Source organism: Tianweitania populi (assembly GCF_014652875.1).
GTDB classification, from domain to species: domain Bacteria; phylum Pseudomonadota; class Alphaproteobacteria; order Rhizobiales; family Rhizobiaceae; genus Tianweitania; species Tianweitania populi.
Genome location: NZ_BMZQ01000001.1, coordinates 678687 through 734934, shown reverse-complemented (window position 1 = coordinate 734934; position 56248 = coordinate 678687). Strand labels below are relative to the sequence as shown.

Here is a 56248-nt window from a genome sequence, read left to right as displayed (position 1 = left end):
GCCGGCTCCATCCCAGCTTTGCCAGCGCAAGGTCTTGTTGCCTGCAAACAGCTGCATGGTTGCACCTCCCGAGAACAGAGATACCGTTAAACAAAAAAGGCGACCCGAAGGCCGCCTTTTTCAATCATTCGTTTCGACCGAGCTTACTCGGTGATAGCGACGACGACGCCGGCGCCGACGGTGCGGCCGCCTTCGCGGATTGCGAAGCGCAGCTTTTCTTCCATGGCGACCGGTACGATCAGCTCAACGTCGACCGTCACGTTGTCGCCCGGCATCACCATTTCGGTGCCTTCGGCCAGCGACACGATGCCCGTCACGTCCGTCGTGCGGAAGTAGAACTGCGGACGGTAGTTCGTGAAGAACGGCGTATGACGGCCACCCTCTTCCTTGGTCAGGATGTAGGCCTCTGCCTTGAACTTCTTGTGCGGCTTCACCGAACCCGGCTTGGCCAGAACCTGGCCGCGCTCGACGCCTTCACGATCAACGCCGCGAACCAACGCGCCGATGTTGTCGCCAGCCTGGCCCTGATCGAGCAGCTTGCGGAACATTTCAACGCCCGTCACCGTCGTGGACGAGGTGTTGCGGATGCCGACGATCTCAACCGTCTCGCCGACCTTGATGATGCCGCGCTCGACGCGACCCGTCACAACCGTACCGCGGCCCGAAATCGAGAACACGTCTTCGATCGGCATCAGGAACGGCTGGTCAATCGGACGCTCAGGCGTCGGGATATAGGCGTCGACCTCTTCCATCAGCTTGCGGATGGCGTTCTCGCCGATTTCCTTGTTGCTGTCCTCGAGAGCAGCCAGAGCCGAACCCTTGACGATCGGAATGTCATCGCCCGGGAATTCGTTCTTCGACAGAAGCTCGCGCACTTCCAGCTCAACCAGCTCGAGCAGCTCGGCGTCGTCGACCTGGTCGACCTTGTTCAGGAACACAACGATCGAAGGAACGCCAACCTGACGGGCGAGCAGAATGTGCTCGCGGGTCTGCGGCATCGGGCCGTCGGCAGCCGACACAACCAGGATCGCGCCGTCCATCTGCGCGGCACCGGTGATCATGTTCTTCACATAGTCGGCGTGGCCGGGGCAGTCGACGTGTGCATAGTGGCGGTTCGGCGTCTCGTATTCGACGTGTGCCGTCGAGATCGTGATGCCGCGTGCCTTTTCTTCAGGAGCAGCGTCGATCTGGTCATACGCCTTGAACTCACCGAAGTACTTCGTGATCGCGGCCGTCAGCGACGTCTTGCCGTGGTCAACGTGACCAATCGTGCCAATGTTCACATGCGGCTTGTTACGCTCGAATTTACCTTTGGCCATCGTCTCTCTTTCCTTGGCGACAGGGCTTTCCTGATCTCAGGATTGCGCGGCGCTTAACGACATCGTCGAGAAAAAACAAGTCTCTTCGCGAGGAAGCAGCATTCGGCTGCCCGCCTCGGAGACACTGCCGCATGTAAGATGCGGTTGAACTTTATGCTAGTGGCGATCTGGAGCGGGTAGCGGGAATCGAACCCGCGTATTCAGCTTGGAAGGCTGCTGCTCTACCATTGAGCTATACCCGCATTTCCAAGTTCCGGCGACAGGTGGTGGAGGAGGTTGGATTCGAACCAACGTAAGCTGAGCTAACGGATTTACAGTCCGTCCCCTTTAACCACTCGGGCACTCCTCCATCCTGTGACGGAACCTTGCAACGAGGCAGTCCGCTCTTCGAGGCTTGCAGCCCCAAATCGCGAGCGCCTTATGCAAAGACCGCTCTTCCGTGTCAACCGCAATGCAGACGCTTTTTGTGCCGGCTTGGGGATTGCGGTGCGGAAGCTCGGTTTGCAGCCATGCCACAGCTTCGTATATAGCACCGTCATGAGTGCCAAGCCCCCTTCCCATACGCCCAAAGATTCGCATTACGCCCGGCTGCGGCGCGAGCATCGCTCGCAGACGCAAGCCGCGCAGCCGACAGAAGAGGACACGCATGTGCGGCTTTATGGCCTGCACACGGTTCGCGCCGCCCTCGACAATCCCCGTCGCATCAAGCACCGGCTGCTTGCCACCCGCAATGCGCTTCAGCGTCTGGAGCTGCGCGACGACAGCACCGTCCCAGTCGAGATCGTTGAGCCTCGCGTCATCGATGCGCAGGTCGGTCCAGACGCCGTTCACCAGGGCGTGCTGCTGGAAACCGAACCGCTCGCCACCAAGCAGCTCGATGCGATGGGCGACGCCAAGCTCGTTCTGGTTCTCGACCAGGTGACCGATCCGCATAATGTCGGCGCCATTCTGCGCTCAGCCGTCGCGTTCGGTGCGGCCGCCCTGATCATGACCTCACGCCACAGCCCACAGGAAAGTGGCGTGCTGGCCAAAGCCGCATCCGGCGCGCTGGAGCACATCGACCATATCGAGGTTCGCAATCTCGCGGATGCTCTCGGCACCCTTTCCTCGTCCGGTTTCCAGACCATTGGTCTTGATTCGGAAGGGCCGGCCGAGCTGGAAGCAAGCTTCAGCGGCGAACGCGTCGCGCTGGTGCTGGGTGCGGAAGGCAAGGGCCTGCGCCAGAAAACGCGCGAAACGGTCGACGCGCTCGCCCGCCTCGATCTGCCGGGCGCGATCCGTTCGCTGAACGTGTCGAATGCCGCAGCGATCGCGCTGTATGCGGCGCGCGCGCATCTTCTGAAAGGCTGAGGCGTCGACCTAGTTGTCGAACAAGCCGCCAATGCCGGTCTGCTGGTGCAGGAAGATCGCCAAACCGATAAAGCAGACCGCAAGGCCAACGCCGCGCCAGTCGATCTGGCGCGCGCGGATCATGCGCACGATCTGGAAAATGCCGATCCAAAGTGCGGCAACGAAAAGGGCGAAGAAAACAAGCCTGATCATAAGCGTGACCGATCTCGGCTGATTGGGATGGTGCCCCCGGCAGGAATCGAACCCGCGACCTTCGGTTTACAAAACCGCTGCTCTACCAGCTGAGCTACAAGGGCACTGGAGGCGGCGCTTACCACATCCGTCGAACAAGTCAAAGCGAAGCCGCGCTGCCCCTGCGAAACTTTGCTTCGCCTGATCAGCGTGGTAACCGATGCGGCCGACTGGCAATCTCCGTTGTCGGTTCGCGGCCGGTTCAGGCCTGGAGCTTCGCAGTTGACGCGCACGGATAATTCCAAACTAGCCTTTGTCGCTTCCGAGAGTGAGGAAGCCGCGTCCGCATCCGAAAGCCTTTGCGCGCGCTATGGCTGCGTCAGCACAGCCGAGGCGGACGTGATCGTGGCGCTCGGCGGCGATGGCTTCATGCTGCAAACGCTGCGCGAAAACATGTCTGCGGGCAAGCCGATCTATGGCATGAACCGCGGCACGGTCGGCTTTCTGATGAACGAATATAACGAGGACGGGCTGGTTGAGCGCATCGCCGCCGCCGACGCCGCGAAAATTCGGCCTCTCAGCATGGAAGCGCGCACAACCGACGGGCGAACGGTTACGGCGTTGGCCATCAACGAAGTGTCTCTGTTTCGCCAATCCTACCAAGCCGCCAAGCTGTCCATCACGGTGGATGGGCATCCTCGCATGGAGGAGCTGATCTGCGACGGAATCCTCGTTGCCACGCCCGCCGGCTCCACCGCCTATAACCTGTCTGCACAAGGGCCGATCCTGCCGCTGCAAGCGCGCCTGCTCGCCCTGACGCCCGTCAGTCCGTTCCGGCCGCGGCGCTGGCATGGTGCGCTTCTGCCCCATACGGCGGAAGTTCGCTTCGACGTTCGCGAGATCCGGAAGCGTCCCGTGAATGCGGTGGCCGACAACATCGAAGTAAAGTCGGTCGTTTCAGTCACAGTGAAAGAGTCGCCGCGGGCTCGGGTGACAGTTCTGTTTGACGCAAGTCATTCCTGGGACGATCGGATTTTGCTCGAACAATTCCGATACTAGAGGAAATCGCACGATTCTTGGCTGGAATCATCGCGTGAGCTTGACAAAGCACGCGCGTGGACGTAACGCGCCCTCAGCATTCCCCGGTCTTCCGGCGACCGGGACGATCTCGCGCCGACCATCGTTCCGCGCCTAGAACAGCAAAGATCACGCCCACGTGTCTTCCGAAGATACCATCGTCCAGCAGGACGTAACGTTCGCAGACCTCGGCCTGTCGCCGAAAGTCCTCTCAGCCGTCACCGATGCCGGCTATACGAAGCCGACGCCGATCCAGGCTGGCGCCATTCCGCACGCCTTGCAGGGCAAGGACATCCTGGGCATCGCACAGACGGGTACGGGCAAGACCGCCGCTTTCACGCTCCCGATGATTACCCGCCTTGAAAAAGGCCGTGCCCGCGCTCGCATGCCGCGCACGCTGATCCTCGAGCCGACCCGCGAGCTGGCGGCACAGGTTGAAGAAAACTTCGTCAAATACGGCAAGAACCACAAGCTCAACATCGCTCTGCTGATCGGCGGCGTGTCCTTTGACGATCAGGAACGCAAGCTCGAGCGCGGCGCGGATGTGCTGATCGCAACGCCTGGTCGTTTGCTCGACCATCGCGAGCGCGGCAAGCTGCTTCTGACCGGCGTCGAGATCCTGGTGATCGACGAAGCCGACCGCATGCTCGACATGGGCTTCATTCCGGATATCGAGCGCATCTGCGAGATGATCCCCTTCACCCGCCAGACACTGTTTTTCTCCGCGACCATGCCGCCGGAGATTACCAAGCTGACGGAGAAGTTCCTGCAGGCGCCGGTTCGCGTCGAAGTGGCAAAGCCCTCCTCCACGGCCACCACGGTAACGCAGCGGCTCGTAAAGTCGGCGTCCAAGGCCTGGGACAAGCGCGCCGTTCTGCGCCGGCTCATCGACGAGGAAGGCGACGCCGTCACCAACGCGATCATCTTCTGCAATCGCAAGGTCGATGTGTCCGAGCTTTATCGCTCGCTGACCAAGTACGAATATTCAGCCGGCGCTCTTCATGGCGACATGGACCAGCGCGCCCGCATGCAGACGCTGGATGCGTTCCGCAACAACAAGCTGAAGCTGCTGGTGGCGTCTGATGTCGCCGCGCGCGGTCTCGATATCCCGGCCGTAAGCCACGTCTTCAACTTCGACGTGCCGATCCACGCCGAAGATTACGTCCACCGCATCGGCCGCACCGGTCGTGCCGGACGTTCGGGCAAGGCCTTCACGCTTGTGACCAAGTCCGACGGCAAGTATCTGGATGCCGTCCAGAAGCTGACCAACCAGGCTATCGAGTGGCTCGATGGTGACCTGTCGACGCTTCTGCCGGAAACCGAAAGCGACGATGCACCGCGCCGTGGCCGCGGCGGCCGGTCCGATCGCACGACGCGCAGCCGTGATCGCGGTGAACGCCGGGAGCCGCGTGAGCGCAAGCCTGAAGCGGCGCCAGTCGATGTAACAGAAGTCGAGGACGCTCCAGCACCCCGCCACGATCGCCGCGATGCAATCCGTCAGGGCAATGCAGAGCGTCAGGAAGCGCGCGCACCGCAGCCCCGCCGTGATCGTGACGATCGCAACCGCCGCTACCGCGATCAGGACGACGTCAACACGGTGGTCGGTTTCGGCGACGACATCCCCGCCTTCATGAAGATCGTCGTTCCGGCCGTTCCGGCCTGATCAGCGCTTTGCCGCTTCGACCCGCATGGCGCTCTCATAGGCCAGGCGGGTCCACTCCGCGAGTTGATCTCGATCATCGACAATATCGGCCGGTAAGGACCAATACGGCATCCTGACCGGCTGCTTGGTTCGTTTGTTCTCGTAGACCCAGCGTGTCCCTCCCGCCGCCTCGTAGAAGCGGCCGGTCTCTTCATCGCCCTTCAGCATGATCTCGTCGTACAAGAGAATCGCGACGATCAAGCCGCGATGATAGATGCCCTTGCCGCTGAACATGCGGCGGATCTCGACAGCGCCCAGTCCGTCGAACATCTCACGAATCGCTTCGTCATCCATGACCACCCTCCGGGAACGGCAACGCGCCTCACCTGTTTTCTTCCTGATCAGAGAAGGAAGAACAAGCCATGCCTTTGTTGCTCGAAGGATCCTGCCGCTGCGGCGCCGTCAAATTCTCGGTGCAGAGCCACACGCCCGTGCCGTATCAGCGCTGTTATTGCTCCATCTGCCGTAAGCAGCAGGGCGGCGGCGGATATGCGATCAATCTCGGCGCCGACAACACCACACTGAAGATCGAAGGCAAAGCGCATCTTGGGGTTTATCGCGCCACCATCGAAGACAACGAGCATGAGCACTGTGAGGTCTCGTCAGGCGAGCGCAACTTCTGCCGGGAATGCGGCTCGGCGCTGTGGCTCTACGATCCGTCCTGGCCGGAGCTCGTTCACCCCTTCGCCTCGGCAATCGACACGCATCTGCCGACGCCGCCGAGCTCGGTTCATCTCATGCTAAAATATAAGGCGTCCTGGGTCGAGCCGCAGATCGGGCCTGATGATGCGACCTTCGACCTTTACCCCGAACAGTCGATCGAGGATTGGCACCGCGAACGAGGCGCCTGGGTCGACTGAACTCAGCCCGCGCCCTGAGCGCGGGCTTCGGCCAATGCCTTCAGGTCGGCCGGCTGCAATTCCACGGACTCGCCACAGCCGCAGGCCGATGACTGATTGGGATTGTTGAACACGAAGCCGGAACGCAGCTTGGTTGTTTCGAAGTCCATCTGCGTTCCGAGGAGGAACAGGGCCGCTTCCGGCGCGACATAGACATGCGCGCCGTCATGTTCGACATGATCGTCCTTGGCATTGACCTCGCTGACGAGATCGATCGTGTATTCCATGCCGGCGCAGCCGCCCCTTTTCACGCCCACGCGGATGCCATGCACCTCGTCGCGATCATCCACGATTTCGCGCACGCGCTCGGCTGCGCGATCCGTAAGGCTCATGACGCTGAAACGTCCCATCTGCCACCTGCCTGTTCTTCGATGCCGCAGCATCACTTCCACTAAGATGGGAGAACATAGCCGCTCGTGCAACCGGCATTAGCAAACCCAAATATTTCATTCCGCTGCAGAGCGTGAAGGAACGGCTTTCCATGCCAGGTGTTCTACTTGTCCAACCAAGGAGAGACCTATGAAAACCCTGATCCTTTCCGGTCTGACCGCTGTAACCATCCTGTCCGGTGCCGCTGCTGCCAACGCTCAGCAGACTGTCATCATCACCAAGGAACAGCAGCCGGTTATCCGTGAATACGTCGTTCGTCAGAAGACGGCGCCTGTTGCCGTTGTGAAGGACTATGACTTTGCGGTCGGCACCGTTGTTCCGGACGTCGTTGAAGTTCATCCCCTCGAAGTGCCGGAAATGACCGACAAGTATGAGTATGTCGTGACGCCGAGTGGCCAGACCGTTCTGGTCGAGCCGGGCACGCGCCGCGTTGTTCAGGTCGTCGACTAAGACCGACCAGTGCGTACAGATCGAGCGGCCTTCGGGCCGCTCTTTTTGTTTTCAGTACCAGCCGCAAGCGACCTGCGCTTCTTCCGACATGCGATCCGGCGTCCAGGGTGGATCGAACACCATTGCCACTTCCACGCCCGAAACACCTTCAACCGTGCCGACGGCATTCTCGACCCAACCCGGCATTTCACCGGCGACCGGGCAACCCGGCGCGGTCAGCGTCATGTCGATCTTGACCTCGCGATTGTCCTCGATGTCGATCTTGTAGATCAGCCCAAGCTCGTAGATGTCGGCCGGAATTTCCGGGTCATAGACCGTCTTCAGCGCGCTGATGATGTCGTCCGTCAGCCGCGCCAGCTCTTCGGCTGGAATGGCCGATTCAATCGCCGGCTGATTGGCGGCCACATTATCTTCAGACACTTCGCTCATCTCGCTCACCCGAAGAATTTGCGCGCTTGTTCCAGCGCTTCGGCCAAGGCATCCACCTCGGCCATCGTGTTGTACATCGCGAACGATGCCCGGCAGGTCGAGGTCACGCCGAACCGCTTCAACAGCGGCTGGGCGCAATGCGTACCCGCGCGCACCGCAACGCCCGAGCGGTCGATCACCATCGACACGTCATGGGCATGAATGCCCTGCAGCTCGAAGGAAATGATCGCGCCCTTGCCCGGCGCCTCGCCAAAGATGCGCAGCGAGTTGATCGCCTTCAAGCGCTCATGCGCATAATCGCTCAACTTGGCTTCATGCGCAGCAATCCGGTCGCGCCCAATCGAATCCATGTAGTCGAGCGCAGCACCCAGCCCGATCGCCTGCACGATCGGCGGCGTTCCCGCTTCAAAACGATGCGGCGGCTCGTTGTAGCTGATCGCATCCTCGCTGACGTCGAGAATCATCTCGCCGCCGCCCTGGAACGGCCGCATGGCTTCGAGCATCTCGCGCTTGCCGTAGAGCACGCCGATACCCGACGGGCCATAGACCTTGTGGCCGGTGAAGACGAAGAAGTCGCAGTCGAGATCCTGCACATCCACCGGCATGTGAACAGCGCTCTGGCTGCCATCCACCAGGACGGGAATGCCGCGCTCGTGCGCGATGCGGCAGATCTCCTTGATCGGCGTCACCGTGCCCAGCGCATTCGACATATGCGTGATCGCCACCAGCTTGGTGCGCGATGTCAGGCACGTCTCGAAGGCATCCAGATCGAACGACCCATCATCCTCCACCGGGGCCCAAACGAGCTTCGCGCCCTGCCGCTCGCGGATGAAGTGCCACGGCACGATGTTGGAATGGTGCTCCATGATTGACAGAACGATCTCATCGCCCTCGCCGATCTTCGGCATGCCATAGCCATAGGCCACCGTGTTGATCGCCGATGTCGAGTTCGAGGTAAAAACGATCTGGTCGATCGAAGGCGCATTCAGGAAGCGACGAACCGTTTCGCGAGACTTTTCATAGGCATCCGTCGCCGCGTTCGAGAGGAAGTGCAGCCCGCGATGAACGTTGGCATATTCCTGCGAATAGGCATGCTGGATGGCATCCAGCACCACCTGCGGCTTCTGCGCCGACGCGCCATTGTCGAGATAAACGAGCGGCTTGCCGTAGACTTCCCGCGATAGAATAGGGAAGTCGCGGCGCACTGCCTCAACGTCATAATCGGCGATACTGATCTTCTCTTCGACCATCAGATAAGTTGCCCCGTAGCAGACAAGGTGCCGAAGACGTGTCCTCCCATGATGAAGGATTCGGCAGCCGACAAAGCGAGAAGGATCATGACAGCTGCGAATGACCGCAGCTGATCCAGCTGTAATCCATAACGCATTGTCAGAACGGAGAAGGAGATCAGGATCACCGCCAGCAAAAGCGGCAGCGCGAGACGAATGAGGGCCAGCAGTTCGCTATCTGGAACAAGCAGGGCCGATCCGAAAAGGACAAGCTGTAAAAAGTGACCGACCAACCAGACGCCAGCCAAGACCATCCCGGCTGAACCAAATCGCCGAAAGCTCGCTTTGCCACCCAGTACCACGCCGATGAAGAAGAGGATTGCCAGCGAGAAGAACAGCAAGAGGAGGGGTGCAGCACTCAGCACACCAATAAACACCTGCGTAGAGCGGCTGAAGTCGACGAACCCACTCGGGACACTATCCAGCGAGCCCGCATATGGTGCCAAGAGTGGCGGCGCTATACCGAGCAAGATGGCAAGAACCAGGAAGCCAAGTGCCACAAGGGTCAGCTGACCATAAGAAAGGTGACGCTCAGCTGCGCCGCTGATCGTCGTGACCGGACGCGCAAAAGCCCTGAACCCATCCAGGATGTAGGCCACGAAAATGCTCGGCAGGGGTCGATCATCCGAGCCCGCGATCATCACCATAGCCACCTCCGCCCTAGCCGTGCAGGACGAACCAGGCGTCGAGCTTGGCTTCCAGCGCCTCGATGACGGCCTCGTTTTCCAGTTCCTCGATGACCTCAGCCAGGAACGCCTTTACCAGAAGACCACGACCCGCCTTTTCCGGCACGCCACGCGCCATGAGGTAGAACAGATGATCCTCGTTGATATCCGTCACCGTGGCGCCATGTCCGCAGGCCACGTCGTCGGCAAAGATTTCGAGTTCCGGCTTGGCCGAAAAGTCCGCATCATCCGACAGAAGCAGCGTGTTGCAGGCCATCTTCGCGTCGGTCTTCTGCGCGATCTGGTGCACGTTGATGCGGCCTTGAAACACGCCCTTGGCGCGGTCGGTCACGACGTTGCGGATCACCTCGCGCGAACCCGTATTTGGGCTGGAATGATCAAGCACCATGGTGACGTCGGTATGCGTATCGCCGGCCAGCAGATTGACGCCACGCAGCTGGAAGTCGCAACCGTCGCCAGCTGCATCGACCACGATCTCCTGACGCACCAGCTTGCCGCCGGCATTCATGATGAACAGCGTCAGCTTGGCATCCTTGCCGATCGTGGCGCGGAACTGGCCGAGATGCGAGGAGCCTTCCGGCTGTTCCTGCACGATGAGGTAAAGCACCTCGGCGCCGTCACGCACGCTCAGCGTCGTAATTGCGCTGGCCAAAGCCGAAGCTTGGCCGGTCTGACGCTCCACGATCACAGCCTTGGAGCCAGCACCGACATTGACGCCGAAGCGCGTATGCACCTGGCCACCCGTATGCAGATTCTGCATCTCCAATGGCGCAGCCAGTTCGACGCCTTCCGCAATCTCGACGCCGTAGCCGTCTGTCACAAAGGCAGTGTTGATCGCACCGATCGTATCGGCCGCATCGGTCGGCCCAAGCGCATTGATGCCGCGCCCTTCAGCCAGTTCATCGCTCAACCGAATGAAGGAGAGACCCTCAGCCGAAGGAAGATCCTGCGTCTTGCCGCCCGACACGCGCAGCACGGTCGAGCCTGCCAGCAGCGGCTCCAGAACCGTTGGTGCGGAGGTCGAAACAGCCGGCACCGTCGTCAGCAAACGTCGCAGATCCGTATAGTGCCAGGCTTCCACATGGCGCGTCGGCAAACCAGCCTTGATGGCATCGATCGCTTCGTCGCGCTTAATCGTGACCATGCCGTCGCCTGGCAGATCAGCCACGCGCGCATTGAACGCATCGATCAACGCCTTTTCAGCAGGCGTATGCTGGGGAGTGACATGCATATTCATGGTCACGCTCCTCAGGCCGCCTCGCCGATCACGCCGGCATAGCCATTTTCTTCGAGGTTGAGCGCCAGCGACTTGTCGCCCGACTTGATGATGCGGCCCTTGTAGAGCACGTGCACGCTGTCCGGCACGATGTGCTCCAGCAGGCGCTGGTAGTGGGTGATCACGACCACGGCGCGATCCGGCGACCGCAGCGCGTTAACGCCATCCGAAACGATCTTCAGCGCATCGATGTCGAGGCCGGAATCCGTTTCATCCAGCACGCAAAGCTTTGGCTCGAGAAGCTGCATTTGCAGGATCTCGGCGCGCTTCTTTTCACCGCCGGAAAAGCCGACGTTCAGCGGCCGCTTCAGCATGGCCATGTCGATGTTCAGCTTGCCGGACGCGTCTTTCACGCGCTTCAACAGTTCCGGGATCTTCAGCGGCTCTTCACCACGCGCCTTGCGCTGCGCGTTCATGGCAACCTTCAGGAACTCCATGGTCGCCACACCCGGTATTTCCATCGGGTACTGGAAAGCCAGGAAAATGCCGGAGGCCGCACGCTCGGCCGGATCCATCTCAAGGATCGACTCGCCGTTGAACAGGATCTCGCCTTCGGTGACCTCATAATCCTCGCGACCGGCGAGGATGTAGGAAAGCGTCGACTTGCCCGAGCCGTTCGGTCCCATGATCGCAGCCACTTCGCCAGCCTTCACGGTCAGGTTCAAGCCACGAATGATCTCAGCGCCTTCGTCGGCAATGCGGGCGTGCAGGTTCTTGATTTCTAGCATGTTCGTTCTTTCAAAATCAGAGGCCAAAGGCTGAGGCAAACCTCAGCCGACCGAGCCTTCAAGGCTGATGCCGATGAGCTTCTGCGCTTCCACCGCGAACTCCATCGGCAGTTCCTGGATCACGTCCTTGACGAAGCCGTTGACGATCAGCGCGATCGCTTCTTCTTCCGGAATGCCGCGCTGCATGACGTAGAACTTCTGATCGTCGGAAATCTTCGACGTCGTTGCTTCATGCTCGAACTGAGTCGTCGCGTTCTTGGCTTCGATGTAGGGCACCGTATGCGCGCCGCAGCGGTCGCCGATCAGCAGCGAGTCGCACTGCGTGAAGTTGCGGGCGTTGGTGGCCTTACGATGCGCCGAAACCTGGCCGCGATAGGTGTTCTGCGAGAAACCCGCCGCGATGCCCTTGGAAATGATGCGACTCGACGTGTTCTTGCCGAGATGCAGCATCTTGGTGCCGCTGTCGATCTGCTGATAGCCGTTCGACACGGCGATCGAGTAGAACTCGCCGCGGCTGTCGTCGCCGCGCAGGATGCAGGAGGGATATTTCCAGGTGATGGCCGAACCGGTCTCGACCTGCGTCCACGAGATCTTCGAGCGATCGCCGCGGCAGTCACCGCGCTTGGTCACGAAGTTGTAGATGCCGCCCTTGCCCTGGGCATCGCCGGGATACCAGTTCTGCACAGTCGAATACTTGATCTCGGCGTCATCCAGCGCAACCAACTCGACAACGGCCGCATGCAGCTGGTTTTCGTCGCGCTGCGGTGCCGTACAGCCTTCGAGATAGCTGACGTAAGCGCCCTCTTCCGCGATGATCAGCGTGCGCTCGAACTGGCCGGTGTTCTTCTCGTTGATGCGGAAATAGGTCGACAGCTCCATCGGGCAGCGAACGCCCTTGGGCACGAACACGAAAGAGCCGTCGGTGAAAACAGCCGAATTCAGCGTTGCGTAGTAATTGTCCGACGCCGGCACGACCGAGCCGAGATACTTCTTCACGAGCTCGGGATGCTCGCGGATCGCTTCCGAGATCGAGCAGAAGATCACGCCGGCCTTGGCGAGTTCCTTCTTGAAGGTGGTGACGACGGAAACCGAGTCGAACACCGCGTCCACCGCAACGCGGCGACCGCCAGTGACGTTGAGGCTTTCGGTATCAGCGAGAACGCCGTCTTCCGACTCTTCATGGCCAGGCTTCTTAACGCCGGCAAGAATCTCCTGTTCCCGCAGCGGGATACCGAGCTTCTCGTAGGTGCGCAGCAACTCGGGATCGACTTCGGCAAGCGAGGTCGGCCCAGGCGTCGATCTCGGCGCGGCGTAGTAGTGAATGTCCTGGAAGTCAATCTTGGGATAATCGACACGTGCCCAAGTGGGCTCTTCCTGGGTTTTCCAGCGCTCGAACGCATCCAGACGCCAGTCGAGCATCCATTGCGGTTCGTTCTTCTTCGCCGAGATGAAACGAATGATATCTTCGTTCAGGCCCTTAGGGGCCTTGTCCATCTCGATTTCGGTTTCGAACCCATATTTATACTGGTCTACATCGATGAGGCGAACCTGATCGATCGTTTCCTGCACGGCAGGCATTGGCAATCTCCATCCTTGCCGGGTTCAAGGCCCGGCAGTCGACGACATGGCCGCATGAAGCGATTGGCCGTCATGTAGTCATTCACAGAAGGAAAATCACCCCGCCGGGGTGACGCATCCTCCAATTTCTTCAGGCGGCGTTCCGCCCCGTTCGACGCGCGGCCAAAGTGCCGAGCGCATTGGTGAACTGAGCGAGGTCTTGCGCGCTCGTGGCCGGTCCGAACGACACGCGCAGCGCGCCCTCGCCATCCCAGCCCATCGCGGTCAACACCGCGCTCGCGCCAACCTTGCCGGACGAACAGGCCGACCCCGCCGACAAGGCAATTCCTGCGAGATCAAAGGCGATCTGCGCCGTTTCCGTCTTCATTCCCGGTATAGTGAAGAAGATCGTGTTCGGCAGCCGCTTGGCCGCCGTCATACCGTGGATCACGGCATCAGGAACCAGTTGCACGATCTCGGCTTCAAGAGCCTGGCGCCGTTCTTCAAGCTCGGGCATTTGCGGGATCTCACCCAGCGCCTCGCGTGCGGCAGCACCGAAGCCGACGATACCGCTAAAGTTCTCCGTGCCGCCGCGATGACCACGCTCCTGCCCGCCGCCACGGATCAGCGGTGCCGGCATCAACACATCCGATGATGATGCAATCGCGCCAACACCCTTCGGCCCGCCAATCTTGTGCGCAGAAAGAATGAGGTAGTCGCCAAAGCCGGCATCGAGAGCGATCGGCAGCCGGCCGGCTGCCTGCACCGCGTCGACGATCAGCGGCCCCTTCGCCGCGCGCACGATCGCCGTGATTTCCTTGATCGGCTGAAAGACCCCGGTTTCGTTGTTGGCAGCCTGCACCGCAACCAGCGGCAAGCCGGCGGCATGGTCATGTGCCTGAAGCATCGCTTGCAGGGCCACCAAATCGATCACACCATCCGTGCCAACTGGAACCACCGTCACCTGCTCCGGCGCAAAGCGTCCGCCGCCGGACACGCAAGGATGTTCCGTCGCGCCGACATACAACCGCGAGAACAACAGCGGCGCCCGGCCCATCGTCCAGTGCGGGGTCAGCAAGGTCGCCGCGCCTTCGGTGGCGCCGGAGGTGAACACCAGCCTTGCGGGATCGGCACCTACCAGAGCCGCCACATCCCGGCGCGCGCCATCGATCAATTGCCGGACCTTGCGGCCTTCGGCATGAACCGATGACGGATTTCCGATCACATCCAGCGCTTCGATCATCGCGGCCTTGGCGGCAGCGCGGAGCGGCATGGAGGCGTTATGGTCGAGATAGACACGCGGTCGCATCAGCACCGTCCTCCGCCGCACGCAACGCGCAGGCAGGTCGGGATCACTGTTCGTGCGTTATTTCCTTGAAAACGCAAGGCTCCGCGTCCTATCTAGCCGCTTTGCCGGCGGGATCCTTATCTGTCCGCCAGTTTTGAATGGTTCTAAACAAAGGTTTCTAAGGAGCCTCGCCGGGAGCGTCAAGTGCGCGTCGGGCATGACAGCCATTCATCTGAGGCCATGCACAGGCTGGGCCGGCGCGCGAGTGGAGTATCCATGCCCGAAGTCATTTTTACCGGCCCGGCCGGCCGCCTCGAAGGTCGTTATCAGCCCTCGAAGGAAAAGAGCGCCCCGATCGCGATCGTCCTGCACCCGCACCCTCAGTTCGGCGGCACGATGAACAACCGCATCGTGTATGACCTGTTCTACATGTTCCAGAAGCGCAACTTCACGACACTGCGCTTCAACTTCCGCTCGATTGGCCGCTCCCAGGGCGAGTTCGATCATGGCACCGGCGAATTGTCGGATGCAGCGGCCGCGCTCGATTGGGTGCAGTCGCTCCATCCCGATTCGAAGAGCTGCTGGGTTGCCGGCTATTCCTTCGGTGCCTGGATCGGCATGCAGCTCCTGATGCGCCGCCCGGAAGTCGAAGGCTTCATCTCGATTGCGCCGCAGCCCAACATCTACGATTTCTCGTTCCTGGCGCCCTGCCCGTCATCCGGCCTGATCATCCATGGCGATTCGGACAAGGTCGCGCCGCCGAAGGACGTGCAGACGCTGGTGGACAAGCTTCACACGCAAAAGGGCATCACGATCACGCAGAACACGATGCCTGGCGCCAACCACTTCTTCACGAACCAGGAAGGCGAGTTGATCGAGGCCTGTTCGGACTATCTCGATCGTCGCTTGAACGGCGAACTGGCCGACGCCCGCCCGAAGCGTCTGCGCTAAGCCATAGTCTAGACTCTCGAACTCCTATCGATCTGAGCGGCCGTCGCGACATCTCGCGGCGGCCGTTTGTTTTTCATGGCCGGCTTCTGCCTCCGCCTGCCCCACCACACCGTCACGCGTCGGCGGCGACGCCGTACCCAGGCATATTCGTAAGACAGGATCACCAGACCCAGCGGAATCATCCAGAAGCCGAGGATCGGCAGAAAGCCGAGGCATCCGCCGATGATCAGGAATATGCCGATGGTGATGCGCCAGCGGCGCGATTGCGGCATGGCGAAGTCGCGCCCGAGCAGGTTGATCTTCCGTGTCGGCGGCAGTTGCGGATCAACCGTCATTCGCTGGCATTCCTCATGGGTCGTGTGCATCAGGTCTGAAGCAGGCCCCTGCAGATAGGGATGGCAGGCGGTTTGTGGAAGTAACGATGGGTAATGACACTTCCATCGTGGAAAATATGAAATGCCTCTTTGCAAACGCAAAGTCTCTTTGCTATAGGCCACCCACTCGCAAACGAGCACTGTTCCCCGGTAGCTCAGTGGTAGAGCAACCGGCTGTTAACCGGTTGGTCGCTGGTTCGAATCCGGCCCGGGGAGCCATCCATTCCAAACATCGCTGAACATCGTCGTCCGAGCAGCACCTGCTTGGCGGTTCGATGTGCCTGCTTGCTGCTGAAGCGGCGCAGCTCTATGCGCTCCTTCCAAATCTGCCTAGGCCGTCATCGTCACAGCACTGTGAACGTGACGATCCAGAATGCATCTGCTGTTAGACGCAGATCGATCAGGAGCCTGTTTCATGCCGCCTTATGCGATTCTCACCCTCGCGATTCTTGCTGAGGTCATCGGCACCAGCGCCATGAAGGCGTCACAGGGTTTTACCCGGCTCGGTCCGTCCGTGCTCGTGGTTCTTGGCTATGGCGCGGCCTTCTACCTGCTCGCGCGTGTGCTCGACACGATCCCGGTCGGCATTGCCTACGCGATTTGGGCAGCGGGCGGCATCATTCTTGTCACCGTGGTGGCGTGGATCATCTACGATCAAAGACCGGATGCATTCGCGATTATCGGCATGGCGCTGATCATAGCCGGCGTGCTGGTCATCAACCTTCTATCAAGAACCAGCACACACTAGATCTGCGCTGCCAAGTTGCTGTTTCAGTGCGCAGCGGACATCCAGCTCAGCGTTTCACGCCAGTCGATCATGCGAATGGGCGTGCCATGCGTGCCGCTTTCGAAACGAACAAAGCGAGTCGGATAGTTCGGGCTCGCCGCTCGAATCTTACGGAAAAACGCTTCCTGCTTGTCCACCGGAAACACCGGATCGCGGCTTCCTTGCGCGAACACCACCGGCACCTTCGCCTTGAAGGCAGCACTCGTCAGAAAAGCATCGTCCCAATGCGAGCCCAGCAGCAGCAGGCCGCCGAGCTTGCCGACGATCTCGGGCTTGCGCGCCAACGCCCAGCAAAGCCCGCCGCCCATTGAGCCGCAGGCCACGAACACCCGAGCTGTCGGTGATGCATCGCTATAATGCTTGATGAGCTCGGCCACCTGGTCTGCGCCCTTGTCGCCAAAGTCGGGAAAATCCGGCGAAAGATACAGCCCGCCACTGGCAGCCATCAGATTCTTTATCCGATTGAAGTTTCCGCCGAAGGTGAAGTCATCGACGCCCTGCTTGCGCGAGCCGCCCTGCCCGTGAAGGTAGAGCACGATCATGCTCGCTCCTTCCCGTTTGCCGACGGCAACATGGGTGATCTTGGCGCCGCTGTCGCTCGTCAGTGCCAGATCCTGCTGCACCCCACGCACATTGGTCGCGATATAGTCCGGCTTCACCCGCCGCTCAGGCACGGCATCGCGGCCGTTGATGTCGCGCATCTCCTGATAATCGATCGTGACATGCGCGCCGTTGTCCGACGTTGCCAGTACTGCCGGATAGGCAAACAGCTTGTCCTTGAACGGCTTCAGCTGCTCGGCCTGTGCCGGCAGAGTGAGGAGGACAGTTGTGGCGAGTAGGGCAAAAGCGATTCGGCGCATGGCTCTTTGTCCCGCATCCCGTCGATCAACGCCATGTCTTATCCCGCTAGAACACCGCCCGCTGCTTGAAGGGCGGCCGGTGTGTCGACATCGACACTGGCCGCCTGGCCCAGCTCCACATCGATGACTTCATACGTGCCCGACTCGATGATGGCGCGCGCGCCCGTGTCGCCATGAAGCTCGGCAATCTCCGGGAAGCATCCGCGCGGCAGGATGACCGGATTGCCGCGCTTGCCCTGGTTCGTTGCCCGTACGATGGCGGTTCTGTCCTGCGCGTCAAAAGCCTGCAACATGCGCGTGAGGTCGGCCGTCTCGACCTCTGGCATATCGCCCAGCACCACCAAAGCGCCGGACGCATCCGCAGGAAGCGTCGACATACCGGCCTGCAGCGAACCTGCCATGCCGTCCGCATAAGCGGGATTGTGGGTGATGTTGACCGGCAGACCGGTGAGCGCAGACGTGACGAGGTCGGCCTGATGTCCCGTGATGATCGTGACGCTCGCGGCACCGCTGGCCAGAACGCGCGATGCCACACGGCGGATCAGCGGCTCGTCATCGAAGTGCGCGAGCAGCTTGTTGGGACCGCCCATGCGGCTGGACCGACCAGCAGCAAGAACGATGGCGTGCACGCTCTTCCCACCTGGAAGTCGCTCGCTCGGCTCATCATCGCGCTGTGCCCGTTCGCGCGGTGCCGGCCGCGTGGCGATCTCGCCTAGAAGCCCGCCGACGCCCATGCTCGCAATGTCGCGATCCGTCACCTCAAGCCCAGCCTGTATGCGATCCAGCACCCAGTCGAATCCGTTCTCCTTAGGGCTGCGCGAACAACCCGGCGCGCCAATCACCGGCACGCCCTCCAGCTCGCCGAGCACAAGCAGGTTGCCTGGATCGACCGGCATGCCGACTCGTTTCACGACACCCCGCGCCGTGCGAATGCCGGCTGGGATAACGTCATGCGCGTCGCTCACCGCCGAAGCACCGAAGATCAGGATCAAATCACACTCATCAACCACCGCACGAAGTGTTTGCGCCAACCTCCCGGCATGGTGTACAATTCGTTCTTCGCGGATGATGCGGCTGCCGGAACGATCAAGCCGCGCCTGAGTCACCACGGCAGTCTTGTCGAGCACGGAAGTCTTCAGCCCTGCCCGCTCTGTCTGAATGAGAGCTACGCGTGCTGCACGAAACGATGCCACCTTCAGCGGCGAGGCGTCGCCCACCTCAGCCACAACAGCTTCCACAATGCCGGTCGACACAGCAAACGGGATGATCTTCACCGTCGCGACCATCTGGCCGGCGCGCACAGCCGCAAAGGGTGCCAGCGTCGCCACCGTCACGGCGGGATCGACGCTGTTCATCGCATCGATCGAAGCCTTGTCGACGATGAAAACGCCAGCGGCCTTGGCATGCAGGTTGACGCGCCCGGTGCCGGCGTCGCGGATCTCTAAGTTGTCGCCACCGATAACAGCGGCCACGCGCGCAGCGGCTTCATTTTCTCCAAGATCATCAGGATCGAGCGTGGCAGCGACCACCGTTGGCACACCAGCTTGTGCAAGCGCCTCAACATCCCCGGCGGACAACCGATGCGCCTTCTTGAACCGCAGCGCACCCGCGCTCACCGCATGCGCGAGCACGACGCCTTCCGCCCTTGGCACAGGAACGGGCCCGAACTTCATCCGGCCGCGCCTGGGCCTTTGCCCCGCAAGGCGGCGATAACCTCGCCAAGCACAGCCACCGCAATTTCCGCGGGATTGGAGGCACCGATATCGAGGCCAATGGGCGCGCGTATCTTCTGAAGCTTGTCCTCGGGCACTCCGTTCGCTGCCAGACGCTCGAGCCGTCTCGCATGCGTCTTACGGCTCCCCAGCGCACCGACGTAAAAGCAGCCAGCCTCTAACGCCGCCTGCAAGGGAAAGTCGTCGATCTTCGGATCATGCGTCAGCGCAGCAAGGGCGCAGAAGGCATCCAGCGGTTGTCGCGCAAGAACTTCCTGCGGCCAATCGGCATGAAGGTTCGAGCCTGCGAAACGATCCGGGGTCGCGAAGGCGGTACGCGGATCGATCACGTCCAATTCGAAACCCGCGATCCTCGCCATCGGCGCCAGCGCCTGGCTGATATGCACCGCGCCAATCACTACCAGCCTTGGAGACGGCAGATGGACGTTCAGGAAAAACGTGCGCCCGTCACTCTCGATCTGCCGAGATTTGCCCGAGCGAAAACCTTCGCGCAGCGCTTCATCAAGCGGGTCCTGCAAAGCCTCAGCCTGGCGAACCAGCCGTCCGCTCCCAGTCTCCAGATCGGTCACGACGATCGCGGCCCGCCGCGCGCGGCGTTCCTCGTTCAGGCTAAGGAGCAGCGCGCGTTCCACGATCAGGCCAACGGCTCGACGTAGACCTTGATGCGGCCGCCGCAGGATAGGCCGACGCGCCAGGCGGTTTCGTCAGCCACGCCGAATTCCAACATGCGCGGCTTGGCCGACGCGATCACATCCACGGCTTCCGCGATCACAGCACCCTCGACGCAGCCGCCCGACACCGAGCCCTCGAAGTTCCCTTCCGCATCGATTACCAACTGGCTGCCGGCCTGGCGCGGCGCAGAACCCCACGTCTCCACAACGGTCGCAAGCGCGATCTGCCGGCCCTCAGCACTCCACGCAGCAGCGATGTCGAGCGGATCGGTGCGGTGATTTTCCGGCGGGTTCATGGGTTTGCTCCTCAGCGTCCGCTCAGCCCAGCGCGCGATAGGTGCGGCCGTGATAGATCAGCGGCTCGCGGCTTTCGCCGACGCGCAGTCCGGTCACCTTGCCGAACAGGATGCGATGCGTGGCGACATCCTTGGCTTCGATGATCCGGCAGTCGAAGGTCGCGAGCGCACCGATCAACGATGGTGCACCCGTCTCGATCGTATCCCACTCCGCGCTCGCGAAGCGCTCGTCCTGCGACAAGCCGGTGAGGCCGGAAAACGCATGCGATACGTCGATCTGTTCAGAGCTCAGCGTGTTCAACGCAAACACGTCGTTTTTCACAAACAGGTCGTTCGTCGCGCTGGCGCGGTTGAGGCAAACCAGAACCGTCGGCGGGCTGTCCGACACCGAACAAGCGGCAATCACCGTCGTGCCGCGCCGTCCGGCCGCACCGTCGGTGGTCACGACATGAACAGCACCCGCAAACAGGCTCATCGCCTCGCGGTAGTCGCCGGGTTCAACCTTGTTCTGCTTCAGCACGGGGTATCCAATCCTTCTCCGGCGATATAGGCGGCCGCTTGCGCGGTGCAAGCTGTGGGCAGGCAGTTGCACGCGGCCAAGCCAGGCTTTAGGGCTGAGGGAGGTGCCAAGCCTTTGGACATGACCTTGCCCCGTCGAATCCGCCATCTCCTGACCGGCCTCCTCTCTATCAGCGCCGTTGCTGCCGTGACACCCGCGCGCGCCGATATCATCGGCCTCGCCGCGCCGCTTTCCGGTTCCTCATCCTTGCTCGGCCAGCAACTGCGCACAGGCACCGAGGCTGCGGCAAAGACAATCACCGATCGCCCGATCACGCTCGACGTTCAGGATGACCTGTGCACGGCCGAAGGCGGAACGGCCGCCGCGCAGCGCTTCGTCGAAGCGAAAGCAGACATCGTGATCGGCTTCCTGTGCACGGATGCCATCAACGCCGCGATGCCCATCCTTTCGCAAGCCGGCATTCCGGTCCTCACGCCCGGCGTGCGCATCAACAGCCTCACGGACACCCGCGAAAAGACCGGCTGGCCGATCTACCGGATTGCACCGCGCGATGATGCGGAGGAGCAGGCGCTTGCCACCTTGCTGCTGCCGCTGTGGCGCGAAGCGCTGTTTGCCATCGTGGACGACGGTACGATCTATGGCCGCAATCTCGCGGAAAGTTTTCGCGCCGCTGCCGAAGCAACCGGTTTGAAGCCGGTCTTCGTCGACACCTACCGGCCGCAGCTGGAGAACCAGGTCGGCTTGATCGGTCGCTTGAAGCGCGCCGGTGCCACGCATGTGTTCGTTGGCGGCGATCGCGAGGATGTCGCGATCATGGGCCGCGACGCCAAGCAAATCGATTACGATCTCATTCTTGCCGGCGGCGAGGCTCTGCGGGCCGCCACCGTCAACACCACGCCTGCCGTCGGCACGCTGATGATCGCGCCGCCGGACTGGTCCACGGAAGCCACCACGGAGACGCTGCTGCAGCTTCGCTCCGCGAACATCGAGCCGGACGGCTATGTCATGCCAAGCTACGCCGCAATCGAGATTGCAGCCAAGGCGATTGCGGATGCGAAAGCCAAGGGCGAGCCCCCGCGCAGCATTATCGACACCGAAACTTTCTCTACTGCGATTGGCACAATTCGCTTCAGCGAAAAAGGCGATCTCGCCGCCAATCTATACCGCCTCTACCGCTTCGACGGCTCGCAGTTCGTAGGGTTGAACCCGTGACCCTCCGCCCCGGCCCGCGTAACCTGCTCACGGATGTTGCAGGGCTGCGCGTCGGCCATGCGGGTGATCTCGGCCTGAACTCGGGCACGACGGTGGTGATCTGCGACCAACCCTCCGTTGCCGCCGTTCAAGTGCTTGGCGGTGCGCCGGGCACGCGCGAAACCGATCTGCTCGAGCCGCATAATTCCGTCGAGACGATCAACGCGCTGGTGCTTTCCGGCGGCTCGGCCTTCGGCCTTGATGCCGCGTCGGGTGTGCAGGCCGCGTTGCGTGAACAGGGCATCGGCTTCCAGGTGCGCGACGCCGTGGTCCCGATCGTTCCAGCAGCGATCCTGTTCGACCTTGCCAATGGCGGCAACAAGGATTGGGGCCGCTACCCGCCCTATCGCGACTTCGGCTACGAGGCCGCACAGAACGCGTCGGACCACTTCGCGCTCGGTACGGCCGGAGCCGGCATTGGATGCCTCACCGCCGGCCTCAAAGGTGGCCTCGGTTCCGCTTCCACTGTTCTGCCGAGTGGCCACACGGTGTCAGCGCTGGTCGCAGTGAACGCGATGGGTGGTGTGACGGTCGGCGACCGCGGCGCATTCTGGGCGGCACCCTTCGAGATGAACGGCGAGTTCGCTGGCGTGCCCTACCCGCAGCCCCTGCCCGCCGATGCCAGTGCCGTGCGCCTGAAGTTCCGCGATCCGCAGCCGGTGGAAGCCACCACGATCGCCATCATCGCCACCGACGCCGCGCTCACGAAGGCATCCGCCAAGCGGCTGGCGATTGCGGCGCATGACGGCTTTTCCCGTGCAATCTGGCCGTCGCATACGCCCATGGATGGCGATCTCGTGTTTGCGCTTGCGACCGGTGCCGAGACCTCTCCCGTCACGCCTGAAGACGCCATCGCGTTCTACGCCGCCGCCGCATCCACCATGGCGCGGGCAATCGCACGCGGCGTTCATGCGGCTACCGAAGCTGCCGGTGACCTCATGCCGAGTTGGGGACGCTTGTACGGCCAACATTGAGCCACGCGGCGCACTCTGGTAGAGCCCGCTTTTGCTTCCAAGAGGTCCCGCATGATCCCGCGTTATTCCCGTCCGGAAATGGTCTCGATCTGGTCGCCTGAGACCAAGTTCCGGATCTGGTTCGAGATCGAGGCGCATGCGTGTGACGCTTTGGCCGAACTCGGCGTCATCCCGAAGGAAGCTGCCGCGACCATCTGGGAAAAAGGCAACGCGGCCACCTTCGACGTCGCCCGGATCGACGAAATCGAGGCCGTCACCAAGCATGACGTCATCGCCTTCCTGACCCATCTCGCGGAATTCGTCGGCCCGGACTCGCGCTTCATCCATCAGGGCATGACCTCGTCTGACGTGCTCGACACGACGTTGAACATCCAGCTGGTGCGCGCCACCGACATTCTGCTTGCCGGTCTCGACCGAGTCCTTGCCGCGCTGAAGGCCCGCGCTTTCGAACACAAGGACAGTGTTCGCATCGGACGCAGCCACGGCATTCATGCCGAGCCGACCACGATGGGTCTCACCTTCGCGCGCTTCTATGCCGAGATGAACCGCAACAAGGTACGGCTCCTGGCCGCGCGCGAAGAAATCGCCACCTGCGCGATTTCCGGCGCCGTCGGCACATTCGCCAATATCGATCCGCGTGTCGAAGAGCATGTCGCCGAGGCCATGGGTCTGACCGCCGAACCTGTGTCCACGCAGGTGATCCCGCGGGACCGCCATGCGATGTATTTCGCGACGCTTGGCGTCATCGCCTCCTCGATCGAGAATGTCGCGATTGAAATCCGTCACATGCAGCGCACCGAGGTTCTGGAAGCGGAAGAGTTCTTCTCGCCTGGTCAGAAGGGCTCGTCCGCGATGCCGCACAAGCGCAACCCCGTGCTCACCGAAAACCTGACGGGCCTCGCCCGCCTTGTGCGCATGTCAGTCGTGCCTGCGTTGGAAAATGTGGCGCTCTGGCACGAGCGCGACATCAGCCATTCCAGCGTCGAGCGCGCCATCGGCCCGGATACGACCGTGACGCTCGATTTCGCGCTGAACCGCCTTGCCGGCGTGGTCGAGAAGCTGGTGATCTACCCTGAGAACATGTTGAAGAACATGAACAAGTTCAAGGGACTGGTGATGAGCCAGCGCGTGCTTCTGGCACTCACCCAGGCCGGCACCAGCCGCGAGGACGCTTATCGCCTCGTGCAGCGCAACGCGATGAAGGTCTGGGAAAAGGGCGCTGACTTCTTGGAAGAGCTTCTGGCCGACACGGAAGTGCGGGCGGCGCTGTCGGAAGAAGAGATCCGCGAGAAGTTCGATCTCGGCTACCACACCAAGCATGTGGACACGGTCTTCAAGCGCGTGTTCGGCTGAAAGCCGGACGCACGGACCGGATAAGAAAAGAGCGGGTCAAAGCCCGCTCTTTGTTTCTACCGTGAACCCTTGGTCAGCATGTCCTGCGCAAGGAGGATCGCATTGCGACGATCCCGTTCGTCGGCAAGCGCGAACGCCTCTTCCTGCATGCCGCGAATCCAGGGCTGGTCCGTCGGCGCGGCGCGCTCAAGAGCGGCCGTCATCATCGCCAGTCCGCGCGTGACCTTGCCGCTGTGGAACAGCAGATTGCCCAGCGTGGCCTGCGCGCCGGCATGGCCCTTTTCGGCTGCAAGCTGCAGCCAGCGTCCGGCCTGACGGATGTTCGAGCGAACGCCATCGCCCTGCAGATACATCTTGCCGACTTCATATTGCGCGTCCGGATTGCGATAGGTCGCGGCGGCACGCATGTAATAATCATTGGCCGCCGAAAGGTCGGCATCGACCGGGCTGCCGGGAATGCCGGACTTCAGGTAGCGGCCGAGCGCAACCAGTGCGTCCGAGATGTAGGTGTCTTCCGGGCTGCCGGGCTCGACTTCCTGGCGCGCGATCTCGGAGAAGAACTTGAAGGCCTGGTAATCGTCGCGGCCGACGCCGTCGCCTTCGGCATACATGCGCGCCAGTTTCCACTGAGCGCCGATCTGGCCGTTTTCGGCGGCATAGCGATAGGCTTCGACGGCTTGGTCCTTGTGGCCGCTCTTGTAAGCGGAAAAGCCGAACTTGAAGACGGCCCACGGGCTTGAGCCCGGCTCAACCACCTTCTTCTCGTCCAAAGCGCGTGCCGTCCCCGTTCCGGCAAAGGACCCGCAAGCAACCGCCGCCGCGAGCAGGAATGCCCGCGTCGCGCCCGCAGGTACCCTGCGCGGCCGCTTGTTCATCACTGACGCAAAGGTCGAAGCGGACATGCGGACAGCAGCATGAGCCGCACCCGAATGCGCAAAACACAACCCTGATACTACTCGTGCGTTCATACCTACCCCGGCCGCAAAGTGCGGCATACGCCGATCGAGCCAAGCCCCCTTTGCACGATCGAACAGGTTCCGAGGTGCGCCGGGTTTATGGCAGGAAATGGGCGTGTGTTCCCCGGCAGCAGGTATAGACGAGGTTGGTCAAAGGAGTGTTGCTGAATCGCAACGAGATGAGCACGAGGGTTTTACAGGCCAGAAAGCAGAAAGGCCGCATTGCTGCGGCCCTTCTTCTAATATGCGGAGATCTTTACTCTTCGGGAACCACGCGAACAGCGCCTCGGGCGGCACTCGTGGTGAAATGCGCGTAGGCACGAAGGGCATCGGAGACTTGGCGCTTGCGCTTCTGCGACGGCTTCCAGCCGAACTGGTCCTGCTGGGCCCGGCGCTGATCGAGTTCCGCCTGATCCACCAGAAGGTCGATCGTGCGGTTCGGAATATCGATTGCGATCTGGTCGCCTTCCCGAACGAGCCCAATCAAGCCGCCTTCGGCTGCTTCCGGCGAAACGTGGCCGATCGAAAGGCCCGACGTGCCGCCTGAGAAACGGCCATCGGTCAGCAGGGCGCAGGCCGCGCCCAAGCCTTTCGATTTCAGGTAGCTGGTCGGATACAGCATTTCCTGCATGCCGGGACCGCCGCGCGGGCCTTCATAGGTGATGACCACGACATCGCCCGCCTTCACCTCATTGCTGAGGATCGCCTTCACCGCCGCATCCTGGCTCTCATAGACCTTGGCCGGCCCGGTGAACTTGAGGATGGACTCGTCGACGCCAGCCGTCTTCACGACGCAGCCATCCAACGCAATGTTGCCCTTGAGCACGGCCAGCCCGCCGTCCCTGGAGAATGGATGCTCGGCGCTGCGAATGACGCCGGTCTCGCGGTCGAGATCGAGGTCGTTCCAGCGGCGATCCTGGCTGAAGGCGGTCTGCGTGGGCACACCGCCGGGAGCCGCCATATAAAAGTTGCGGACATTGTCCTGCGTGGTGCGCGAAATATCCCAGCGGTCGATCGCATTGCCGATGGTGCCGCTATGCACGGTCGGGCTGTCACGATTGATCAAGCCCGCTTTGTCGAGCTGGCCAAGGATCGCCATGATGCCGCCGGCGCGGTGGACGTCTTCCATATGCACATCGTTCTTGGCCGGCGCGACCTTGCAGAGAACCGGCACGCGGCGCGACAGCGCGTCGATGTCGTCCATCGTGAAGTCGATCTTGCCTTCATGCGCCGTCGCCAGAATGTGCAGCACGGTGTTGGTCGAACCACCCATCGCGATGTCCAGCGTCATGGCGTTCTCGAACGCCTTGCGGTTGGCGACGTTGCGCGGCAGCACGCTGTCGTCGTCCTGCTCGTAATAGCGCTGGCAGAGATCTACGGCCAAGTGGCCGGCTTCGACGAACAGGCGCTTGCGGTCGGCATGGGTGGCCAGCGTCGAGCCGTTGCCCGGCAGCGACAGGCCGAGCGCTTCCGTGAGGCAGTTCATGGAGTTGGCGGTGAACATGCCCGAGCACGAGCCGCAGGTCGGGCAAGCCGAGCGCTCGATTACCTTCACGTCTTCTTCCGACACACGGTCGTCCGCCGCAGCCACCATGGCATCGACCAGGTCGAGCGCATGTTCCTTGCCCTGCAGCACCACCTTGCCGGCTTCCATCGGGCCGCCTGACACGAAGACCGCGGGAATGTTCAGCCGCATCGCAGCCATCAGCATGCCCGGCGTAATCTTGTCGCAATTGGAAATGCAGACCATGGCGTCGGCGCAATGCGCGTTGACCATGTATTCCACGCTATCGGCGATCAGCTCGCGCGACGGCAGTGAATACAGCATGCCGTCATGGCCCATCGCGATGCCGTCGTCGACGGCGATCGTGTTGAACTCCTTGGCGACACCACCGGCCGCTTCAATCTCGCGGGCAACAAGCTGACCGAGATCCTTCAGATGGACGTGGCCCGGCACGAACTGCGTGAACGAGTTGACCACGGCAATAATGGGCTTGCCGAAATCGCTGTCCTTCATGCCTGTCGCGCGCCAAAGGCCGCGAGCGCCGGCCATGTTGCGACCGTGGGTGGTGGTGCGGGAGCGATAAGCAGGCATGGTCTAGGTCCGTCTTTTTAGCGACCCCGCCTCCGAGGTCTGAAGGGCGCTCGCATGACTTAAGGGCGATTTGATGAAGTCGCGTGCCAAATGCCCGCAACTTCATCATGCGGCTCAGGTGTTTTGGACCCTTTGAAGGGCCGCGGTCAACTTTTCCACGTCCTGCGTGAGGGTCGCCTTCTTTTCGCGCTCGGCTTCCACGACATCTTCGCGCGCATTGGCGACGAATTTCTCGTTGGACAGCTTCTTGTCGATGCGCTCGATCTCGGCGGTTGCCTTGCCGATCTCCTTGGTCAGGCGAGCGGTTTCGGCGCCGACATCGATCAGGCTGCCCAGCGGCAGACAGATCGTGGCTTCGCCGAGCACCAACTGAGCGGACTGCCCCGGCGCGGTGTCGGCAAATGCGAAGTCACTGACGCGGGCCAGCCGCTTCACCGCACTCTCATGCCGCGCAAAACGAGCCTTGGTTTCAGCCGAAGCATCCACCACGGCGATCGGTGCCGTAGCGCCTGCCGGCACGTTCATCTCCGAGCGCACCGAACGGATGCCGCTCACCAGATCGATCAGCCAGTTCACGTCGGCGGCAGCATCCGCGTCTTCGAAGGACGGAGCCGGCCATTCCGCATGGCACAACAGCGTCGAGCGCTCTGTCTCACGCGCCGTATGCGCCCACAGCTCTTCTGTCATAAACGGCATGAACGGATGCAGCAGCTTGTAGATCTCGTCCAGCACGAAGGCCGCAACCGCCTGGCTTTCCGCCTTGGCCGCTTCGTCTTCACCCATGAAGACCGGCTTCAACAGTTCGAGGTACCAATCGCAGAACTGGTTCCAGACAAAGCGATAGGCCGAACCGGCCGCCTCGTTGAAGCGGTAGGTTTCGATCGCATCGGTGATCTCGCGCGACGTGCGGGTCAGCTCGGTCAGGATCCAGCGGTTAACCGGCAGCTTGGCGTCGGCCAGCCAAAACGCGTCGTTGCGCTTGGCGCCGTTCATGTCGGCAAAGCGCGTCGCGTTCCACAGCTTGGTGCCGAAGTTGCGATAGCCGGCGATACGTGCCGGATCGAGCTTCACGTCGCGTCCCTGCGCGGCCATGATCGCCAGCGTGAAGCGCAGCGCATCCGCACCGTATTCGTCGATCAGTTCGAGCGGATCGATGACGTTGCCCTTGGACTTCGACATCTTCGCGCCGTTCTTATCGCGAACCAGCGCATGAACATAGACCGTGTGGAACGGCTCTTCATCCATGAAGTGAAGACCCATCATCATCATCCGGGCGACCCAGAAGAAAATGATGTCGAAGCCGGTCACGAGAACGTCGGTCTGGTAGTGCTTTGCGAGTTCCGGCGTGTCGTCCGGCCAGCCAAGCGTGGAGAACGGCCAAAGGGCCGACGAGAACCAAGTGTCGAGAACGTCCTCGTCGCGGGTCAGGATCGAGCCTGGCTCCGCATTCTCAAGACGCTCCTGCACCCAGGCCTTCCATGGACCTTCATGCGCGAGGTAGTGCTGAACCGCCGCATCGAGCGCCGCTTCCTCGTCCTTCTCGACGAAGACCGTGCCATCGGGACCATACCAGGCCGGGATCTGGTGACCCCACCAAAGCTGGCGCGAGATGCACCAGGGCTGGATGTTTTCCATCCAGTCGAAATAGGTCTTTTCCCAGTTCTTCGGCACGAAGTTGGTGCGACCCTCGCGCACCGACGCGATGGCAGGTTCCGCAAGGGTTTTGGCGTCGGCGAACCACTGGTCGGTCAGCATCGGTTCGATCACGACGCCGGAGCGGTCGCCGAACGGCTGCATGATCTTCTTGGCCTCGACATAAGGAACGGCATTCCCTTCCTCATCGAGCCGCGTCACGGCCAGACCGTCGGCATTGATGGCATCGACGATGCGCTTGCGGGCCTCGTAGCGATCCAGACCGCGATACTCTTCCGGCACGAGATTGATGCCGTCGACTTCCGACTCGCTCGGCAGCTCGCCGGAACGCGCGATTTCCATCGCGCGCTGCGATTCGCGTGCGTACTCCTCGCCATCGGCGCGCATTTGTGCCTGGCCGTCCATCAGACGGTACAGCGGAATGTCGTTGCGCTTGGCGACCTGGTAATCGTTGAAGTCGTGCGCCCCGGTGATCTTCACCGCACCCGAGCCGAAGGTGGGATCGGGATATTCATCGGCGATGATCGGGATCAGACGGCGATGTTCCTTCGGGCCGACCGGGATCTCGCACAGCTTGCCGACGATCGACGCATAGCGCTCATCCGACGGATGCACGGCCACGGCGCCATCGCCCAGCATGGTTTCCGGACGCGTAGTCGCGATCGCGATGTAGTTGCGCTCTTCGGTCAGCAAGACGACCCCGTCGGCGTCCTTCTCGACATAGGTGTAGGTCTCGCCGCCGGCCAGCGGATACTTGAAGTGCCACATATGGCCGTCGGCTTCGCGGTTCTCCACCTCAAGGTCGGAGATCGCGGTTTCGAACTTCGGGTCCCAGTTGACCAGCCGCTTGCCGCGATAGATCAAGTTGTCCTTGTAGAGCGAGACGAACACTTCAACGACGGCGCGCGACAGGCCTTCATCCATGGTGAAGCGCTCGCGCGACCAGTCGCAGGAGGCGCCTAGACGGCGAAGCTGGTTGAAGATCAGCCCGCCGGACTCATCCTTCCATTCCCAGACCTTGTCGATGAAGGCGTCGCGGCCAAGCTCGCGGCGGCTTGGCTGTCCCTCAGCGGCCAGCTTGCGCTCCACCACCATCTGCGTCGCGATGCCGGCATGATCCATGCCCGGCTGCCACAGCACATTCTTGCCGCGCATGCGCTCGAAGCGGACCATGATGTCCTGCAGCGTGTTGTTGAGCGCGTGCCCCATATGGAGCGAGCCGGTGACGTTGGGCGGTGGAATGACGATGGTAAAAGGCTCGGCGCCTTCACTCGCGCCCGCGCCAGCGCGGAACGCATCCGCTTCCTGCCAAAGTTTCGCGATGCGCGGCTCGACGGACTTCGAGTCGTAGGTTTTCTCTAGCATGGGATTACCGAACCTGCTGAATCAACGCAGCGCGCCTGACGGCCGCTGATCTTGGCGTCGGTTAAAACGCCAAGCTTTCAGCCAAGTCAACCAACGGTGGAATTTTCGACCGCCCAGCGCTTCAGCGAGCCGGACCCCTGGCGATCCGCTCGATCTCTTCGCGCACAAGGCGCTCCACCAAGGTCGGCAGATTGTTGTCGAGCCAATCCGTCAGCATTGGACGCAGCATGGCTTCCGCCATTTCGTCGAAGCTCTTCTGCCGCGTCGCCGCAAAGGCTTCCGACAGTTCCCCGAAAGCTGCGGCAACCTGGCGGCCGGTTCGGTCGGAAATGATGGAAGGCAGCGGGCTGACAGGCGCAGCCTCCGGCGCTGCATTCATCTCGTCTTCGAGCAGATCCTCAAAGGTCAGCATGGGATCCTGTTGGATGGCAGGTTCGGCGCTCGCGCTGGTTGGCTCGGATGCAACTGGTTCGGCGGCCGGTGCGGCAGGCGATGGCGCGACTGCAGCCGGCTCGGCCGCTACACGCGCCGAAAGCGGAACCGCGGCAAGGCTCGGACGAAGTTCCTCGGCGATGCGACGGTCGCGCAGCAGGCTTGCTTGTTCGATAGCGGCATGATCGATCTGGGGTGCCGGACGCGGCTGGGACGCTGCCTCGCGCACACCAAGCCGCATCGTCTCGATATCAGCAACTTCGGCTGGTTCGGAGGGCGCAGCAGTCTCCGCCACTGCCCCATCATTGGCAGGGCGCGCAGTATCGCTGTCTTCAATAATCCTGCGAATGGAGGCGAGAATCTCCTCCATGGAGGGTTCACGCTGAACACTGTTTGCTTGCGCCATGGTCACACCGCCGCCTCATCGCAATCGGCAGCAACCAGGCCACCGAATCAATGGGTTGAGCGTAAACGAACCTCAAGAAACGGTGAATCCCGAAACCGGGATGAAGAGACTTGCGCACAGCATTTGCGCGCAAGTCCCACGGCTTAAGGTCCGGCTTAGCGCCCGTCCGGCGTGCGCAAACCGAACCACTTATCCTTCACAGCATTGTAGTGCTCTTTGGGATCGTGCGCTGCGACCTTCAGGCCGAGCTTGTCAGCAAACAGCTGACCGGTGGCGCTGAGAATTGCGTAGCTCGCCACCACGGCGTCACGCTCGGAATTCGCGAGATTGACCTGCGCGGTGATCACGTCGGCCTGCTGATCCAGCACGTCGAGCGTTGTGCGCTGACCGACATTCAGCTCTTCCTGAACGCCGGACAAAGCGAGCTGCGCCGCAGACACCAGTTCGCGGTTGGCGGCAATCGACTGCTGAGCCGCGATGTACTGCGTCCATGCAGCCGTCACGGCCTGACGAACCTGGTCGCGGCTGACATCGACGTCGATGCGTGCCTGACCGACCTGCTCCTTGTTCCGCCGAACGGTCGCGGAAGTGCGGCCGCCGTTATAGATCGGGATGTTCAGCTGCAATCCGACGCTGGCCGCATCGGTCTCGCCGTCTTGGGTCGTGCTCGGGCTCGAGTCGCGATAGCTGCGCTGAACCGTGCCCTCTGCCGACAACTGCGGCAGCAAAGCGCCTTCAGCCGCTTTAACGGTGAACTCGGTGGCATCAACCACATGCAGGTTCGACTTGATTGCCGGATGAACCAGCAGCGCAGTCGAGATGCCACGATCAAGCGTCGATGGCAGAAGCTTGGTGATCGGCGCCGCAGCGGTCAAACCATCTGGTTCGGAACCGATGACCTGGCGATAGGTCGCCGCACTGGACAGCGCCTGCGCGCGAGCAGCCGCGAGCTGGGCAACTGCCGATGCACGCGTTGCATCAGCCTGCGCCACGTCGGTGCGCGTACCCTCGCCTACTTCGAAGCGGGAGTTCGCCGCACGAACCTGCTCCTCAAGGAAGGCCAGGTTCTGCTGCAAAAGTGCTGCAACGCGACGATCGCGAATGACGTCCATATAGGCCGTCACGGCGTTCTGCAGAATGTTCATTTCCGAATTGCGCAAGGCTTCGCGCTGGGCGAACACCTGCGATTCGGCCGCACGGACGTTGTTCCGGGTCTGGAAGCCGTCGAACAGCGTCTGAGACACCGATACGCCGAAGCCGCCCGTCTGCAGGCGAAACCCCGACTGGCGGGCCAAAGAGTAGTTGGAAAACCCCGCGACAACCGGGCGGTAACCGGACTTTGCAATAGCAACGCCTTCATCCGTCACGCGCACACCGGCACGCGCGGAATTCAGCTGCGAGTTAAATTCATAAGCCTTTGCCAGCGCGCCCGTCAGGGACTCGCTGAAGGCAGCGGAAGAAAATGCCACGCTCGTGGAGAGCAATGCGGCGAACAAACTTTTGGAAAAAATAGACACGCGCCCTCACTGATTGACGGCTAGACCAAATGGCCGCGACCTGCCGACGATGGACTCAGAATATGCAGTCGTCCACGATGCATAGGGCTATACCTTCCACCCGCGGTTGCGCAAGAATGTCAAAGCGAGGTTAAGGGTTCGATCATAAATGCTGCAGCTGTTGTTGCAGCAAGGGCACGGTTCCATAGAACCTTACCATAAGCGCTGTGCAATGATCTCACAGATGCAAGTGCAGGTGCCGATCACCTGCAACCGCCGGTGGCCGATCTCAGCTGAACCTGAAAACGCCTAGAACTGAAAAGCCTTCGGCTTCTCGAAGCCGGGCAGCGGCTGAACGGCTGCATTGAACACGGGCCTGCCGGAAACAGCCTTCGCTTCGCGAACATATAGCCGCGCCGAGCCAGAATTACCGCGACCAACAACAGCAACCAGCCGACCGTGATCTTTCAGCTGATCGAGCAGAACCTGCGGCACCTCGTCCACCGAACCTTCCACGACGATGACGTCGTAAGGGCCCTGCGACGGGTAGCCCTCGTTCAAGGTGCCGGTCACGACGGCGACATTATCATAGCCGAGATGCTGCAAGGCCGATGTGGCATGCTCGGCAAGGGTCGCATCGCTTTCCAGCGCAACAACAGAGCTTGCCAGACGCGACAGGATCGCAGCGCTGTAGCCAGTTCCGGTGCCAACATCCAGAACGAAGTCGTTTGCGCGGATGTCCGCCATCTGCACCATCTTGGCGAAGGGCGAGGCTTCCATCAGGAAACGCGCCGGATTGCCGCCGATTGCCGGTGCAATCTCGAGATCTTCGTCGATATAGGACAGTGCGCGCTTGCGGGCGGGAACGAAGTCCTCGCGCGGCACGGCGAGCATCGCATCGATGATTTCCAGGCTGGTCACATCGGTGGTGCGCACTTGCCCATCCACCATTCTCAACCGCTGGGTAGCGAAATCGACGCTCATCGCAGACCTTGCAGACATTCGGGCGTCCAAGAAGCGGATCCGCCATTTCTGAGATGTGCGAGCCGCGGGTGGAGGCCTCGCCCGGAATCGAACCGGGGTGCAAGGATTTGCAGTCCTCTGCGTAACCACTCCGCCACGAGGCCTCAACGCGCGCCTCGCACAGGGCGGTTCAATAGGTGTCACCCCCCGCGCCGTCAAGCACCTGTTGCGGTTCCCCGCAGCTTTCGCTGTTGCCGCAGAGACAATCCTCAGGCGCTGAAGATCGCCGCGGCTCTTTCAGCCTCCGAAAGCGGCTGGATGACACTTGCCGTCTGGCCGATCGGATTGAAGCCGAGCTTCTGGTAAAGCGGCAGGGCCGCGGGATGATCAAGCGTACAGGTCTGCACGATCACGCGCTTGGGCTGATAAGACCAGGCGGCTTCGATCGCCGCACCGAGGAACCACCGTCCAAGCCCCTGCCCGATCGCCTCGCTCATCATGCCGAAATAGGCGAGATCCACAAAGTCCGGCGCCTGTGCATGAAGATCGAAGAAGCCAACGGGTGCGCCGTCCAGATAAACAACGCGAATGTCGCGGCCCGGCGCCCGCAGATAGGCTTCAAGGTCCCCGTCCGACAGCCGAAGCATGGCGACCCAGTGCCATTTGCGGCCGACGCGATCCATCAGGTATCGGTAATAATGCAGCGGCATGTCGCGCGCCCGCAGCAAAGCGAGCTGCTTGTTTGCAGGCATGCGCGGGTAAGACGAAGGCGGCCGCAACATTTCCAGGAAGGTCACGGTAACCGGGATCGCGTCCTGGGCCTCCTGAGACAAGTGCTTCATGCCTCAGCTGTGGTGATGGGGGTGTCTGAACGCGAACCCCATTCGCTCCAAGAGCCATCATAGAGTTTGACGTCTTTATTGCCGAGTGATTCCAGCGCGAGGAACAGCACGGCAGCCGTGATGCCGGAGCCGCAGGACGTCACGACCGGCTTTTCCAGATCGAGCCCGGCCGATTCGATTTTCGCCTTCAGTTCGTCGGCCGGCAGGAGCTTGCCGTCACGTGCAAGCGACAAGGCAGGCAGGCTGTGCGCCCCGGGCATGTGGCCGCTGCGCATGCCTTCGCGCGGCTCGGGGTCCTTGCCTGTGAAGCGCCCGGCAGGGCGGGCATCGGCGATCTGCCGTTCGCCTGATTCGACGATGCCCATCATGTCTTCGAAAGACGCGATACGCTCGGGGTGCGGATCGACATGGAACACGCAGGGCGCCACTGGCGTCAGCTCGTCCGTCACCGGACGGCCGGCCGCTTTCCAGTTGTCGAAGCCGCCTTCGAGGATGCGAACATCCTTGGCACCGAAGGTGCGCAACATCCACCAAACACGCGGCGCAGTGAACAGGCCGGGGCCGTCATAAACGATGATCGTGTCGTCTGCGGCAATGCCGGCCGTGCCGATGATGCGGGCGAAATCTTCCGGCGACGGCAAAGTATGCGGCAGCTTGCTGGATGGCTCGACCACCTGCTCGTGATCGAAGAACACCGCGCCGGGAATGTGCGCGGCGTCGTATTCGGCCTTCGGATCACGGTTCTGCGCAGGCAAATACCAGGACCCGTCGATGATCGTGACACCCGGCGTATCGAGATTGTCCTGCAGCCAGTCCGGCGTGACGACGAAGTTTTCTTGTTCGCTCATAGGCCTATCCTTCCAATGGACCGAAGCGAAGGCGGAGACGACGATTCTCGCGCCCCTTCTTCTCGATCTTGCCGATATGGATTTCACCGATCTCGCCTGTGGAGCGCACATGCGTGCCGCCGCAAGGCTGGCTGTCGATGCTCGCATCCACGCCGATGCAGACAAGCCGGATCTGTCCGGTGCCCGTTGGCGGGCGGACATTTCTTGACTTCACCAACGAGGGGTTGGCGGCGAGTTCCTCCTCCGAAATCATCCTGATGAACACAGGATGATCGGCGCGCACCAGCGCCATGAGCTTTTCCGTCGCTTCTTCCTTGGTGATGGTTTCGCCCTGCATGTCGAAATCGACGCGCGAATCGTCCACCGACACGGCAGCACCAGTCACGGGGAACTGGCAGAAGGTCGTGAGCAGATGGCAGGCCGTGTGCATGCGCATCAGCTTGAGCCTACGCTCCATGTCGATCGCCAGATGCACATGATCGCCCACCTCCAGCGCCGGTGTGCCTTCCGCCGGGACATGGATGATGTCTTCCTTGGTTTCGCCGGTGATCGTGGTTGCGATCGGCACCATCGTGCCGTCCTCGCGCGTCAGCGAACCAGTATCGCCTGGCTGGCCGCCAGAGGTCGCGTAGAAGATGGTGCGATCCAGAACGATCCCACCATCATCCGTGACCGCAAGCACGGTCGCATCGGCTTCCGCGAGATAGGAATCATCGCGGAACAGAGCCTGCGTCACCGGCATCAGCTGACAGCCTCGAAGGGCACGTCGATTGCCGACTTCTTCTCCATCCAGGTGGGGATGGGCAGGTTCTTGGAGCGCAGGAAGTCGGGATTGAACAGCTTGTTCTGGTAGCGCGAGCCGTAATCGCACAGCACCGTCACGATCGTATGGCCGGGGCCGAGATCGCGCGCCAGCCGGATCGCACCGGCGATGTTGATGCCAGTCGAGCCGCCGAGACACAGGCCCTCTTCCTCGATCAGGTCGAAGATGATCGGAAGCGCTTCGCTGTCTTCAATCTGGTACGGGAAGTCCGGCGCAAAACCTTCCAGATTGGCGGTGATGCGGCCCTGCCCGATGCCTTCGGTGATCGAGCTGCCCTCGGACGCAAACTTGCCTTCGGTGTAGAAGCTGTACAGAGCCGCGCCCATCGGATCGGCCAGGCCGATCTTGATCGCGGGGTTGTGCGCTTTCAGGCCCATGGAAACGCCCACCAGCGTGCCGCCGCTGCCGACCGCGCAGGCAAATCCGTCCACCTTGCCGCCGGTCTGCTGCCAGATTTCCTCGGCCGTGGTGCGGATATGCCCTTCGCGATTCGCGACATTGTCGAACTGGTTGGCCCAGATCGCGCCGTTCGGTTCGGTGCGCGCAAGCTGCTCGGCGAGACGGCCGGAAAGCTTCACGTAGTTGTTGGGATCCTTGTAGGGCACCGCCGGCACTTCGATCAGCTCGGCCCCGAGGATGCGCAGCACATCCTTCTTTTCCTGGCTCTGCGTTTCCGGGATCACGATCACCGTTCGATAACCCAACGCTTTCGCAACCAGTGTCAGGCCGATGCCGGTATTTCCGGCCGTGCCCTCCACGATCACCCCGCCCGGCTGCAGCAGACCCTTTTCTTCCGCGTCGCGGATGATGAACAGCCCGGCGCGGTCCTTCACGGACTGGCCTGGATTCATGAACTCGGCCTTGCCGCAGATCTCGCAGCCGGTTTCTTCCGACGCGCGCTTGAGCCGAATGAGCGGCGTGTTGCCGATCGCGTCGAGTACGGAGCGATCCATGCTGTCCTCACTGATGTCTGATTTCTGGGTGAGCTTAAGAAGCGGCGCGCCCGGTTGCAAGAACGGTTGTTTTATCGCGGAGCCCGCCCAAGGAAATAGGTTCCACGCCCGCATGGAAGCGAAACGGTTTTCACCCGCTTCCGTTCGCGTCACACGGCTGATTGTGGAAACTCTTTCTCGCAGGGCCCGAAGCAGATAGACGCAAAGCCGTTCAGGAGAATGTTGTTATGTCCTTGTTTCGCGCTTCGCCGGAAGATGGTGTCGCATGGGTTACCGGTGCCAGCGGCGGCATCGGCTATGCGCTGTGTTTGGCGCTTGCCCGCGAGGGCTACACGGTGGCGGCTTCGGCCCGAAGCGTCGATAAGCTCGAGACCTTGACCAAAGAAAATGTCGGCAATGGCCGCATCGTCGCCTTCCCACTCGATGTGACGGATGAAGATGCCGCGCGCGCAACCGTCGAGCGGGTCGAAGCCGAGCTTGGGCCCATCGCGCTTGCCGTGCTCAACGCCGGCACCTCGCTGCCGGCTGCCGGAAGCCGCGTGCAGCCGGCTTTGTACGAACGCGTTTATGACGTGAACATCTTTGGCGTGGTGCGCTGTTTGGCGCCCGTGGTGGAAAAGATGAAGGCGCGCAAGCGAGGCCAGATCGCCATCGTCGGCTCGCTCACTGCCTATTTCGGCCTGCCGACGACTGCTGCCTACGGTTCCACCAAGTCGGCGCTGAACACGATTGCCGAGGCCCTGCGCTTCGATCTGCGCAAGATCAATGTGCGCATCCAAATGATCAATCCGGGCTTCGTGGAAACTGCCATGACGCGGCTGAACAAGTTTCCGATGCCGGCTCTGATGCAGACCGACGCAGCCGCCGCCCGCATGGTAACAGGCCTGCGCTCCGGCGGCTTCGAGGTCGTGTTTCCCCGCCGTTTGGCCTGGCCGATGAAGCTCGTGCGCATCCTGCCGCATGGGCTTCGTCACGAGCTGCTGTTTCGTCTCAGCGGCTGGAACAAGCGCAGCTGGGGCTAAAAGAAAAAGGCGGAGCTGGTTTCCCAGGCTCCGCCTTTTTTCCATTCGATCAGTTGGACAATCAGGCCGCGCGCGACGCAGGCTTGCGATTGCCGAAGGTGCGGCGCTTGGCGCGGAACGGCTTGTCGCCCTCCGGCTTGCGCGCGGGCTTTGCCTGGCCCGAACGCTCACCGCCATGCTCGCCCTGCGGCTTGCCGCCACCGCGATGGCCACCGCGATTTGGCTGCGGACGATTGTTCGGACGCTGGTTGCGCGCCGGCTGCGGCATGGCTGCCTGAGCATCGAGATCCACGCCGCCCGACAGATCGCTGGCGATCGTCAGCTTGGTGCGGGTGACCTTTTCCACGGCGCGCAGCTTGGCGGCTTCGGCTGGATCGCACAGCGTGATTGCCACGCCATCGGCGCCGTTACGACCGGTACGGCCGATGCGGTGCACATAGCTTTCCGCCTCATCCGGCAGGTCGAAGTTGACGACATGGCTGATGCCCGGCACGTCGATGCCGCGCGCCGCAATATCGGTGGCAACGAGGATGCGCACGGAGCCATCGCGGAACCCGTTGAGCGCCTTCTGGCGCGCATTCTGCGACTTGTTGCCGTGGATTACGGCCGCGTTAAACCCATCGCGCTCGAGATCGCGGGTGACGCGATCCGCACCATGCTTGGTGCGCGAGAACACGATCACCTGCTTCATGGCTTCATCGGCCAGCAGCTTCGACAGGAACACGCGCTTCTGCTTCAGCGGCACGATATGCACGCTCTGCACGATCTCCTTGGCGGTGGTGCCCTGCGGCGCGACTTCGACGCGGATGGGATCGTTCAACAGCGTATCGGCCAGCGAAGCGATTTCCTGCGGCATGGTCGCGGAATAAAGCGCCGTCTGGCGCTTCGGATGCGTGGCGCGGGCGAGCTTCTTCACATCGTTGATGAAGCCCATGTCGAGCATACGGTCGGCTTCGTCGAGCACGAGCCAGCGCGTTTCCGCAAGCTTCACGTCGCCTTCGCGAACGAGGTCGACCAGACGGCCAGGCGTGGCGATCAGAACATCGACGCCCGGCTGCAGCTTCTTGACCTGGCTGAAGCGGGAAACACCGCCCAGAACCAGCGCCGTCGAGATGTGCATACCCTTGGTGACGGCCTTGATGGTTTCTTCGATCTGCACCGCCAATTCGCGGGTCGGCGCAAGGATCAACGCATGCGCGGTCTTGGGGATGCGCTTGGCGCCCAGTGCCATGATCTTGGTGAGGATCGGCAAGGTGAAGGCGGCCGTCTTGCCGGAACCGGTCTGGGCGATGGCAATGATGTCGCGGCCTTCCAGATGCGGCGGGATGGCGGCAACCTGGATCGGCTTCGGATTGACGAAACCGGCCTTGGCCGTGGACTGAAGCAGAGCACCGGTGATGCCGAGATCGGCCATGGTCGGGGTAGAAATGGTCGGTGTGGAAACAGGAGTATAGGACAAACTAATCTTTCGCGCGGTCAACATGCCGCGATGTGCCGGCGGGCGCAGCCCCGCGACAAAATAAATGATGTGAACGACGTGGCGGCGGAGCCTTGAGCTCCACTCGGTTGCGCTGTCGTGTTCCCTCGAGGGGAACGCTCAACCCTCACCGGAACAGCCCGGATCAGGCAGGATGACGCAACCAGTCTCAGATCGAGAAAGCCGGTCAATGCCAGCCCATGCGCCTACGCCCTGCATATGGGCCTGTTCAGCCGCAAACGCAAGACTTCATTGTCCGGTCTGCCTTGCCTCAGATGATGAGGCTTGCCAGCGCATCGTTGTCGGTGATGTTCTGGTACTGGAAGCCGGCGGCATCCATGTTCACTTCCAGCCGCATGAAGTTCTCGGGCCTGATGGTCTCGATGCCGATCAGAACGGAGCCGAAATTGCGTGCCGACTTCTTCAGATATTCGAAGCGCGCAACGTCGTCTTCCGGCCCGAGCAGATCGAGGAAGCCGCGCAAGGCGCCCGGCCGCTGCGGGAAGCGGATGACATAATACTTCTTCAAGCCTTCGAAGCGCAGCGCACGCTCCTTGACGTCCGGCAGCCGTTCGAAATCGAAGTTGCCGCCCGACACGATGGCGACGATCACCTTTCCTTCACGATCTTCCGGTGCAAGATCCTTCAGCGCGTCGATCGACAGCGCGCCGGCCGGTTCCAGTACCACGCCCTCCACGTTCAGCATCTCGACGATGGTTGCGCAAACGCGGTTTTCCGGAATCAAACGAACATCATCGGCGGAAAACTTGCTGAGTTGCTCGAACGGCGCTGCGCCGATTTCAGCCACCGCCGCACCATCGACGAAGCTGTCGACGCGCGGCAGTCTTTCACGTTTTCCGGTAGCAAGGCTCGTGCGCAGGCTGGGCGCGCCAACCGGCTCGACAAAGGTGAAATTCGTCTTCCAGTCGAGATCGCCGAGATAGTGCGAAGCCCCAGCCGCCAGACCACCACCGCCAACCGGAATGATCATGCGATCGACCGTCACGTCCTCCGGCAGTTGCGCCGCGATCTCCAGCGCAACGGTCGCCTGCCCCTCGATGATGTCGGGATGATCGAAGGGCGGCACCAGCACGGCGCCTGTTTCGGAAGCAAAAGCGATGGCCGCGCGATAGCAATCGTCGAAGAAGTCGCCCACCAGCTTGATCTCGACATTGGAGCCGCCGAACAGCCTTGTCTTGTCGATCTTCTGCTGCGGTGTCGTCACGGGCATGAAGATCACGCCCTGCTTGTCGAAATGGCGGCATACGAATGCCAAGCCCTGCGCGTGATTACCGGCCGAAGCACAAACAAAGCTCCTGGTGTCCGGCGCCGCTTGCAGCGACCGGCGCATGAAGTTGTGCGCGCCGCGAATCTTGTAGGACCGCACCGGCGACAGGTCCTCACGCTTGAGGAAGATGCGCGCCCCGTATTTGCGCGAGAGATAGTCGTTTTCCTGCAACGGTGTTTCGGGAAAGATCTCGCGAATGGCGTGTGCAGCCTCCGCCACGTGGTCAACAAAGGCGGTAGAGGCTTCTTGCGAGGACATGACGGCAACCCGGCTGTGGACGAGGAGGCCGCTATTGCATATTCGAGGGGTTCTCGCCACTCGCCCTTTCCAGGCTCGCGCCGCCACTAGGACATGTGATTGCAAAGCCTCGCCGTCCGCGCTGCCCTCCACGTTGCCGGTATCTTCGGAATGTATCTATCCGGGGCGATGCTGCTGCCGGCGGCGGTCGATCTTTATTATGGTCACGAAGACTGGAAGGTCTTCGTTTTCTCGGCCTTCTTTACAGGCGGTCTATCCATGGGCGTGGCGCTGGCCACCCGTGCCCGCCCGCCGATCGTGTCGCCGCGCTTTGGCTTCCTGCTCGTCAATCTGCTGTGGTTCACCATGGCTGCGGCCGGCGTCGTGCCGTTCATGATGTCGTCGCTCGAACTCAGCTTGTCGGACGCCGTGTATGAAGCCGTGTCCGGCATCACCACGACAGGCGGCACCGTCATCAACGGTTTGGACGAAGCCCCTCCCGGCATTCTCCTGTGGCGATCGCTCCTGCAATGGATGGGCGGCCTCGGCGTCATCGCGCTCGGCCTGTTTCTCCTTCCCTTCCTCAATATCGGCGGCATCACCTATTTCCGCATCGAGTCGACAGACATCGAGGACCGGCCCTTCGAGCGGCTGGCGACCTTCACCTTCACGCTGCTGGCGATCTATATCGGGCTGACGCTTGCCTGCGCCTTCGCCTATGCCGCTGGCGGAATGGGCAGCTTCGATGCGCTGAACCATGCCATGACGACAATCTCGACAGCCGGGCTTTCGACCCATGACGTGTCCTTCGGCATGTATGCCGAAAACTACACGATCCTTTGGACGGCCATCGTCTTCATGTTCATCGGCGCGCTTCCTTCGTCGATCCTCATCCTGTTTGCCGTGCGCGGGCGGACAGAAGCGCTCGGCGATCCGCAGATCCGCGTGTTTGCCGGTTATACGATCGTGTTCGCGCTGGCCGTCGCCATCTATCTGCGGGTATCGACCGGCATGCCCTTCGGCGCGGCCATTACCCACGCCACCTTCAACTTCGTGTCGATCATCACGACCACCGGCTTTGCGTCGGTGGATTATTCGCAATGGGGGCCGTTCGCCGTTGCCTGCGCCTTTATCGCCACCTTTCTCGGCGGCTGCTCGGGCTCGACTGCCGGCGGCATCAAAGCCTATCGCTTCCTGATCCTGTATGAGCTGCTCGTGAACGGCTTGAAGCGCCTGATCTATCCGAACATGGTTCTTCCCGTTCGGTACGGCGACCGGCCCGTCGAGGAGGCCATGCAGCGCGCCGTCGTGCTGTTCATCTCCGCCTTCATGATGATCTGGCTGATTACGACCATCCTGCTTGCGGCTACTGGCCTCGATCTCATGACTTCGCTGAGCGGTGCGCTGGGCTCGCTGACCAATGTCGGTCCGGGTCTCGGCGAGGCCATCGGCCCTGCCGGCAACTATTCGGGCGTGCCCGATTCTGCCAAATGGGTGCTGTGCTTCGCCATGCTGCTTGGGCGATTGGAAATTCTGGCCGTGCTGGTGATCTTTACGCCGGGCTTCTGGGGACGCTGACAATGACCATGCCCACCACCGCCTCCCTGACACGGCTGTGTATAGTAACTTTGCTTAGCCTGACGCTCGGCGCCTGTGCCGGACGAAGCGCGTTTCCTCTGGTGCCGGTCGCCGATGCCGCATCGAACCCCAAGGTGGAAGCGGATCATGATATCTTCATCGCGACTACCCGCGCCAAGTCCGATGATCCCGCCTATGTCTACAGCGGATCCCGGGCCGAAGATGGAGTGAGCTTCGCGCGCATCGACGTAACGGTTCCGGCCGTGCATCAGGTTGGCATGATTGAGCGTTCCCGCAACAACAAGCCGGATCCGGCACGCTTCTTCACGCCCACCCAGATCGCGCTTTACAAGGAGGATGAACCCTTCCGCCGCGACCTTGATGCCGACATCAAGAAGAAGGGCGGTCGTGCCCTCGTCTTCATCCACGGCTACAATACAAGTTTCGACGAAGCGGTTTATCGCACCACGCAAATCGTTCACGACGCTAAATATCCCGGTACGCCGGTGCTCTTCACTTGGGCATCCGCCGGCCGCACGCTCGATTATGTCTATGACAGCAACAGCGCGACGGTTGCCCGCGACAGCCTGGAGCAAACCCTGCGCGTTCTGGCGGACTCCGGTGCCAGCCGCATCGACATCATCGCCCATTCCATGGGCACCTGGCTGACGATGGAAGCGCTTCGCCAGCTCGCCATCACCAATGACGGCACCCTCAACGGCAAGCTCGGCGACGTCATCCTCGCCTCGCCCGATATCGACATCGACGTTTTCCGCTCGCAGATGCGCCGCTACGGCACGCCGAAGAAGCCGTTCCTGCTGCTGCTGTCGCGCGACGATAATGCGCTTCGTATCTCCGGCCTCATCGCCGGCAACCGTCCGCGTGTCGGTGGCTATGATGACGATGCTGCGCTTGCCAAGCTCGGCGTTACCGTTGCCGACCTCACAGAAGTGCATTCGGCCGATCGATTGAACCACGCCAAGTTCGCCGACAATCCGCTGCTGATCCAGATGCTCGGCGAACAGCTCCGTTCCGACGGCAGCATGCGTGGCGACAATGCCGGCAACCCGGCAGGCCGGGTCGAGACCTTCGGCTCAGCGCTCGGCCAGACCGTCGCCTCCGCCGCCTCGATCGTGGTCACCACCCCATTCGAGGTCTTCAACGTGGTGCTGGGTCAGTAGAAGCGTCGTCGTCTACGACCAATTGATAACGGGAAAGATCCTCCTTCGGACCGCTTGAACCGCTTTTCACGACCGGAACCGGTTGCGAAAAGCGGAAAAAAAGGGAACGATTACGGAAATTGCGCGGGGATTCCGGGAGGAAATCGGAAGAACCGTCCGTAAAACCGGGAGGAACTTCGTGAAAAAACTGGTGGCAGTTCTCGCCGCAGGTCTGTCTTTCGCCGCTGTTGCGAGCGTCCAAGCGCAGACCTTCCCCGACCGCAACATCACCGTCGTCGTGCCTTTCGCGGCCGGCGGCCCGACCGATACGGTGACCCGCCTGGTCGCCGAAGCCATGTCGAAAGACCTCGGCCAGCAGGTCATCGTCGAGAATGTCGGCGGTGCCGGCGGCACCCTTGGCGCCGGTCGCGTGGCCGATGCGGACCCGGACGGCTACACGCTTCTGCTGCACCATATCGGCATGGCAACCAGCGCCACGCTCTATCGCAAGCTGTCCTATGACACGCTGAATGCGTTTGATTACATAGGCTTGGTGACCGAAGTTCCCATGACGCTTGTTGCCCGCAAGGACCTCGAGCCGACCGATCTTAAGAGCCTGGTGGAATACGCCAAGGCCAACAAGGACACCGTCACGGTCGCCAATGCCGGCATCGGCGCGGCCTCGCATCTCTGCGGCATGATGTTCATGAGCGCCATCGACACCTCGCTCGTCACGGTCCCCTACAAGGGCACCGGCCCGGCCATGACCGATCTGCTGGGCGGCCAAGTCGACATCATGTGCGACCAGACCACCAACACAACCAAGCAGATCCAGGGCGGCACGATCAAAGCCTACGCCGTCACCACCCCGGAGCGCCTCAAGGTTCTGCCCGACGTTCCAACCGCAGCGGAAGGCGGTTTGAACAACTTCGACGTCTCCATCTGGCACGGCCTTTATGCGCCCAAGGGCACGCCGGCCGATGTGGTCGACCGCTTGTCAAAGTCGCTGCAGGTTGCCTTGGCAGACAAGAACGTCATCGATCGCTTCGCCGAGCTGGGCACCATCCCGTCACCGGCCGCCGACGCCACCCCTGCTGCCTTGAAGGCCAAGCTGGAAGGCGAGATCGCCCGCTGGAAGCCGGTGATCGAGGCCGCCGGGCAATACGCCGACTGATCCAGTCCGAGGGCGGCTGAGCAGGCCGCCCTTTTCTTGCGCCCTTTATCCGGATTGCTCATGAAATCTGTTTCCATCGATCCAGCCAACGGAGCGGCCGGCGCGCTGTTCATCGCCATCGGCGCGGTGTTCGCCTTCCAGGCTTTCGGCCTCGAGCTTGGCACAACCTTCCGCATGGGCCCCGGTTATTTCCCGCTGGTGCTGGCGCTCATCCTGATCTTCCTGGGCTGCATCGTGCTTGTTCAAGCAACGCGGGTTCAAGGCGAACCGATTGGCGCGTTTGCCTGGCGCGGCATGCTGCTTATCCTGCCGGCGCCCATCATCTTCGGCCTGACTGTGCGCGGCCTGGGCTTCGTCCCTGCCCTTTTCCTGGCCGCACTGATCGCCGCCTTCGCTTCAACCCGCATGCGTCCGCTTATGGCGATTGTGCTTGCCGCAGCGGTCACGCTTTTCTCGACCTTGGTGTTCATCAAGGCGCTGGGTTTGCCGTTCCGCTTGTTCGGACCTTGGTTGGGATACTGACCTGATGGAATTGTTCAGCAATCTCGCGCTCGGCCTTGCCACCGCCGCTTCACCCTGGAACCTACTGTTCTGCTTGATCGGCGTGCTTCTCGGCACCCTGGTCGGCGTGCTGCCCGGCATTGGTGCGACCGCTACGATCGCCATGCTGTTGCCGATCACCTTCCAGCTCGAACCGGTTTCATCGCTGATCATGCTGGCCGGCATTTATTATGGTGCGCAGTATGGCGGTTCAACCACCGCGATCCTGATCAACATGCCCGGCGAAAGCTCGTCGGCCGTCACCGCGCTCGATGGCTACCAGATGGCGCGGCGCGGAAAGGCCGGCTCTGCACTGGCAATCGCAGCGCTTGGTTCGTTCTTTGCGGGAACGGTCTCGACCTTCCTCGTCGCCCTTTTCGCACCGCCTTTGACATCGATCGCGCTACAGTTCGGTGCAGCTGAGTATTTCTCGCTGATGGTTGTGGGCCTTGTTTCGTCGATCGCGCTTGCTCATGGGTCCATCGTGAAAGCGCTTGGGATGGTGGTTCTGGGGCTTCTGCTCGGCCTGGTCGGCACCGACATCTATAGTGGGACCCCGCGCTTTACGTTCGGCATTCGGGAATATTCGGACGGATTAAACTTCGTGGCGGTCGCCGTGGGCGTGTTCGGCATTGCCGAGATCCTTCGCAACCTGGAAACCGAAAAAACTCGCGAACTCCTGATGGCAAAAGTCGGCGGCTTGTTCCCGTCGCGCGAAGACCTCAGGGCCATGATCGCACCTATGCTGAGGGGCACCGCAATCGGGTCCGCACTCGGCATCCTGCCGGGCGGTGGAGCGATCCTGGCCGCCTTCGCGTCCTATACGGTCGAAAAGCGCGTTTCGAAGACGCCGGACGAGTTTGGGCGCGGAGCGGTAGCGGGCGTGGCTGGGCCCGAATCGGCCAACAATGCTGGCGCCCAGACGTCATTCATTCCGATGCTGACGCTCGGCATTCCGGCCAACCCGGTGATGGCGCTGATGATCGGCGCGATGATCATCCAGGGCATTGTGCCCGGACCCAACGTCGCGACCGAGCAGCCCGCTCTGTTCTGGGGCATCATCGCGTCCATGTGGATCGGCAACCTGATGCTGGTGATCCTGAACCTGCCGCTGATCGGGCTTTGGGTGAAGCTGCTGACTGTTCCTTATTACGTGCTGTTTCCGATCATCATGGCCTTCTGCTCGATCGGCGTTTACAGCGTCAACGGCAATGCCTACGACCTCTATGCCGTCGCCTTCTTCGGTCTGATCGGCTACGTGCTGGCCAAGCTGCGGTGCGAGCCGGCACCGCTTCTTCTGGGCTTCGTGCTTGGACCGTTGCTGGAAGAAAACCTGCGTCGCGCCATGATCATCTCGCGCGGCGATCCGTCCGTCTTCGTGACACGTCCGATCAGTGCCATTCTGCTTCTGCTGGCGCTTGCGGTCCTTGTCGTGGTGTTCCTGCCTTCCGTGCGCAAGAAGCGCGACGAAGTCTTCGTCGAGGAGGACTGAGGTTTCAGGCAAGGAGAAGCAATGCTTCGTGTGCAGAAGATTGTGATCGAGCAGGTTTACGTCCCAACCGCCAGGCGCAAGACGCTGCATCCAGACACGGTTCGCCTGTTGGCCGAGGACATCCTTCAAAACGGCATGCAGACACCGATTCAGGTCAGGCATGACCAGAACCGTTATGTGTTGGTGGAAGGGCTGCATCGCCTGGAGGCGGCGAAATGGCTCGGAGAAACCGTTATCGACGCCTACCTTGTCCAGGCTCGGCGGCACTGACGCTCAGGTGTTGACGCCAAGTTCGGCAAGGCGCTCGACGCAGGCTTCTTCGGCGTGGTCGAGTTCTTCCAGGGTTTCCTCTAGATCACGCCGCTTCTGGCGGAGATCATCACGCTTTTCGTCGATGCGCTGGATCATCAGCTTGAGCTGCCCGACCTCGCCGGGCGGCTCCTTGTACATCTGAACAATCTCGCGGATTTCGTTGATGGAAAAGCCAAGCCGCTTTCCGCGCAGGATCTGTTTCAAGAGGTGGCGGTCGGTCGGACGAAACAACCGGGTCCGCCCACGTCGCACGGGGTGGATGAGCCCTTCATCTTCATAAAAGCGCAGCGTGCGCGTGGAGATGTCGAACTCCCGCGTCAATTCCGTGATCGTATAGTATTCTCGCACGTAGCGCTGGCTCACCGCTTTTCTTGAGCCGACCTTGTCACCGCATTTACGTAAGAGTCAAATGCGGTAGGCGATGCCCAGCGGATCGTTCAAGCCAGACCAAACCACCAGGTTGCCAGACCAAGGAACGCGAAGAAGCCGACAATATCCGTCACCGCCGTGACGAACACGGATGAAGACACGGCAGGATCGGCACCCACCTTGTCCAGCAAAAGGGGAATCAGGATCCCGCCAAGGGCTGCCGCAAACATGTTGATGACCATGGCTGCGGCAATCACGCCGCCAATGTTGATATCCCCGAACCAGAAGCCGGCAACGCAGCCGATCAGCACCGCAAACAAGATGCCGTTGATCAGGCCGACACCCATCTCACGCCGGATGATACGGCCGGCATTGTAGATATCGAGGTCGCGTGTCGCGAGTGCGCGAACGGTCACCGTCATCGTCTGCGAGGCGGCGTTACCGCCCATACCCGCGACGATCGGCATCAGCACCGCAAGCGCCACGATCTGCTCGATCGTTCCTTCGAACAGGTTGATGACCGATGCCGCCAGGAACGCCGTTACGAGGTTCACCAAGAGCCACGGAACGCGCGAGCGCGACGTGTCACGCACCGAATCGGATAGTTCTTCATCGCCGACGCCACCCATGCGCAGAAGGTCTTCCTCGGCCTCCTGCTGAATCACGTCGACGACGTCATCGATGGTCAGCACGCCGACGAGACGTTCGTTCTCGTCCACGACGGCCGCCGATAGAAGATCGTACTGCTCGAATTCGCGCGCGGCCTCTTCCTGGTCCATCGTGGCCGGGATGGCATGGCGGGTTTCATGCATGACCTCTTCGATCCGCACGCCCCGTTTGGAGCGCAGCACCTGATCGAGATCCACCGCTCCGAGTAGTTTGAAGGTCGGATCGATCACGAAAATCTGGCTGAAGCGCTCCGGCAGATTGCCGTCTTCACGCATGTAATCGATGGTCTGGCCGACGCTCCAGAACGCCGGCACGGCCACGAACTCCGTTTGCATACGGCGTCCGGCGGTTTCTTCCGGATAATCCAGCGAGCGGCGAAGACGGACGCGTTCGGTGAACGGAAGCTGGGCAAGGATCGCTTCCTGATCCTCTTCGTCCAGATCTTCCAGAATGTAGACGGCATCGTCCGAATCGAGTTCCTGAACCGCTTGGGCGATCTGCTCGTTCGGCATCGCGTCGACGATCTCGGCGCGAATATTGTCGTCGACCTCGGTTAGCGCCGTAAAGTCGAAATCGGCGCCGAGCAATGTCACCAGATCGCTGCGCTGATCAGGCTGGAGAGCCTCGATCAGGTCGCCCATTTCCGATTGGTGAAGGTCCTCGATCTCCCGCTTGAGAGCGGCAGCATCGCGCCGATCGAGCGCATCGCTGATCGTTTGCAGGAAGCTGGCGCGGATCGCACCACCTTCGTTGTAGATGTCCGCTTCAGGAGAGGCGTTGCGTTGATCTTTGTCGACGCCGTGCAAGTCGTCCAAGAGCGCCTCCAAAAGCCGTTTGATGATAGGGGAAGCCGGCTGGACGCCCGCTTCGCGAGCCATAACCCCTTATCGTGACGGAGGCAAAACGAAATGCGGCTTAGGCGATAAAGAACCGCCTTAGCGTGCTAAAGGCCACGGCATGACGCAAGTTGCACTTCATAGCGCTTGGCCATCGCCGCCATCTCCCGCGCATAGCGCTGGACGCCCTTGTTGTCGCGCGTGGCGCCGCCATCAAAGCCCGACCAGCCGAGGTAATAAGCAAGATAGAGATTGTACGCATCGTTGGGCGCAACGCCCTTCGTGGCGACGGTGCGGGCATGGTACCAGCCGACGAAATCCACGGCATCGGCGAAGCTGTTGCGCCGCGCCAGCGACCGGCCTGTTTCCAGACGATACTGCCGCCACGTCCCGTCCAGGGCTTGCGAGTACCCGTATGCGCTAGACGGACGCGACCAGGGGATCAAGCCCAGCAGCTTCGTGCGCGGTGGCCGCGCGTCACTTTGGAAGCCCGATTCGCGCCGCAGCGTGGCCATCAGGATCGGCACCGGAATGCCATAAGCGCGCTCCGTACGCTTGGCCGCAGCATGCCAATCATCGAAGAAACCGTCGCGCTGATTGAACACAGCACAGGCATTGTTGATGTTGCCCGGTGCACTCGCGCATCCCGCCAAGGCCGTCATCAGCAAACAGGCATAAAGAGGTTTCTTCGTCATGCGCGGAAGAAACAGCCGGATGCTTAAAGATCGCGTAAAGATGGAATTAACGAAGGTGGAAGGCTAGCTGCCCTACGCCAGCGAGTTCCCAAACCTCTGCATTGGATACAGCTTTGGAAATGTTTGGGATCGCTCTTGGAGCGAATGGTGCGGTCGAGAAGACTCGAACTTCCACGCCTTGCGGCACAGCGACCTCAACGCTGCGCGTCTACCAATTCCGCCACGACCGCACGTGGTAGATCCGGTCGTTGACCGGCACCGGGCATCTAGCAAATGGGTTTGGGGGGCACAAGTCCGAAACCGCGGAATAATCGCGTTCGAACACTTTTTCACAAGGATGCAGGTTGGGCGGCGAAGGTCTATATGAAGCGATGCGAAGCGCGGCAATCAGCCCGTGGATCGCTGCCGCTGTCCGTCGTCGAACCAAGTTCCGAGAAGCCCGCCTCCATGTCCACGCGTGATCAACTCGACACCGCCTTCTTGCCGCAGCCGGGTTCAGCCGCAGTGGAATGGCGCGTCGAGCCCGGCTTGACGTCCTACCCTGATGCTCTGGCGGTCATGGAAGAGCGCGCGGCTGCGATCCGGGAGGGACGCTCCGGCGAAATGATCTGGCTGGTTGAGCACCCGCCCCTTTATACCGCTGGTACCAGCGCGGTTTCGACGGACCTTCTCCAGCCCGATCGCTTTCCCGTGTTCGAAGCCGGACGCGGTGGTGAATATACCTATCATGGGCCGGGTCAGCGCGTCGCTTACGTGATGCTCGACCTCAAGCGCCGCCGCGAGGATGTGCGTGCCTTTGTTGCCGCGCTGGAAGCTTGGATCATCGGGACGCTCGACCGGTTCAACATCCGCGGAGAACGCCGCGACGATCGCGTCGGTGTTTGGGTGGTGCGTCCGGATCGGCCGCCGCTCGCGGATGGCTCGCCTGCCGAAGACAAGATCGCGGCGATCGGGATACGGCTACGCCGCTGGGTGAGCTTTCACGGCGTTGCCATCAATGTCGAACCGGAGCTCGGGCACTTCTCCGGCATCGTGCCCTGCGGGATCAGCGGCTATGGCGTGACCAGCCTTGTGGATCTCGGGCTTCCGGTCACGATGGCTGATCTGGATGAAGCCCTGAAGTCGGCCTTCATCGAAGTCTTCGGAAAGGTCGCCCTAGATGGCGCCGATCCAGAAAGCAGCGCCAACGAGGAAGGCGCTGATGGAAACAAGGGAGAACACGTCCTGGAACATCTCGGTCATGGCTTAGCTCCTTGATCTAAGTATGTACCTTGTTTGTTCTACTTTTGTTCAAATTGCAAGTGTTCTTCATCCGTTCCCCCGCTATCCTCCTGACAAGGTGAACGGAGTCTTAGACGAAAGTTAATCAGCTGACTGGGAGGAATGACGAGCGTGAAACTACGCCCGTCAAAGATCGACGATCTTGCCATCCTGCAGCGTGACGCGTCGGTTCATGCGCGCAGCCAGCTCGTGATTGTGCGTAGCAATCAACGCGCAAAGACCGGACTGGCGTACAAGCGCTTCCATCGCATCGAAGACATAGGATGCGGTGACGGGATCGAGGTTGCCGGTCGGCTCATCGGCCAGAAGCACGAGTGGCGCGTTGGCGACGGCACGGGCAATCGCAACGCGCTGTTGTTCGCCACCCGACAGCTCAGCCGGGCGGTGATGAGCGCGCTTGCCGATCTTCATGTAATCCAGCAGTTGTGCAGCGCGGTTCTTCGCTTCCTTGGGTGCAAGGCCCTTGATCAGCTGCGGCATGGCAATGTTCTCCAACGCAGAGAATTCCGGCAGGAGATGGTGGAACTGATAAACGAAGCCAACATCATTGCGGCGGATCGCCGTGCGCTGCTCATCGCTCATCTTGCCGCATTGCCGCCCGGCGAGAACAACCTCGCCTGCATCCGGCCGCTCAAGCAATCCCGCCGTATGCAAGAGAGTCGACTTCCCCGCTCCAGAGGGAGCCACCAGCGCGACCATCTCACCACGATGGAGCACGAACTCCGCACCGTTGAGGATGGTGAGCTTCTTTTCGCCCTGTACGTAATGACGCTCGACGCGCTTGAGCGCGAGTACGACTTCAGCAGCCATTATTCGTACCTCAGGGCCTCGACCGGGTCGAGCCGAGCAGCGCGCCAAGCCGGGAACAGCGTTGCCAGGAAAGACAAAACAAGTGCCATGGCGATCACCGAAACGGTCTCGCGCATGTTCATCTCAGCCGGCAGCTGCGACAGGAAATAAAGCTCGGGGTTGAACAGGGTCGTTCCCGACAGCCAGGAGAAAAAGGCGCGGATTCGCTCCACATTGAGGCAAACCACGACGCCGAGAATGACGCCGGCGATGGTGCCGGTCACGCCGATAGCCGAGCCTGTCATCAGGAAGATGCGCATAACGGCGCCGCGACTGGCACCCATCGTCCGCAGGATCGCAATATCGCGACCCTTATCCTTTACCAGCATGATCAGGCCGGAAATGATGTTCAGCGCCGCCACCAGCACGATCAGCGTCAGAATCATGAACATGACGTTGCGCTCGACTTCAAGTGCCGAGAAGAAGGTCTGGTTGCGCAGCCGCCAATCGGTCAGCACAAGCTGACGCTGTGCGGCATCCTCGATCGGCACTTTCAGTGCATCGACATTGTCGGGATTGTCGACATAGATCTCGATCGTCTGCGCCAAACCTTCGACGTTGAAGTAGAGCTGCGCTTCCGACAGAGGCATGAAGATGATGGACGCATCATATTCCGACATGCCGACCTCGAAGATCGCTTTGATCGGATATGTCTTCTGACGTGCCGTCACGCCGAACGGCGTTACATCACCCTCAGGTGAAATCAGCTGCAGCCCATCACCGAGACTGACGCCTAGGCTCTCCGCCATGCGGGTGCCGATAGCAATGCCCTCGCCCGTGTCGAAGCCCTCCAGAGTGCCCTGCTTGATGTTGCTGGCGACAAGCTGAACCTTTACGAGATCTTCGCCGCGAATGCCACGCACCAGCGCGCCGGTGCCGGCACCCACCTTGCCGGAAGCCAGAACCTGGCCCTCGACCAGAGGCAGCGCATATTTGACGCCGCCGACGCCCTCGATGCGGCGGGCGACCTCTGAATAATCATCCAGCGGGCGGTCGATCGGCTGCATGATGAGGTGACCGTTGACGCCGAGGATGCGGCTCATCAACTCCGTGCGAAAGCCATTCATCACCGCCATGACGATGATCAGCGTCGCAACGCCCAGCATGATGCCGGCAAACGAAAAGGAGGCGATCACCGAGATGAAGGCTTCCTTGCGTCGGGCACGCAGGTAGCGCCAGGCGACCATGCGTTCGAACACCGAAAAGGGTCCGGCACCAGCCGGCAAAGGGTGGGCTGCCGGCGCGGGTTGCTTGCTCAAGCCTTTGTCTCCAGGGACGCTTTCAGTTCAGCAATCTTCTTCACGTCGCGCTCGCCTGTCGCACGGCGCTTTACTTCAACCGTGCCATCAGCCACGCCGCGTGGTCCAACAATGACCTGCAGCGGAATGCCGATGAGATCGGCCGTCGCGAACTTGCCACCCGCACGCTGATCCGTGTCGTCAACAAGCACGTCGAACCCAGCCGCTTCATGGGCAGCTTCCAGCTCGCCGCAAACGCGGTCGCATTCCGGGTCGCCAGCCTTCATGTTAATGATCACGACATCAAACGGCGCAACGCCTTCCGGCCAGATGATGCCGTTCTCGTCGTGGCTGGCTTCGATGATCGCCGCGATCAGGCGCGACGGGCCGATGCCGTAGGAACCCATCGAGACGAAATGATCCTTGCCGTCCGGTCCCTGAACCTTGGCGCCCATCGGCTCTGAATATTTCTGACCGAAGTGGAAAATGTGGCCCACCTCGATGCCACGGGCGGCCAATTGCTCGCCGGCGGGCACGGCATTCCAGGCCTCTTCGTCATGCATTTCGTCGGTCGCGGCATAAGGCGTTGTCCAGTCCTGAACGATACCGGCGATTGCCGTGTCATCCGAGAAGTCCGTGTCGGCGCCGGGGACAGCCATGTCGAGGTAATCCCGGTGGCAGAACACGCCACTTTCGCCGGTGTCCGCCAGGATAATGAACTCGTGGCTGAGATCGCCGCCGATCGGGCCAGTATCGGCCTTCATGGGGATCGCCTTCATGCCGACGCGCGAGAAGGTGCGCAGATAGGCAACGAACATCCGGTAATAGGCGGCCTTCGCGCTCTCGAAATCCATGTCGAAGGAATAAGCGTCCTTCATCAGGAATTCGCGAGAGCGCATGACGCCGAAACGCGGCCGCACCTCGTCGCGATACTTCCATTGGATATGGTAGAGGTTGAGCGGAAGGTCCTTGTACGAACGGACATAGGACCGGAAGATGTCGGTGACCATTTCCTCATTGGTCGGACCGTAGAGCATGTCGCGGTCATGCCGATCCTTGATGCGCAGCATCTCCTTGCCATACGCATCATAACGGCCGCTTTCGCGCCAAAGGTCAGCCGACTGGACCGTCGGCATCATAATTTCCAAAGCGCCGGCACGGTTCTGTTCTTCGCGGATGATGGCGCAGACCTTGTCCAGCACGCGCTTGCCAAGCGGAAGCCAAGTGAAACTGCCCTGCCCTTGCTGGCGGATCATGCCGGCGCGCAGCATCAAGCGATGCGACACGATCTCCGCCTCGCGCGGCGTTTCCTTGAGGATGGGAAGGAAGTAGCGCGACAGACGCATGGTGAAATCCGTGAAATAGGTGCGGCCGGAATCGGCACTTGATGGCTGTAACTCGGCTCGCTTCATAGCCATTTCATGGCAGATTGGAAACCCGAGCAAGGCCCTGCGGTTCAAAGCGGAAAGCTTGAAGCCAGCTGCGCAGTTTTTGTGCAATGCAGCACAAGCTGTAGGCGTTCGTGTAAGATTCTTCGTGACAACTTTATGTCAGACAGTTAAGGTCAGTCGTACAACAGCGGGAATGAAGAAAAACATTTCATTCTCCGAACGCGGTCAAGTCTTGGGAGGATGCGATCTAGGCGCGGTCACTCGCAGCCGCCGGAATACGGAAATGATCGGACGCGTATCTTGGATGCAGGGCTCAATGCCCTGCATTTTTTTTGCCTATCATGATGTCAGAAGGTTAGCGGGCGAGGTTCTGAGGAACCATCAACGGAATATCGTCAAAGCTGTAGCCCAGACCGTGCGTCAGCCAATAAAAGCCGGACACGATGATGGATGCGACGAGCGTCGTGCCAATAATGGCCCTCAACATATGCGGCCCACGCGGCGCACTGGCTGGCGTGCCCAAAGTCACCGCATTATCGTCATCTTGCGTGCGCACGCCAAAGGGCAGTACGGCAAACAGGGTCAGCCACCACACCACGAAGTAGATTGCGACAAACGAGATCCAGCTCATCAGGATCTTCCTTTAAATCTGCTCAAGCTCGACGAGCGTGCCTTGGAAGTCCTTGGGATGCAGGAACAGGACTGGCTTCCCATGAGCACCAGTCTTCGGCTCCCCCTCGCCGAGGATCCGCATGCCTGACGCCTTCAGCTGATCGCGCGCCGCGATAATGTCGGCAACTTCATAGCAAACATGATGCATGCCGCCTGCAGGATTCTTTTGTAGAAATCCGGCGATCGAAGAGTTCTCACCCAAGGGTTCAAGAAGCTCGATCTTCGTATTGCCCACGTCGATGAAGACAACCGTGACGCCGTGCTCAGGGAGAGCCTGAGGATCGGTCACCTTGGCGCCCAGCGTGGTGCGATAGACGGCCGATGCCGCGCCAAGATCCGGCACGGCTATCGCGACATGGTTGAGACGTCCGAGCATCCTGTCCTCCCTTGGCTGGTCCTCAGCGCGTGACGAAGACCGTCACGATCGGTTTCTTGCCCCATACTTCGTTGGCGGAAGAACGGACCGCGCGCCGGACGGCTTCCGAAACCATGTCCAAGTCTTTGCGACGCTGACGTGGGATGCTGTCGAAAGCGCCAATCGCGGCATCGAGCAGAACTTCCTCGAACTCGTCACCACGACCATTGGATTCGGGCAGACCGATCGCCACAAGATCGGGATCACCAGCCAGCTCATAACGATCATCAAGCACGACATTCACAGCCACATGACCGGCGAACGAAAGCTTGCGGCGATCACGCACGCCTGTTGCGACTTCGTCGCCGATCAAGCGACCGTCTTTCAGCACACGGCCGAT

The 56248-nt window shown here is 61.3% G+C and carries 57 protein-coding genes and 6 tRNA genes (2 of these 63 only partly in view); 19 read left to right on the top strand and 44 right to left on the bottom strand.

Annotated elements, in window-relative coordinates; translation table 11 throughout:
• The 4 genes from IE166_RS03670 to IE166_RS03655 all read right to left on the bottom strand — a co-directional run.
• Nucleotides 1–57, bottom strand: partial view of a putative glycolipid-binding domain-containing protein gene (locus tag IE166_RS03670; RefSeq protein ID WP_189501701.1) — the 5' end (the start) only. 507 nt of this gene lie to the left of the window's left edge; only the first 57 of its 564 coding nucleotides appear in the window; the start codon lies at nt 55–57; the stop codon falls past the left edge of the window.
• A gap of 86 nt (nt 58–143) precedes the next feature.
• Nucleotides 144–1319, bottom strand: coding sequence for an elongation factor Tu (gene tuf / locus IE166_RS03665; RefSeq protein WP_189501699.1), 1176 nt, complete (start codon nt 1317–1319; stop codon nt 144–146).
• Between the two features lie 168 nt (nt 1320–1487).
• Nucleotides 1488–1561, bottom strand: a tRNA-Gly gene (locus IE166_RS03660).
• 22 nt (nt 1562–1583) lie between these two features.
• Nucleotides 1584–1668 (bottom strand) — tRNA-Tyr (locus tag IE166_RS03655).
• A 188-nt stretch (nt 1669–1856) separates the two neighbouring features.
• Here IE166_RS03655 and rlmB point away from each other — a divergent pair.
• Nucleotides 1857–2669, top strand: a complete 813-nt coding sequence (gene rlmB, locus IE166_RS03650) for a 23S rRNA (guanosine(2251)-2'-O)-methyltransferase RlmB (protein ID WP_189501697.1) — start codon at nt 1857–1859, stop codon at nt 2667–2669.
• Nucleotides 2670–2678: 9 nt separating this feature from the next.
• Here rlmB and IE166_RS03645 read toward each other — a convergent pair whose 3' ends face one another.
• A complete protein-coding gene (locus IE166_RS03645) occupies nt 2679–2861 on the bottom strand; it encodes a hypothetical protein (protein WP_189501695.1) in 183 nt (60 codons plus the stop codon).
• 28 nt (nt 2862–2889) lie between these two features.
• Nucleotides 2890–2965: transfer RNA gene (locus IE166_RS03640), tRNA-Thr, on the bottom strand.
• A gap of 157 nt (nt 2966–3122) precedes the next feature.
• Here IE166_RS03640 and IE166_RS03635 point away from each other — a divergent pair.
• Entirely contained in the window at nt 3123–3899 is a 777-nt protein-coding gene (locus IE166_RS03635; RefSeq protein ID WP_189501693.1) for an NAD kinase, read from the top strand.
• Nucleotides 3900–4056: 157 nt separating this feature from the next.
• On the top strand, nt 4057–5580 hold the full coding sequence (locus tag IE166_RS03630; RefSeq protein WP_189501691.1) for a DEAD/DEAH box helicase: 1524 nt from the start codon (nt 4057–4059) through the stop codon (nt 5578–5580).
• Here IE166_RS03630 and IE166_RS03625 read toward each other — a convergent pair whose 3' ends face one another.
• The gene (locus tag IE166_RS03625; RefSeq protein ID WP_189501689.1) at nt 5581–5913 is read right to left on the bottom strand and encodes a TfoX/Sxy family protein; all 333 of its coding nucleotides are present in this window, start codon (nt 5911–5913) and stop codon (nt 5581–5583) included. It abuts the gene before it with no gap.
• Between the two features lie 68 nt (nt 5914–5981).
• Here IE166_RS03625 and IE166_RS03620 point away from each other — a divergent pair, with 68 nt between their 5' ends.
• Nucleotides 5982–6479 carry a GFA family protein gene (locus IE166_RS03620; RefSeq protein WP_189501687.1) on the top strand — a complete coding sequence of 166 codons (498 nt, stop codon included), beginning with the start codon at nt 5982–5984 and terminating at the stop codon, nt 6477–6479.
• A gap of 2 nt (nt 6480–6481) precedes the next feature.
• On the opposite strand, the gene sufA is transcribed toward IE166_RS03620, so the two are convergent.
• Nucleotides 6482–6868, bottom strand: a complete 387-nt coding sequence (gene sufA, locus IE166_RS03615; RefSeq protein WP_189501685.1) for a Fe-S cluster assembly scaffold SufA — start codon at nt 6866–6868, stop codon at nt 6482–6484.
• Between the two features lie 169 nt (nt 6869–7037).
• Here sufA and IE166_RS03610 point away from each other — a divergent pair, with 169 nt between their 5' ends.
• On the top strand, nt 7038–7358 hold the full coding sequence (locus IE166_RS03610; protein ID WP_189501683.1) for a DUF1236 domain-containing protein: 321 nt from the start codon (nt 7038–7040) through the stop codon (nt 7356–7358).
• 51 nt (nt 7359–7409) lie between these two features.
• On the opposite strand, the gene IE166_RS03605 is transcribed toward IE166_RS03610, so the two are convergent.
• The 7 genes from IE166_RS03605 to IE166_RS03575 form a co-directional block, all read right to left on the bottom strand.
• Nucleotides 7410–7787, bottom strand: a complete 378-nt coding sequence (locus IE166_RS03605) for an SUF system Fe-S cluster assembly protein (protein WP_189501681.1) — start codon at nt 7785–7787, stop codon at nt 7410–7412.
• A gap of 5 nt (nt 7788–7792) precedes the next feature.
• Entirely contained in the window at nt 7793–9037 is a 1245-nt protein-coding gene (locus IE166_RS03600; protein ID WP_189501679.1) for a cysteine desulfurase, read from the bottom strand.
• Nucleotides 9037–9723, bottom strand: a complete 687-nt coding sequence (locus tag IE166_RS03595; RefSeq protein ID WP_189501677.1) for a hypothetical protein — start codon at nt 9721–9723, stop codon at nt 9037–9039. The genes IE166_RS03600 and IE166_RS03595 overlap by 1 nt, the downstream gene beginning before the upstream one ends.
• Before the next feature lie 13 nt (nt 9724–9736).
• A complete protein-coding gene (sufD, locus tag IE166_RS03590) occupies nt 9737–10999 on the bottom strand; it encodes a Fe-S cluster assembly protein SufD (RefSeq protein WP_189501675.1) in 1263 nt (420 codons plus the stop codon).
• A gap of 11 nt (nt 11000–11010) precedes the next feature.
• A complete protein-coding gene (gene sufC, locus IE166_RS03585; RefSeq protein ID WP_189501673.1) occupies nt 11011–11766 on the bottom strand; it encodes a Fe-S cluster assembly ATPase SufC in 756 nt (251 codons plus the stop codon).
• A gap of 42 nt (nt 11767–11808) precedes the next feature.
• Complete coding sequence (gene sufB / locus IE166_RS03580) at nt 11809–13344, bottom strand: Fe-S cluster assembly protein SufB (protein WP_189501671.1); 1536 nt, start codon at nt 13342–13344, stop codon at nt 11809–11811.
• A 130-nt stretch (nt 13345–13474) separates the two neighbouring features.
• The gene (locus tag IE166_RS03575; RefSeq protein ID WP_189503223.1) at nt 13475–14635 is read right to left on the bottom strand and encodes a cysteine desulfurase family protein; all 1161 of its coding nucleotides are present in this window, start codon (nt 14633–14635) and stop codon (nt 13475–13477) included.
• A 252-nt stretch (nt 14636–14887) separates the two neighbouring features.
• Between IE166_RS03575 and IE166_RS03570 the strand changes: the two genes are divergently transcribed.
• Nucleotides 14888–15562 carry an alpha/beta hydrolase gene (locus IE166_RS03570; protein ID WP_189501669.1) on the top strand — a complete coding sequence of 225 codons (675 nt, stop codon included), beginning with the start codon at nt 14888–14890 and terminating at the stop codon, nt 15560–15562.
• A gap of 8 nt (nt 15563–15570) precedes the next feature.
• Here the strand turns inward: IE166_RS03570 and IE166_RS03565 are convergent, their stop codons facing one another.
• A complete protein-coding gene (locus IE166_RS03565; RefSeq protein ID WP_244641311.1) occupies nt 15571–15897 on the bottom strand; it encodes a PGPGW domain-containing protein in 327 nt (108 codons plus the stop codon).
• A 183-nt stretch (nt 15898–16080) separates the two neighbouring features.
• Between IE166_RS03565 and IE166_RS03560 the strand changes: the two genes are divergently transcribed.
• Both IE166_RS03560 and IE166_RS03555 read left to right on the top strand, forming a co-directional pair.
• A tRNA-Asn gene (locus IE166_RS03560) sits at nt 16081–16155 on the top strand.
• Between the two features lie 196 nt (nt 16156–16351).
• On the top strand, nt 16352–16684 hold the full coding sequence (locus IE166_RS03555) for an SMR family transporter (RefSeq protein ID WP_189501667.1): 333 nt from the start codon (nt 16352–16354) through the stop codon (nt 16682–16684).
• A 23-nt stretch (nt 16685–16707) separates the two neighbouring features.
• On the opposite strand, the gene IE166_RS03550 is transcribed toward IE166_RS03555, so the two are convergent.
• From IE166_RS03550 to IE166_RS03530, 5 genes are read right to left on the bottom strand one after another with little or no spacing between them, the layout of a single operon-like run.
• The gene (locus IE166_RS03550) at nt 16708–17583 is read right to left on the bottom strand and encodes an alpha/beta hydrolase (protein ID WP_189501665.1); all 876 of its coding nucleotides are present in this window, start codon (nt 17581–17583) and stop codon (nt 16708–16710) included.
• Nucleotides 17584–17621: 38 nt separating this feature from the next.
• Nucleotides 17622–19256 carry an NTP transferase domain-containing protein gene (locus IE166_RS03545; protein ID WP_189501664.1) on the bottom strand — a complete coding sequence of 545 codons (1635 nt, stop codon included), beginning with the start codon at nt 19254–19256 and terminating at the stop codon, nt 17622–17624.
• Nucleotides 19253–19948 carry an XdhC family protein gene (locus IE166_RS03540; RefSeq protein ID WP_189501662.1) on the bottom strand — a complete coding sequence of 232 codons (696 nt, stop codon included), beginning with the start codon at nt 19946–19948 and terminating at the stop codon, nt 19253–19255. Before IE166_RS03540 ends, IE166_RS03545 begins: the two co-directional genes overlap by 4 nt.
• A 2-nt stretch (nt 19949–19950) precedes the next feature.
• On the bottom strand, nt 19951–20283 hold the full coding sequence (locus IE166_RS03535) for an XdhC family protein (protein WP_189501661.1): 333 nt from the start codon (nt 20281–20283) through the stop codon (nt 19951–19953).
• Nucleotides 20284–20305: 22 nt separating this feature from the next.
• Entirely contained in the window at nt 20306–20803 is a 498-nt protein-coding gene (locus IE166_RS03530; protein ID WP_189501659.1) for a flavin reductase, read from the bottom strand.
• Between the two features lie 126 nt (nt 20804–20929).
• Here IE166_RS03530 and IE166_RS03525 point away from each other — a divergent pair, with 126 nt between their 5' ends.
• Genes IE166_RS03525 through purB form a run of 3 tightly spaced genes read left to right on the top strand, consistent with a single transcriptional unit; the run spans nt 20930 to nt 24381 of the window.
• On the top strand, nt 20930–22015 hold the full coding sequence (locus IE166_RS03525; RefSeq protein ID WP_244641310.1) for a branched-chain amino acid ABC transporter substrate-binding protein: 1086 nt from the start codon (nt 20930–20932) through the stop codon (nt 22013–22015).
• Nucleotides 22012–23028, top strand: a complete 1017-nt coding sequence (locus IE166_RS03520; protein WP_189501644.1) for a P1 family peptidase — start codon at nt 22012–22014, stop codon at nt 23026–23028. The genes IE166_RS03525 and IE166_RS03520 overlap by 4 nt, the downstream gene beginning before the upstream one ends.
• Nucleotides 23029–23079: 51 nt before the next feature.
• Nucleotides 23080–24381, top strand: a complete 1302-nt coding sequence (gene purB, locus IE166_RS03515; protein ID WP_189501642.1) for an adenylosuccinate lyase — start codon at nt 23080–23082, stop codon at nt 24379–24381.
• Nucleotides 24382–24437: 56 nt separating this feature from the next.
• On the opposite strand, the gene IE166_RS03510 is transcribed toward purB, so the two are convergent.
• The 11 genes from IE166_RS03510 to IE166_RS03460 all read right to left on the bottom strand — a co-directional run bounded on the left by IE166_RS03510 (nt 24438) and on the right by IE166_RS03460 (nt 37213).
• Entirely contained in the window at nt 24438–25256 is an 819-nt protein-coding gene (locus tag IE166_RS03510) for a tetratricopeptide repeat protein (RefSeq protein WP_189503221.1), read from the bottom strand.
• A gap of 337 nt (nt 25257–25593) precedes the next feature.
• Nucleotides 25594–27432: a dihydroxy-acid dehydratase gene (gene ilvD / locus IE166_RS03505; protein ID WP_189501640.1), complete on the bottom strand. Its 1839-nt coding sequence runs from the start codon at nt 27430–27432 to the stop codon at nt 25594–25596.
• 114 nt (nt 27433–27546) lie between these two features.
• Nucleotides 27547–30450 carry a valine--tRNA ligase gene (locus IE166_RS03500; protein ID WP_189501638.1) on the bottom strand — a complete coding sequence of 968 codons (2904 nt, stop codon included), beginning with the start codon at nt 30448–30450 and terminating at the stop codon, nt 27547–27549.
• Between the two features lie 121 nt (nt 30451–30571).
• Nucleotides 30572–31252: a PopZ family protein gene (locus IE166_RS03495; RefSeq protein ID WP_244641309.1), complete on the bottom strand. Its 681-nt coding sequence runs from the start codon at nt 31250–31252 to the stop codon at nt 30572–30574.
• Nucleotides 31253–31443: 191 nt separating this feature from the next.
• On the bottom strand, nt 31444–32805 hold the full coding sequence (locus IE166_RS03490; RefSeq protein ID WP_189501634.1) for a TolC family outer membrane protein: 1362 nt from the start codon (nt 32803–32805) through the stop codon (nt 31444–31446).
• Between the two features lie 288 nt (nt 32806–33093).
• Nucleotides 33094–33768, bottom strand: coding sequence for a protein-L-isoaspartate O-methyltransferase family protein (locus IE166_RS03485; protein ID WP_189501632.1), 675 nt, complete (start codon nt 33766–33768; stop codon nt 33094–33096).
• 69 nt (nt 33769–33837) lie between these two features.
• Nucleotides 33838–33911: transfer RNA gene (locus IE166_RS03480), tRNA-Cys, on the bottom strand.
• 105 nt (nt 33912–34016) lie between these two features.
• On the bottom strand, nt 34017–34589 hold the full coding sequence (locus IE166_RS03475; protein ID WP_189501630.1) for a GNAT family N-acetyltransferase: 573 nt from the start codon (nt 34587–34589) through the stop codon (nt 34017–34019).
• Nucleotides 34586–35437 (bottom strand): 3-mercaptopyruvate sulfurtransferase, encoded by an 852-nt coding sequence (gene sseA, locus IE166_RS03470; protein WP_189501628.1) that lies wholly within the window; start codon nt 35435–35437, stop codon nt 34586–34588. The genes IE166_RS03475 and sseA overlap by 4 nt, the downstream gene beginning before the upstream one ends.
• Before the next feature lie 4 nt (nt 35438–35441).
• On the bottom strand, nt 35442–36179 hold the full coding sequence (locus IE166_RS03465) for an alanyl-tRNA editing protein (protein ID WP_385964366.1): 738 nt from the start codon (nt 36177–36179) through the stop codon (nt 35442–35444).
• A complete protein-coding gene (locus tag IE166_RS03460) occupies nt 36179–37213 on the bottom strand; it encodes a cysteine synthase A (RefSeq protein ID WP_189501626.1) in 1035 nt (344 codons plus the stop codon). The genes IE166_RS03465 and IE166_RS03460 overlap by 1 nt, the downstream gene beginning before the upstream one ends.
• Nucleotides 37214–37440: 227 nt before the next feature.
• On the opposite strand from IE166_RS03460, the gene IE166_RS03455 reads away from it, so the two are divergent.
• The gene (locus tag IE166_RS03455; RefSeq protein WP_189501624.1) at nt 37441–38235 is read left to right on the top strand and encodes an SDR family NAD(P)-dependent oxidoreductase; all 795 of its coding nucleotides are present in this window, start codon (nt 37441–37443) and stop codon (nt 38233–38235) included.
• A 61-nt stretch (nt 38236–38296) separates the two neighbouring features.
• Here the strand turns inward: IE166_RS03455 and IE166_RS03450 are convergent, their stop codons facing one another.
• Together IE166_RS03450 and ilvA are read right to left on the bottom strand one after the other, a co-directional pair.
• Nucleotides 38297–39649, bottom strand: coding sequence for a DEAD/DEAH box helicase (locus IE166_RS03450; protein WP_244641397.1), 1353 nt, complete (start codon nt 39647–39649; stop codon nt 38297–38299).
• 334 nt (nt 39650–39983) lie between these two features.
• Nucleotides 39984–41258 carry a threonine ammonia-lyase IlvA gene (ilvA, locus tag IE166_RS03445; protein ID WP_189501620.1) on the bottom strand — a complete coding sequence of 425 codons (1275 nt, stop codon included), beginning with the start codon at nt 41256–41258 and terminating at the stop codon, nt 39984–39986.
• Between the two features lie 99 nt (nt 41259–41357).
• Between ilvA and IE166_RS03440 the strand changes: the two genes are divergently transcribed.
• The 6 genes from IE166_RS03440 to IE166_RS03415 all read left to right on the top strand — a co-directional run bounded on the left by IE166_RS03440 (nt 41358) and on the right by IE166_RS03415 (nt 47451).
• Nucleotides 41358–42815 (top strand): TrkH family potassium uptake protein, encoded by a 1458-nt coding sequence (locus IE166_RS03440; RefSeq protein WP_189501618.1) that lies wholly within the window; start codon nt 41358–41360, stop codon nt 42813–42815.
• 2 nt (nt 42816–42817) lie between these two features.
• Nucleotides 42818–43996: an alpha/beta hydrolase gene (locus IE166_RS03435; RefSeq protein WP_244641308.1), complete on the top strand. Its 1179-nt coding sequence runs from the start codon at nt 42818–42820 to the stop codon at nt 43994–43996.
• 178 nt (nt 43997–44174) lie between these two features.
• Nucleotides 44175–45149: a tripartite tricarboxylate transporter substrate-binding protein gene (locus IE166_RS03430; protein WP_189501616.1), complete on the top strand. Its 975-nt coding sequence runs from the start codon at nt 44175–44177 to the stop codon at nt 45147–45149.
• Between the two features lie 60 nt (nt 45150–45209).
• A complete protein-coding gene (locus IE166_RS03425; RefSeq protein ID WP_189501614.1) occupies nt 45210–45671 on the top strand; it encodes a tripartite tricarboxylate transporter TctB family protein in 462 nt (153 codons plus the stop codon).
• Between the two features lie 4 nt (nt 45672–45675).
• Nucleotides 45676–47181 carry a tripartite tricarboxylate transporter permease gene (locus IE166_RS03420; RefSeq protein ID WP_189501612.1) on the top strand — a complete coding sequence of 502 codons (1506 nt, stop codon included), beginning with the start codon at nt 45676–45678 and terminating at the stop codon, nt 47179–47181.
• A 21-nt stretch (nt 47182–47202) separates the two neighbouring features.
• Nucleotides 47203–47451 carry a ParB N-terminal domain-containing protein gene (locus tag IE166_RS03415; protein WP_189501610.1) on the top strand — a complete coding sequence of 83 codons (249 nt, stop codon included), beginning with the start codon at nt 47203–47205 and terminating at the stop codon, nt 47449–47451.
• 3 nt (nt 47452–47454) lie between these two features.
• On the opposite strand, the gene IE166_RS03410 is transcribed toward IE166_RS03415, so the two are convergent.
• The 4 genes from IE166_RS03410 to IE166_RS03395 all read right to left on the bottom strand — a co-directional run bounded on the left by IE166_RS03410 (nt 47455) and on the right by IE166_RS03395 (nt 50292).
• Nucleotides 47455–47841, bottom strand: coding sequence for a MerR family transcriptional regulator (locus IE166_RS03410; RefSeq protein WP_189503218.1), 387 nt, complete (start codon nt 47839–47841; stop codon nt 47455–47457).
• A gap of 89 nt (nt 47842–47930) precedes the next feature.
• Nucleotides 47931–49346, bottom strand: a complete 1416-nt coding sequence (gene mgtE, locus IE166_RS03405) for a magnesium transporter (protein ID WP_385964359.1) — start codon at nt 49344–49346, stop codon at nt 47931–47933.
• 128 nt (nt 49347–49474) lie between these two features.
• Entirely contained in the window at nt 49475–50062 is a 588-nt protein-coding gene (locus tag IE166_RS03400) for a transglycosylase SLT domain-containing protein (protein ID WP_189501606.1), read from the bottom strand.
• Nucleotides 50063–50207: 145 nt separating this feature from the next.
• A tRNA-Leu gene (locus IE166_RS03395) sits at nt 50208–50292 on the bottom strand.
• A gap of 217 nt (nt 50293–50509) precedes the next feature.
• Between IE166_RS03395 and lipB the strand changes: the two genes are divergently transcribed.
• Nucleotides 50510–51319, top strand: a complete 810-nt coding sequence (lipB, locus tag IE166_RS03390; RefSeq protein ID WP_189501605.1) for a lipoyl(octanoyl) transferase LipB — start codon at nt 50510–50512, stop codon at nt 51317–51319.
• A 150-nt stretch (nt 51320–51469) separates the two neighbouring features.
• On the opposite strand, the gene IE166_RS03385 is transcribed toward lipB, so the two are convergent.
• From IE166_RS03385 to IE166_RS03360, 6 genes are all read right to left on the bottom strand, one after another.
• On the bottom strand, nt 51470–52153 hold the full coding sequence (locus tag IE166_RS03385; protein ID WP_189501602.1) for an ABC transporter ATP-binding protein: 684 nt from the start codon (nt 52151–52153) through the stop codon (nt 51470–51472).
• Entirely contained in the window at nt 52153–53379 is a 1227-nt protein-coding gene (locus tag IE166_RS03380) for a lipoprotein-releasing ABC transporter permease subunit (protein WP_189503217.1), read from the bottom strand. Before IE166_RS03380 ends, IE166_RS03385 begins: the two co-directional genes overlap by 1 nt.
• 68 nt (nt 53380–53447) lie before the next feature.
• Nucleotides 53448–54776 carry a proline--tRNA ligase gene (gene proS / locus IE166_RS03375; RefSeq protein ID WP_189503216.1) on the bottom strand — a complete coding sequence of 443 codons (1329 nt, stop codon included), beginning with the start codon at nt 54774–54776 and terminating at the stop codon, nt 53448–53450.
• 400 nt (nt 54777–55176) lie between these two features.
• Entirely contained in the window at nt 55177–55452 is a 276-nt protein-coding gene (locus IE166_RS03370) for a DUF1467 family protein (protein WP_189501600.1), read from the bottom strand.
• A 12-nt stretch (nt 55453–55464) separates the two neighbouring features.
• Nucleotides 55465–55869: a methylmalonyl-CoA epimerase gene (mce, locus tag IE166_RS03365; RefSeq protein WP_189501599.1), complete on the bottom strand. Its 405-nt coding sequence runs from the start codon at nt 55867–55869 to the stop codon at nt 55465–55467.
• A gap of 22 nt (nt 55870–55891) precedes the next feature.
• A protein-coding gene (locus IE166_RS03360; protein WP_189501597.1) for a ribonuclease J crosses the window boundary here: on the bottom strand, nt 55892–56248 show its final stretch. The gene runs 1314 nt beyond the window's last position; 357 of the gene's 1671 nt are visible here — the last part of the coding sequence; the start codon falls outside the window, past its right edge — the gene reads right to left on this strand; the stop codon is at nt 55892–55894.

Bases quoted from the DNA above. Each gene is read 5' to 3' on its own strand.
- IE166_RS03570 (WP_189501669.1), top strand. From the start codon at position 14,888: ATGCCCGAAGTCATTTTTACCGGCCCGGCCGGCCGCCTCGAAGGTCGT.
- IE166_RS03605 (WP_189501681.1), bottom strand. From the start codon at position 7,787: ATGAGCGAAGTGTCTGAAGATAATGTGGCCGCCAATCAGCCGGCGATT.
- IE166_RS03625 (WP_189501689.1), bottom strand. From the start codon at position 5,913: ATGGATGACGAAGCGATTCGTGAGATGTTCGACGGACTGGGCGCTGTC.
- IE166_RS03535 (WP_189501661.1), bottom strand. From the start codon at position 20,283: ATGAACCCGCCGGAAAATCACCGCACCGATCCGCTCGACATCGCTGCT.
- sufC (WP_189501673.1), bottom strand. From the start codon at position 11,766: ATGCTAGAAATCAAGAACCTGCACGCCCGCATTGCCGACGAAGGCGCT.
- lipB (WP_189501605.1), top strand. From the start codon at position 50,510: ATGTCCACGCGTGATCAACTCGACACCGCCTTCTTGCCGCAGCCGGGT.
- IE166_RS03370 (WP_189501600.1), bottom strand. From the start codon at position 55,452: ATGAGCTGGATCTCGTTTGTCGCAATCTACTTCGTGGTGTGGTGGCTG.
- purB (WP_189501642.1), top strand. From the start codon at position 23,080: ATGATCCCGCGTTATTCCCGTCCGGAAATGGTCTCGATCTGGTCGCCT.
- IE166_RS03465 (WP_385964366.1), bottom strand. From the start codon at position 36,179: ATGCCGGTGACGCAGGCTCTGTTCCGCGATGATTCCTATCTCGCGGAA.
- IE166_RS03595 (WP_189501677.1), bottom strand. From the start codon at position 9,723: ATGGTGATGATCGCGGGCTCGGATGATCGACCCCTGCCGAGCATTTTC.
- IE166_RS03435 (WP_244641308.1), top strand. From the start codon at position 42,818: ATGACCATGCCCACCACCGCCTCCCTGACACGGCTGTGTATAGTAACT.
- IE166_RS03485 (WP_189501632.1), bottom strand. From the start codon at position 33,768: ATGAGCGTCGATTTCGCTACCCAGCGGTTGAGAATGGTGGATGGGCAA.
- IE166_RS03450 (WP_244641397.1), bottom strand. From the start codon at position 39,649: ATGGCCGATCTCGGCATCACCGGTGCTCTGCTTCAGTCCACGGCCAAG.
- IE166_RS03415 (WP_189501610.1), top strand. From the start codon at position 47,203: ATGCTTCGTGTGCAGAAGATTGTGATCGAGCAGGTTTACGTCCCAACC.
- IE166_RS03645 (WP_189501695.1), bottom strand. From the start codon at position 2,861: ATGATCAGGCTTGTTTTCTTCGCCCTTTTCGTTGCCGCACTTTGGATC.
- IE166_RS03545 (WP_189501664.1), bottom strand. From the start codon at position 19,256: ATGAAGTTCGGGCCCGTTCCTGTGCCAAGGGCGGAAGGCGTCGTGCTC.
- IE166_RS03460 (WP_189501626.1), bottom strand. From the start codon at position 37,213: ATGGATCGCTCCGTACTCGACGCGATCGGCAACACGCCGCTCATTCGG.
- sufD (WP_189501675.1), bottom strand. From the start codon at position 10,999: ATGAATATGCATGTCACTCCCCAGCATACGCCTGCTGAAAAGGCGTTG.
- mce (WP_189501599.1), bottom strand. From the start codon at position 55,869: ATGCTCGGACGTCTCAACCATGTCGCGATAGCCGTGCCGGATCTTGGC.
- IE166_RS03500 (WP_189501638.1), bottom strand. From the start codon at position 30,450: ATGCTAGAGAAAACCTACGACTCGAAGTCCGTCGAGCCGCGCATCGCG.
- IE166_RS03420 (WP_189501612.1), top strand. From the start codon at position 45,676: ATGGAATTGTTCAGCAATCTCGCGCTCGGCCTTGCCACCGCCGCTTCA.
- IE166_RS03385 (WP_189501602.1), bottom strand. From the start codon at position 52,153: ATGGCTGCTGAAGTCGTACTCGCGCTCAAGCGCGTCGAGCGTCATTAC.
- tuf (WP_189501699.1), bottom strand. From the start codon at position 1,319: ATGGCCAAAGGTAAATTCGAGCGTAACAAGCCGCATGTGAACATTGGC.
- IE166_RS03455 (WP_189501624.1), top strand. From the start codon at position 37,441: ATGTCCTTGTTTCGCGCTTCGCCGGAAGATGGTGTCGCATGGGTTACC.
- IE166_RS03510 (WP_189503221.1), bottom strand. From the start codon at position 25,256: ATGAACAAGCGGCCGCGCAGGGTACCTGCGGGCGCGACGCGGGCATTC.
- IE166_RS03620 (WP_189501687.1), top strand. From the start codon at position 5,982: ATGCCTTTGTTGCTCGAAGGATCCTGCCGCTGCGGCGCCGTCAAATTC.
- IE166_RS03550 (WP_189501665.1), bottom strand. From the start codon at position 17,583: ATGCGCCGAATCGCTTTTGCCCTACTCGCCACAACTGTCCTCCTCACT.
- IE166_RS03600 (WP_189501679.1), bottom strand. From the start codon at position 9,037: ATGGTCGAAGAGAAGATCAGTATCGCCGATTATGACGTTGAGGCAGTG.
- IE166_RS03380 (WP_189503217.1), bottom strand. From the start codon at position 53,379: ATGGTCGCCTGGCGCTACCTGCGTGCCCGACGCAAGGAAGCCTTCATC.
- sufA (WP_189501685.1), bottom strand. From the start codon at position 6,868: ATGGGACGTTTCAGCGTCATGAGCCTTACGGATCGCGCAGCCGAGCGC.
- ilvD (WP_189501640.1), bottom strand. From the start codon at position 27,432: ATGCCTGCTTATCGCTCCCGCACCACCACCCACGGTCGCAACATGGCC.
- IE166_RS03555 (WP_189501667.1), top strand. From the start codon at position 16,352: ATGCCGCCTTATGCGATTCTCACCCTCGCGATTCTTGCTGAGGTCATC.
- IE166_RS03610 (WP_189501683.1), top strand. From the start codon at position 7,038: ATGAAAACCCTGATCCTTTCCGGTCTGACCGCTGTAACCATCCTGTCC.
- IE166_RS03475 (WP_189501630.1), bottom strand. From the start codon at position 34,589: ATGAAGCACTTGTCTCAGGAGGCCCAGGACGCGATCCCGGTTACCGTG.
- IE166_RS03565 (WP_244641311.1), bottom strand. From the start codon at position 15,897: ATGACGGTTGATCCGCAACTGCCGCCGACACGGAAGATCAACCTGCTC.
- sseA (WP_189501628.1), bottom strand. From the start codon at position 35,437: ATGAGCGAACAAGAAAACTTCGTCGTCACGCCGGACTGGCTGCAGGAC.
- proS (WP_189503216.1), bottom strand. From the start codon at position 54,776: ATGCGTCTGTCGCGCTACTTCCTTCCCATCCTCAAGGAAACGCCGCGC.
- rlmB (WP_189501697.1), top strand. From the start codon at position 1,857: ATGAGTGCCAAGCCCCCTTCCCATACGCCCAAAGATTCGCATTACGCC.
- IE166_RS03425 (WP_189501614.1), top strand. From the start codon at position 45,210: ATGAAATCTGTTTCCATCGATCCAGCCAACGGAGCGGCCGGCGCGCTG.
- ilvA (WP_189501620.1), bottom strand. From the start codon at position 41,258: ATGTCCTCGCAAGAAGCCTCTACCGCCTTTGTTGACCACGTGGCGGAG.
- IE166_RS03495 (WP_244641309.1), bottom strand. From the start codon at position 31,252: ATGGAGGAGATTCTCGCCTCCATTCGCAGGATTATTGAAGACAGCGAT.
- sufB (WP_189501671.1), bottom strand. From the start codon at position 13,344: ATGCCTGCCGTGCAGGAAACGATCGATCAGGTTCGCCTCATCGATGTA.
- IE166_RS03400 (WP_189501606.1), bottom strand. From the start codon at position 50,062: ATGACGAAGAAACCTCTTTATGCCTGTTTGCTGATGACGGCCTTGGCG.